This window comes from Bacillus sp. UNC322MFChir4.1 (assembly GCF_000746135.1).
Classification (GTDB): Bacteria; Bacillota; Bacilli; order Bacillales; family Bacillaceae_G; genus Bacillus_A.
Genome location: NZ_JQKQ01000015.1, coordinates 57,672 through 115,342, shown reverse-complemented (window position 1 = coordinate 115,342; position 57,671 = coordinate 57,672). Strand labels below are relative to the sequence as shown.

Genomic DNA, 57,671 nt, shown 5'->3' with positions numbered 1-57,671 from the left:
CTACAAGTTTTTTAGTTCGCTTCCACAATTCCCTAATTTCAGAATTAATAAACTCTTCGTCAAATATAAGTCTCTTAAATCCTACAAATTTATTTTTCTTTAACGGTGAATCCTTATACACTTCCTCAAAAATCAGAAACACAAAGTTATGGTCTGAGAAATAGCTAAAAATATCACTTTCTTCAAAATCAGAAGCATTTGTCCAATCATCAAAGTTCACTGAACTGAATTTTGTATCTTCGGTTCTTTTACCGTCAACTGTAAGCGTTATTGATTTAGGGATAATTCCAACTTTGCTAAATAATCCAACATTCTTTAATTTAGCTTCATCAGAACCAAAATACTTTGCCATCACACGTTCGATAACTCCTTTGTTGTTATTAACATTCAGGCTCATATCTATCATAATTTCTTCAAGAGATTTACCTTTATACTTTTCAGAAAAAGCGTGAAGAATATTATCGAATTCCGTGAAACTAGTAACGTTTCTATCTTTTACATGAGGGTTCTTATCAAAGTGCTGATGAATTATTTCTCTCAGAAACGTTTCTTTTAACCTAAACCTTGGCTTTTTCGGCCATTTAGGTGCAGTATCCATCACCATCATACTTTCGGTCAACCGTGAAATTTGATGATAACCTTCTTCGGGGTTATTGGGATTATCTATCTTCTGCTTAATAATGAAGTCTCTTACAATATTCCAGTCGTTTTTAATCCTTTCTTTATCCACGGGAGTCATGTCGTAAAAATGATAGCCTTGAACGAAGAATTTTTTGTATTCCTGTGTTGAAACTTTATCTTTAGAATTGTAAAAGTAGTACACGAATAATAGGTGTTCTAGCTTACTCCATAAGTGCGACTCGTCAAATTCCTCTTCTGTGATATCAGCTTCTTTAAGGAATACACCTGTTACACTCATGCGTTCTTTAGGAATTAGATTTTTCTTCTCTTTAGCGGTTAAAGTTCTATCTCCAATATCTTTTCTAAGTTTTTCAGGGAGCTTCAATCCAGTAGTTTTTACCTCTGTATCAGTCCCATCAACAATTATGTCTGGGCGTGGCTTGCTATCAAGAGGATAGCCTAACACTGATTTTTCAATTACATGACCTGCAATTCCTTTGTTCTTGGATTTATATTCAAATACTTTTTCCTTATCTATTTCACCGAGCGTTTTATCAACTATTGCATCAAACATTTCAAGTATTTCTTGTTTTGTGAAGACATGATTTGCTTCCATAGCATTTCCTCCAATTCTTTTTTTCGCTAACCAAGAAATGAAAAAATGGGAACTTTGATAGGTACAATTGGGGCATTTGAAAAGTTTATTGATCATTTAAAATCTATGATGAATCAACTTAGTGTTCCGCTTTTACTCATAGGACTAGAAGCTCCTAAAACCTTTAAAATTATTGAAAGAAAAGAAAATGTCCGTAAGTTCAGGAAAGTGGTAAGGCTAAATGAAGACGACTTCCATAATGATTTGTTTATATAAGTTTTCAAATGGAATTACACTAACAAAAAGGAACTTAATTGTTTAATTAAGTCCCTTTTTGTTTAAATCATGGTCTTCCTAAAGCCTTTCGCCTCATAATCCTTTGAATCAAAATCCTTCACAAATGGAGAGATTATTTCCTCTGGTCTCTCTGAAGCCGTATAATAAAGGAACACCGCTTGCTTGGTCCTGGTTAATGAAACGTAAAGGATGCGTTTTTCTTTTTCTTCGATTTCCTTTTTATCATCCAAGAAATCCTTTGAAGCAACCGACTTTTTCTTGTTTAAATTTTCAATTTCATCTTTGTGTGGGTAATAAAACTTACTAAAATCCAAGATGAACACATAATCAAACTCTAAACCTTTAGTTGTTTTAGCTTCAAGAAAATAGATTTCTGGCCCTGCATTCTTTGCTCCTTCATTCCTACCATCGACTTTTTGAATATAAGTATTAAACGTGAAAAAACGACCAAAGAATGTTTTCATATCCCTTTCTTTTTGTACATCATGCTGTCTATGAATAATAGCAAAGGTTGCTTTGGGATTCTTAGCATATAATTGAGCGATTTTATTCCCAACGCCTGTTAACATTTTGCTATGCGAAGCAAACGCTTGAATTACAGGCTTTTCACCCTGCCGCGGGAAGTATTTCTCATCATCATACCTTGAATCCTCTTGTGAGCGCGAAAACTGCAAGGAATTGGCTAGTTTCATAATTTGGTAAGTAGACCTCCAATTTCGCTTCAGCACTACATTATGTCCACTTTGAATATTAATACCCAATGCTCGATAAGAAAATGGACTGCTTTTATAAATCCGTTGTCGCTCATCACCACTAAGGGTGAGAGTTCCTTTATTAATATTGACAAGCACCCTTAGCTGCATCGGCTGCAAATCCTGAACCTCATCAATAAAAATATGATTATATTTTTCCTTATTTAACAAACGATGAAGATTTTCCATAACAAGTAAGGCATAATCTTCCCTGTCAATACGGTTATAAAAATCCTTCTGTTGGTCTTGACGATAATATTCAAAAAGCCTAAAAATTGTTCTTCGCTGTTTAACCGAAACATTAGGGAGTTTTCCCCTTCCCACCCGTTCACAAGTTAAATAGTCTTCAGGCGTAATAAAACCATTGCCTTTCATCCATGAAAATTCATCAAAAAGAAAGGCAGTGTTCCTCGTTTTTTTTATCGTATGAATAGACGGTAAGTTCTTAAATTCTTCCGTTTCAAGAAAGTCCATCAACCGAAGCATCGTACCCCTAACATGATTTTCATTCTGATTCAAGTTATAGTGACTAGTCTGGAAAAACCTCACACGAACACCGATAGATGTTAATAGATGGTAGGCAAGCTCATGAAACGTATAAAAATGGACTGTATGATTATGTTCCCTAAGATATTCATAATACTCAGATTGCCTAAAACGGTTCTCAGCATCCTTTACAAGCTCTTGATTAAAAGAAACAAACAAAAAACGCTTTCCAAAATCCTCGGACATTTTTTGAATCATCCTTGTCAACAGGGTGATGCTCTTCCCACTTCCAGCACTTCCTTTCACAAGCAGGTGTGTTGAATTCATTTTCGCTACTTTTTGCTGTTCATCGCTCAATTCAATATTTCGAAGGAACTGGGAAGTACGTCCCGAAATATCCTCTTCGATACTTGGAACATGTGAAAGGGCATCAAAAAGAATAGAAAAAGCGCAATCGAGTTTCTCCTTATTAGAATCAAACTTCGGCTGTATCCATGTCATTGTCATCAAATCCTTTTTTTGAAATATCAACGGCATAATATGCATCTTCACAATACCCAGCATGTGGACATAGCTTACAAAATAAAGACGGATTCGCCTCAGCGAGAACACTCGTTTGCGAAGCTAATTGTTGAATCATTTCTGCTTTTTGTCTCCTAATTCCGGACGTTGGGGTAAAAGCCGACTGCCAATTCTCATTTTCAAATGCTCCTCGATGGGTCAAAAATTGAAAATAGAGCATGCTCTCTGGATATTCAATCTCAGCAATCTTTCTCCTTTTTCCAAGTCCATACTTCCGCATCCCAGAAACAAAATCTTCATTCATATTCTGATCAATGATAGTCCGTAAGCTAATATTTGTCATGTGCGGAAACATGAGTTCAAGCATATCTATGATTTCTGGTTTTGTTTTTCCAATCGAAGCATAGATTTTCACGAGATTTCCAATTAAAAACCCTTGGTGAAATGATGAATGATAGGTGGCAAAGCCATCAACAATTGAACTGTAAAAGAAGCGTTTTTTACACAGACTCATTTCGGCAAATTCCTCCTGTGGAAGCTGCCCCAGTCTGTCTTGCATCATTTCCAAATCAACTCCATTAGAAGTAAATTTCGGTGCGATGTACTCATATGTATCCTTCTCCAGTTCTCCAGCGGATTCAATATTAACAATTTCAATATAAATTGACTTGTCTAAATTTTCGTATTCCCCCCAATTCTTAACCCAAGATAAACAAACTTTTCGACTAAAACTTAAAGCGAGAAAGAACAGGTATCTTGAAAACGCTAAGGAATACTTTTTTCGAAATACATACATATCAGCTGAACGATTATCAAGTTTAGTAATCAATTCAAACGATAAAGGCCACGGCATCGGTGCGGACGTTTCTGGAAAATGCAGCTCATCCATTCCACATAAGTGCAATTCCTCAAAGTCATTACGTAAAATCAAACCATCCAAATCGGCCATCTTAAATAATTGAGGCTTTTTCACACCTTCATCTTTTTCTACTTCATGATGATTTAGATTTTCGTACAGTTCACTAGTATGAGTATCTGGGGAACCAATAAGTGTCTGATCCGGATTCTCAAGTCCATTTTTCAAAAATACAATGATAGAATCAGCTAAATCACCGATATGATAACTCTGTTCATCTTTGATTGGCTTTGTAAGCATCTCCTCCAGTTGATTCACCAACATCCGTTCAATATCGCCTGCTAAAGAACTTTTCAAGTTAGAATCGTTAAGCAACTGTTGAATCCGTTGAAAATGAGTTTTGATGGTAATTCGTTCTTCTTTAATGTTAACAAGGCGCCCGGCATCTTCTACAAATTTTATAAGGAACTGCTGCAATTTCTTCAAAACAGACAACGGAACGGAAAAATAGGAAAAACGAAGGACAGGGCTAATCCTTACCGCTTCCAAAAAATCATTCTTCTTCAAATCATGCTTTTTAAAAACCTGAACAGATGCCTTCTTTGCATCAATCAAAGTTTGAAACTGTACCATCCACTCACCTACAGCACTGCAATTTGTAAAATATGGAAGAATAGCTTTAAGTTGCGCTGTATAATTACGGGCATTCTCTCCTTCAATTTCTAGCCAGCCAGACGCGAAAGATTCCATTAAGATTTTATCTGTCAAAAAGTAATCCTTGCGGTCCTCATCCCAAACGGAATGAAGATGAAAAAGGTATTGTCCAATTGGATAAGCGAGAAAATGGCGGTCCTCCAAAAAAGAGTCTGGACAAAATTCCTTTATCCTTTCCTTTAATCTATCATTATTCGGCGAAACATAGCTGACCTCATTTTGTAAATCTTCAACAAATTCCACCATGTACTCATATGGCTTTTCCGTTACACTTTTAAGGTTTCCCATGCTATTCTCATTTCCCTCAAATCGGGAGGCAAACAGAATACCATTTAGCGTCTCGTCATCTCTTGTTATCTTCCAGTCTTCTTTTTTAGCCCAGCCATATTTTTCTGAGAAATTCTCATCAAGGAACGAAAACACCGATGGATAGTCAGTGTGATAGAGGTTTAAAAAGACAATATTTACCCCCAATTCCTTCCACTTCGTAAAAAGGTAGTGCTGTACAGGAGAAATATAGTAAAAGCCGTGCAATACCACGGTATTGTTCGTTAGTTGAATCTCATCTTTATTAAATACATCTTTAATTTGTTCGAGGTTCTCTACATTTTTAGCTGCCTCGTTCATATAAACTTCAAAATTAGGTTCCATAGCTTCCCAAAGATCACAAAATAAATCTTCTTCTACTTTTGTAACATTCGGGCGTAAATCATTTGGAGTCAAACCAATTTCCGTAAAATTTCTCATCGTAATCAACAAATTTAATTTATTTCGTTTAAAGGAACGAATCACCTTTGGATTACACAAATCATTCCAATTTCTTAATAAATCAGAAAGTTGGGTATACTGAATAAATCGGTTCTCAGGAAGATTCCATTCAGGATAAAACAAGTCAATGATAGCTCCTGACGATTTAACATTTGGAAGATTCATCCGCTGTTTTACTCCGGTTTCCAATGATTTTGTCGCACAAATATGGAGACAATTTATATATGGCTGGAACTCCATTTTTTGATGAAAATTATATGGATTTTCGTATGTTAAAACTGTGACATTCCCACTCATATCAATCATCCTATCTATATCGGGTTAATAATCTTGACCATGTCCAATGGAAAGCGTCATTCTTCAAATTACGCATCAGAATTAACTCATTTTTCGCACGTGTCATCGCCACATATAACAACCGTGTTTCCTCTTTAATTGACTCCGTTTCGTCATACGAAGAAAGACGAGTGAAATAGTCATTATGCCGCATTTCATAGCCAGGTTTGCTAATAGACCAACCTACCATTTCTTTTTTGTCATCAAAAATAATTTTGCTAAATGAAGAAGTAAATGGTCTTTCAGTAAATGGAATAATGACCGTGTGATACTCGAGTCCTTTGGCACGATGAACGGTTAGAATGTGGACACGATTTAAACCTCCACTTGTTGCTTCAAAGGAAACTTCCTCCTCATCACGATTTGTTGCAATCTGTATTTGTAGCCAATCAGCAATTTGATTTAATGAAACAAAATCCTCCGAAAACTTTTGATGAAGCATTTCAAACAATTTCCCAACAGTAAGCTCATATTTTCGCGTTTCATTTTCCGCCTCTTTTACCAGTTCTTCCTCAGAATAGTCTGTTCCATAAGCAACTCGAAGTTCATCTAACTTCCGTGAAAATACCCAGTTGTAAGGCTTTCTTTCTTTTATAATCGTTCTTAATACGGAGAGAACTGGTTGATAGGAAAGACGTTTTTGATATTTTTCAAATGGAAAAGTAGTCGCCTGTTTGAGGATTTCAACCGTTTCAGTTGTATATCTTCCACCCTCTATCAATTCTGGCAACAAGTATTTTTCCACTTGGCCATACGGACCCGCTAAAAGATTCGCGACATATTTACCGTTATTAGGAAATAACAAAGCTAATACAAGGGAATAAAAGTTTCTAACTGGTGGTGAAAGAAAGAAGTCTCCACCTACTTTTAACTTCGTAGGCAAGGGTTCCTGTTCCTCCCTACACCAACGATTAATCATCCTAGCCTCTTCAATTGTCCTCGTTAAAATTGCCAACAGTTCCGGCTTTTCTCCTTGCTTTAAGGATTTATTTAACGCTTTAATTTGTTTAAAACGCTCCTTGATAAATGGCATGATGCTAGTCCTCATATTCTCCTTCGTGTCTTCCCTCTTGTTTTGAATGACAAGTGGCATATCTTCCTGGCCATATTGCATTCCTTGTAATTGATCATGTTTGTCATCATATTGGAGGAATTCTTGCTCTCCCCACCAAGCAAAAAACTTATCCATTTCTATTAATAATTTGTGTGTAGTTCGATAATTTTTATTTAAATAATAATCGTCACTATTGATTGTGATACGGCGCTTCTCCAATGCTTTTTCTAAAATTTCAAAAGCCGTGTGGTTCGCACCCCTAAAACGATAGATAGATTGCTTAGTATCCCCGACAACGAAAAGAACCGAACCAAATGCTTCCTGAATCGTGGCAATTAATCGAATTTGGACATCATCACTATCCTGAAATTCATCAACAAACATATATGAAATCTTCGTAGATAATGTCTTAAAAGCTTCTGCTCCATGATTTTTCCTAATAAAATCAATTTGTCTTGTCAGGTCATTCATCATCACGGCATTGAGCCTCTCTTTTTCTCTATCAAAACGATCTTCCAACTTCCTAATTACCGTCTGAATCAAGTCATTCAATCGTTCATTTCCAGGCTGAGCCTGTCCAAAATTCACCTTATGAATAATTTCATCGGAAGAAAAGCCCTGCTGCTCGAACTTTTCCCAGAAATCTTGAAGAATATCAACAAGTTCATAAAATTTTAACGGTGATAGAATTGATTCAATTACCCCATTCTTTTCTGCAAGCTCAGCTTTAAAATAATTGTTTAACTCTTCCTCTATCCAACGTCTCTTTTCATTCTTAAAACTTCGCAACTGGAGGTTTAACCCGAACCCTCTTAGAGAACCAAGTTCTGTCAACAATGTCTTTGAAAAAGAGTGAATAGTCTTGATACTCATTTCGTTCAGTTCCTCAAGCAGTGATAATAACTGTTTTGATCCTGTCGCTTTTGAACGCAGAAAAAGCTGTTCTCTTAATTTTTTATGCATATTTTGTGCAGCATCTCTAGTAAAAGTAATCATAATAATTTCAGATGGCTTCACCTTTTCTTTCAACAAAAGATAAAGGACACGATCCACCATAACGGTCGTTTTTCCGGTACCCGCTCCAGCCTTGACCATAATATTTTCTTGCAACGGAGCATGTTCAATTTTATATTGTTCAATATTAAACCTCAAAAAAGCGCTTACAATTTTATTTAAGCCTTCATGCATTTTACCATCCGCGATGGTAATAGTTTCATCTATTAAAACATTCTCAATCATGATATTAAATAACTTTGCCTTCTTAAAAGGTTCTAATTCTTGATACGTTCGATTTAAATGAATTTCTTGATTTGTAAATAAAAGGACTTTTACTCCTCTTTTCATTAAGTTGAATAAAAAGTCCGATTCCTGTTCCACTTCTTTCGAATCAGCAAACATGATGTATGAATATTCAATTAGTTGATTCACCACGAATCCCCTTCCCTAGAAACCTTGTCGAAATTATACTCATTCTACTATTATAGTATACTTTTTTCCATATCCTAGCATGAACATTTTTCATATCTTGGTTTGTGCAAAGCAAAAGGTTTTATATAAAGCAAAATTATAAACAACTAAGGAAAAATGAGAATATCATGAATATATAAAGATATTCATATGTATTAAAAAACCACGACTTTCTTCTACAATTAATTCAAAATACGCCAACATATTAACCGAAAACTGAACAACTTCTAATAAAAAACCTCTTAACACTGAAGTTAAGAGGTTGCCAGCAGGAATCCCATGAAAAAAATAAAGCGAACTTAGCACTATTTCAATACATCGAGAGATGGTATAACCGTAAGAGGATTCATAGTAGTATTGGTTATAAAACTCACCAAGCAATAGAAGATTTAGCTAAAAAAGTAGCTTAGATTTAACTTTTTTGTGTCCGAAATATTGACTCAAATCCAAAAGAACAAATTACAAACTAACTAAATAAAGAATAAGAGCCGAATGTTTCTTAGAATAGGAGATTCGGCCCATTTTATGTCGAGATTTGCTTAGCGTACTTTTTCATTAAAGTGTGGGCGGTACTCCATACAGAAACTGACATATAAAAACGCTATCCTTTCTTACAATCCTATAGAAAGAATAGCGTTTTTTGTTTCGATAACGATGTGGCGATACCACAATAAGAAGTTTTGAATTCTAGTTACTATCTCATCAAATGATTGAATATTTACATTTAAATGATCAACTATTTATGTTTTAATATTTCTATGTACATAAAAGGTATAATTGGAAAATTATATTCAATATGTTTTAAGAAAGGGGAATGTTTTTTATATGGAAACTCCAGAAAATCAATTTAAACGTGCACTTAATCCTTGGTTCTCCATTTGGATAAAACCACGTGATACAATGAAAGAAATTTTCATATCCAAACCTAAGAATGTGTTTTTACTTATTTTATTAGGCTTATTCGTACAGGTTTTAGATCGAGCATCTTCCAAAAATATGGCAGATTCAATAAGTAGTCCATTTCCACTAATCTCAATAGTTATATTCAGCACCTTCGTTGGTGCCTTAATTTATTATTTTTTGCTACCCGCGTTATTAAATTGGGTAGCAAAAAAATTTGGTGGACAAGGTGACTTTGAAAAAACACGTTACTCTATTGCCTATTCTTATATCCCTTATGTTTATTCTCTTATATTCGTTTGGGTGCCTTCATTTTTCTTGTTTGGGATAGAAAACTTTACGAGTGAGACACCGAAAATGGATAGTAGCACAACTTTAACGATTTTGTTCCTTATTTTTGGCATAATTGATTTAGTTATTGGAATTTGGACAATCATTATTTCCTTAAAATGTTTAGGAGAAGCACACCAATTTTCAGCATGGAAAGCATTAGTAACAACAATAGTGTCCTTTTTGATTATCATTCTTCCATTGGTAATAATAGTAATACTTATAGCAGGGGTTACAACCCTTTAATAATTTATTTACTTCTTATAGACTTTCCTACTTCAAATTCAGGAAAGTCTATCCCGCTATTCGTGGGCGCGATTGCTAAACAATGAGCAGACGCTATATTACTTGTCTGTTCTATAAATGATTGAATGTAAATAATTAAGAAACCCAGCTCATCTTCTCATGTGAAGGTAGCTGGGTTTTTAAAGTTAGATATGCAAAATAACACTTAAAATATACGTAGGCTCCTTTTTAAGCCTTTTCGTTATACTCATTTTCCATTGTCCCTATAGCAAATATGATTCTGAATCTTTATTTTTTCTTCTTATTTATCCAAACGTTTTCTACGTGCTGTTAGTAATATTGACTTGCTGCGGTGTACTAGTGGTTAACACTTAAAAATAGAGATATAAAAGAATCATCGTGACCACTGAAAAACTTCCATTTTTCCTCTCATAAAACACATGTAAAACAAAAAAGGCGACTTTTCTTTCAAAATTGAACGGAAAGTCGCCTTTCTTTCTATATTTTGTTCCTTTTTTCTTTTAGTAGGTTCATAACACATCACCATCAAGTTAAGAAAAGCAAATACCACAAAACGAAAAAATAAGCTTTTTTGTTACAAGTTATTACAAAATTTCGTTCTGAGGATACTATAAAATTTTAGCTTGATGGGCATCGGGTACCACCAGCATTTTGGAAAAAACACGCTAAGCAAAAAACAACTAGCCCCTCGTAGGAGGTACTAGTTGACGTAAAATTCGTTATCTGAAATAAAAAAGATTTACAGAACAAAGAATATAGATTATGTATCCATGGAGATGCAGTCCCAAGCTTCATTTCTATAACTGATTAGCCAGAACAAGCCTCTTCGTCTTTCAACAACAATACTTTCCTGCATACCAGCAGTTGCTTCTCTCCCATTAATTCTATCATGTACACAGGCCCAATGAAGCCGATAAATGAGGTCGGCCTCGTCCAAAATCTCTTCTGCACTTCGTAATCTTGTTTGTTGATAAAATTCATTAAAAGAACCACAATTAGAAACGAGTTTAATTGCGTAATGACAGTCACAGACCTCTTTTGGAAATTTCAGTGTATTCACGAGACCTATCGACCAAAGTAAAACCCATTGAGCTTCATACTGCCATGCAATCTGTATGGCTTCTTTCTGGTCAGGTTGCTCTGAATTTAGGAAATCTCTTTCCTGCTTCGTTAATGATTCAACCACATCGAATTTTTTCAGCAGCTCCATGACGAACTCTTTGGAAGTTTTCAAATCTCCTTCTTGGGCAACATCACAAGCATATTGTATAACAATCAGCAAAGCTACTGCTCTCTTCGTAATCTCTTCTCGACTTCTCAACTGAATACTTGTCAAAGGCGGCAATTGAGGCAACCCTTCGATATATGGAATCCCTTTATCTTGCAGGTTGCTTATCGATTTCTGCCTTCTTTTTTCCCCATCGATAGAAGTACTTTCCTGTCGCATTATTATCTTCGTACACGCGTGAGGAGTAAATTCTGAAGGACCAGAGGATCCATCTGGAAATACGATTACTTGTCCATCCTTCCCGATGAGAGTACGATCAGGGATAAAACCAATACCGTTTACCTGATTGAGTAACTTAAGGAACAGTTCCACGTAGTCATCACTATAATCCTTCTTCGTCTCTATAGCAATTATGGTATTAATTACAGAAATCTGTGCCAAAACCATCGTCTTAAGGCGTTCTTCTTGAAATGCAATTTGATCGTACATATGCATCATTCCAGGAATATTATTGGAAAAATAATCAGGAGATGATTCTTCAGAATCCACCCGAATAATAATTTTATTTTTGCCAAATAGTCTCTTCGATTGAATAGTATATTCATTTTTATTGCGTACAACCTTGAATCCATTTTGGAAAACTTGAGTAATGAAACCTTCTATATCATTTGTATCGTTCCTTGATGCAAATATCGTGAAAAATCTCAATTTTCCCCCTCCTCTAATGCTTATATTCAACTTAGCTATTAAATTTAGAAAAACAAAAGAACATAATCTGTTTAGCATACTATACGTGACTAATATATTAAACAGCCTTTTTATTATGGCTTGTTCTTCAACTAAAGTCCGTATTAGTGAAATAATCTAATCTATGCTCTTGAGCTTCGATACCACTATTCTCCTTTTGGCTTATAACCGATATCGACCATTGATTTGTTAAAATCATCGATCCGATTAACGTCTCTAACCACAGGCATTATATCAATGATAGGCTTTGCCATTAGTCCGTTTACGGATGTACTGCCAATGTGGTGAATATCAATGATTTCGGGGCCGAATATCTTATGCAATCTATTAGCTTCTTCTTCAAACATTGAAGGCCATTTCTCGTTATATGGATTCGCTTCAACTTTTCTCATTCAGATCCTCCCATTTAATTGTCTTAATTGTTAATATAAATAATTATACTATCCCGTTAAGAGTACCGCCATATGTCCATCAACTTAGCGGTTTTTTAACACCCAAAAACGAAAAAATTGGCTTTTTCATTACAAGTTAGCACAAAATTTCGTTCTGGGGGTAGTTGTATCTTCTTAGCTTGATGGTGATGGGGTCATAACAGCGAATATAGTCATTGCTCCTTGCATACATGGCTATTTTTATAAAGAAAATTTCTCCACTCATCTTTACTAGACTAATAAGTTTAATCTAGCACAGCCGGAATAACACATTCCTTAATCAGCTCCCATCTATCACGAGGATTAAAGATAAATTCAGATGCAATCGCCACAACGAGGTCTTGCTCTGGAACACAACAAATAACATTCTCACCATCGCCTCGTGCTAAGTACGCAAAAATCCCGTCCTCTTCATGTACCCACCACAAATAACCGTAATTATTCGCATTCATCATCGTCGATTCATCAATCCACGTCTTGGAAATAACCTGATTATTGTCCCACATACCACGATTCAAATATAAAAGACCAAAACGCGCCATATCACGGGGAGTGAGCGTAAGTCCCCATCCTCCAGTGGAGTTACCATTTGGATCTTTCACCCACCCTTTCACATTTTTCCCGAATAAGTCCTCAAATCCAAATGAGTTCATTTCATGATCCGGGATTTCTTTCATGCCGATGGGTTTGAATAAGCGTTCGTTAGCAAATTCACGGGCACTTTTGCCCGTGCTGCGAGTGATAATGGCTGAAAGTAGATGTGCTCCTGCGGTGGAATATTTAAACTCTCCAAGTTTTCCTTTTTCACCTAGCATATCGAGGGTATATGTTACCCAGTTTGGTTGTTGGCACAGTTTATCTAGTGGTTCATGCCAGTCCTCAAATGGGTATGGTGCTGTCATGGTGAGAAGATGGCGTATTGTGATTTCCTGCTTTTGGGCAGCATCAGAAACATATTCGGGGAAAAAATCTAGTACTTTCTGATCTACACTTTGAATGTATCCTGCATCTATGGCAATGCCAATGAGGGCAGAAATGATACTTTTCGTTACAGATGCCACATGATGCGTATCATCTGGGCCGTAACCATTATAATATCTTTCGTATGCAATATTTCCTTTTCTCACAACAACAATACCGTTTATATTGTTGTAATCGGATTTTATCGTAGATTCAAGCGCTGAAAGTTTTTCAGGATCCATTCCCAAAATTGCTGGGTCTGCAGTTGGCCAGTCATTTCTTTTCATGATAGATACCTCCTGTTTTATTTAGCGAACGCTGCTATTTTTTCTTCACTGGAAAATACACCTCTGTCACAATATCCTCAGGAACGGTGACTTGATTGGGGTCAGTTATATATACTTCATATGGTGAGTTTATCAATTCATATCCTTCCTTTTCAGTCCATTCCATCAAGTTAGCATATACCGATGTTAATCCTGGATAAGCCCCCTTTAAAACAGACTTTGCACAAAGGCTTCCGGGCAAATCTCTCGTTCCTTTTACAGCCTCTTCTATCGGAATCGCAAACTCTGTATCATTGCCAGCAGGATTGTATTCAGAGCTGTGATAAATCGTCATTGGCTTGCCAAGCAAGGTGAGCTTTTCCGTGGCGATCTTTTCATATAGACTGCTAAAATAGTTTCCGTACCCTGCAGCATAATCATCGCTACTCATCATCTGACGTATGGAAAGGATATTCAGTGGTTTTGTTTCCACAAGTTGTACTTCTATATTGTCAAGGTACGACATAATTGGTATGCCGTTTTCTAAATTGAGAATGTCATTGCTCATTTGGTTTAAGGTATATGCAAAGGCATTTAGCTTTTCCTGGATTTCCTTTCTTTTGCGATGAAGAGTAGAAAACAGTTTCTCTTCTGACTGATCCTCTTCCGATTCCAAAACGGCTTTAATTTCTTCCAGAGAAAAATGATAAGACTTCAAACGGTTGATAAAGAGCATCGTTTTTAGTTGCTTGATAGAATAATACCTATAACCATTTTCAGGATTAATCTCATCAGGGTGAATTAATCCAATTTCATCATAATATCGAAGTGTTTTTGTTGATACTTCGCATATCTTTGAGAATTCTCCAATTGATAGCAAGGGGGCCCCTCCATTTTTCATATTTTTTTACGGATAAAATGCTTTGTTCTATTCTTTTATACAGCTTACCGTAGGGGGAAAGTCAACTGCAATAATACTCCTAACACTTCAAAAAACACTCATGAGAGCATAGTCATCAAGTTAACAAAACAATCCAGATTCCCCCATACAATAAGATTATTTTCACTATTTGCGCATTTCTTTTCACTTCTTGCACAATATAGAAAAGAGGTATAAACAGGGAGAGAAAATCCATGTCCAATCAATTAGTAAATTTACGAATTGATTTTGCGTTTAAACAGCTATTTGGCACAAGTGGTAGTGAAGATATTTTAATCGCGTTTTTAAATGCCATGCTAGCAAACTCTTTAGAGGCTCCTATTTTATCACTTCAATTAGAAGATCCCCATTTACATCGTGAATACGAGGATGATAAGTTATCAATTCTAGATGTATCTGCTACATTAGATACAGGAATAAAAATTAATGTAGAGATACAGTTGAATAATACCCATGATATGATTAAACGTAGTTTATATTATTTGGGGAAACTGTACACTTCACAATTACAAAAAGGTATGCCTTATAGTTCACTTCATCAAACCATTACAATCAACTTATTAAACTTTGCACTGTTCCAAGAGTATGAAGATTTCCACACAACAGGAAAACTATGGAATATGCAAAGACAGAAAGTATTTAGTGAGGATATAGAAATTCATGTTGTAGAAATCCCGAAATTGATGCAACAATGGCGGGAGGAAAAAATCAATCCGTGGAAAGATTCTTTTGTTCGTTGGCTGTTACTATTGCCAGCGAATGAAGATGAACACTTAACACAAACATTGGAGGATATTGCTATGAACCAAGATCCTATTTTACAAAAAGCAATGGATAAGTGGGAGCGTATGAGTCAAGATTCTTCCTTCCGTAAAGAGTATGAAGCAAGGGAAAAAGCCTTAATGGATGAGGCTGCGAAGTTTGCTCATGCACGTAACAAAGGAAGAGAAGAAGGAATTCAACAGGGAAAGATCCAAATGATTCGAGGAATGCATGAAATTGGAGTTTCACTGGAAATGATTGCGAAAGCAAGTAAATTGAGTATCAAAGATATAGAACGTATTTTGGAACAAAAATGAGTGAGTAGTGAGGACTATCTTGGTTTGAGATAGCCCTCCACTACTCCTATCTATTTACAGCATAATGCTTCAAAATACTATTAATAAACTCTATATCAAATTCCTCTGTATCAAATTCGCCGAGCCATTCTATCATCTCTTCATCTAGCTCACCTTCGCCTTTTAAGGCTGCTTGAATTTCACTGTACATGTAAACACCGCCGCAATCTTCGGGCGGACATGCACGCTTTCCTTTTAGGCATGTCGGAACCGTAATTTTCTCATCAATTGGCAATATTTTTTCTAGTACTAGCTCATGCTCCCAATCATCACCGAAGTCATATGTATACAAACATTTTTGCTTTTCTTCTGTGATCAATTCTCCTATTTGTGTCTCTCTAGCATCATATTTTTCCCTTGCAGATGGAAAGAATTCAAAGGAATCATCTAATATCTCAACAAGTGCGTCTTTCGTATCGAAATTATATAAATGAGAGTCTTCCCATCCCATTACAATTTGAATAATAGTGTGTAATTCTTCAAAGGTTACTTGATTATCGATAAGAAACCTTCTCCAAATTGGTGGACGCATTCCCTTTAATGTAATCTTAAATTGATAGATAGCAGGTTGTACGGACTTTTTCTCTCTTCTCTTTGTTACGTCTTGTCCACCAACAAACGCTATAATTTCTGCCAAACGTTCTTTTTCTACAGGTGGCATTACCGTCCAAAGGTCAGTTTTCTTTATCTCCTCAATGAGATCTAATACGATTTTGTTTATTAACATTTTGAAACACCTTCTTTCTTCATATCTTATACGAATCATTATAAACGATTTTTTAGCATATATAATTATTGATTAACAGATTTTTTAATCTACACCGCCTTACTTTTCATCACTATCAATCAATAATGCGATATCGACCACTTTCACCAATATATCGGCGATTCTTTGAATATATCAGCGCTTTTCAGAATATATCGGCGCCTCGACACGAAATAAAGCCCCTTCGACAAATTCCGCCGCACAAAAGAGGCCATCCATCAAGGATAGCCTGCTAATAATCCCGCCGGACTCACTCTATCTGGAACTTGCTCCGCAATCGCCTCGCCAATTATCAAACTAGCTGTCGCTGCCGGGGACGGTGCATTGCAAATATGCATAGAGTTTATGCCTGGAATGATGCAGAAATCATCGACCATATTTCCATTAGAGAGAATCGCCTGCGCCCTTACACCCGCATGAGTTGGGACGATGTCTTTTTCTGTTAGTTCTGGTATTAATCGCTGCAAGCTTTTGAGAAATGATTGTTTGCTGAATGAGCGGATCATTTCTTTCATGCCTTCTTTCATGTTTGGCATGGCCATTTTCCAGAAGCCGGTGTAGGTCATGGTTTCCATGAAGTCTTTTAGGTCAAAGTCTTTTTTTGTGTAGCCTTCTCGTTTGAAGCTTAGGACAGCGTTTGGTCCTGCGTGTACGTCTCCGTTTATCATTCTTGTAAAATGCACACCTAAGAACGGAAAGTCTGGATTGGGTACTGGGTAGATTAAGTGTTTCACGAGATGGCGTCTTTCTGGGATGAGTTCGTAATATTCGCCGCGGAACGGGACGATTTTCATATCTGTTAGTATTCCTGTTTTTTTGGCGATTCGGTCACTATGTAATCCAGCGCAGTTAATAAGAAATTTTGTTTCAAAGATGCCTTTGTTTGTTTCGATTGTAACGAAATCCTTGTGTTCAAAAATTTGTTCTGCTTTTGTTCCTAGATGCACTTCTCCGCCGTTTTTTTCAATGATACGGGCAAAGGCATAGCTGACTCCTTTGTAATCGGCAATGCCGCAAGACGGAACGCGAATTGCACCTAGTCCTTTAACATGCGGCTCGATTTCAGCTAATTCTTCTGGACTAATTTTTGCAATGTCTAAGCCGTTTTGTTGGCCTCTTTCATAGAGATTTTGCAGAAGCGGAATCTCTTCTTTTTCTGTTGCGACAATGACCTTTCCGCACATGTCATAGGCGATTCCGTTTTCTTTACAGAACTGTACCATTGCGGCATTTCCTTCTTTTGCAAATTTTGCTTTGAAGCTGCCTGGTTTATAGTAAATGCCGGAATGGATAACACCGCTATTATGTCCTGTTTGGTGATGGGCCAGTTCGTTTTCTTTTTCAATGATTGCGATTTTGGCACGAGGGAATTTTTTCGTTAAGGCCATCCCTGTTGAAAGCCCGACAATTCCTCCGCCGATAATAATAAAATCGTACATGTTGTTTCCCCTCCTAAAAAATATCTATGTATATTATGAAAGGCAGGCCTTATTTCAAGACCCGCCGCACTGATTATGATTTGGAAAAGCAGCCGCGTTGGCGCATTAACTCTCGATATAAATCTTTATTTTTCTCAAAAGGAGCTCGCCCGTGCATCCAAAATAGGTTATTTAATAGAACTAAATCGCCGACTGGTAATTTTAATGCATGCGTTGCTGGAGAGCTTTCAACAGAGTGCGATAGTTCCTTCAAATAGTTTGCTTGTTCAATGTTATCAGGATAAGCAAATTGATCGATAAAGCAAATACACGGCGCATTATTTACATCAAAAAATGTTTCACGGTGGACGATTTCCTGTGCATTTTTACTTGGCGGTGCTTTATATGTGATTTTGACAGATGCTAGTGAATGACTGCGGAACTTATCAAGTTCTTCCCAGTCATCTAAATGAAGTAAACGTGATTCGCCGCCTACTGCATTCTGTTCTTCGATCTTCATCATTAGCAGCCAATCTGTCGGCTCATCAACAAATGTTCCGTCTGTATGAAGTGTGAATAAGCGATACGCTTGGCGCAAATAAGAGTCACTGCTGTCTGTATCTTTCACGTTAAATCTAGCATAGTACGTCCCTGTCATCGCATCAAAGTTAGGCGTACCAATTAAATGCGTTAATGCCGTCGCAAATTTCACATAATCTTCTGCCGCTGTCGTTTCGCCCTGCACCCCAATGGTAAACCCGCCCGTTTCACGGTCATGAATAATCCCGCGCACATTCTCCATAAAAGATGCCCCAAAGATCTTTCTCATTTGATCAGCAAGATTAAAGCGAGAATAAGGAATATATTGTAATGATTGCTCAGAATACTCTTTTACCTCTTCAAAAAATTGCCCCAGCAATTGCTGATTTAACGCAATATGATACAAACGTTTATGTTCTGGATGAGGCATAATTTCATACCCCTCATATTTCTTCGCAAATTTCATTTTCATTTCTTGTTCCGTAATCATCGATATCTTCCTCCTTAGTCTTGATAAAGTGAAACTTCCCTTTTAAGAGTGTCTTTCTCCTAAAAGGGTTAGCCCTCACCAATCGGGCTTTTACGGACAGTTTTCCCCACCTTCTTCTTTGCTTCTCTCTGAATCTTTAGGTGGGGGTCCTACTGCTCACGAATAGCGGGAAAAACTAAAAAGCCAGTCATACGCATCTACAATATATACATTGTAGAAACGTACAACTGGCTTCAAATTACGAATGTCTTTAATCTCTTAAAGTACAATAATATTAGACAGTTTTTTTATTCAACTATGTGCAAATTAGAAAGTGAAGATCGGATGTAGAGAAGGATTATTTCTCGTATGGATCTTATCACCTTATAAATAAATATTAATTCAAAATTTTCTGAATGTCAATGCGTTTTATTATTTTGTATAGAGCTAATAAAGAAGAATATTTACATATAATTTAAAAGTTGTGAATTAACGTGACCTCGCATTATTCTTGCAACTTTTATCTCATTACAACTACACATCCGCACTTAATAACTTGTAATCATTATCAAAATAAGCATGTATCCTGTGCCCACCAAATAAATCTCCATCATGATATTCACAGTATATATCATTTTCTCTAATTTCGATGTCATAGAGAATAATTGCTTTTTCAAATTCTTCTTTAGTCACATCATACTCCCCTGCATCTACAGCATCCCAATTTAAATGTTCATCATTCTCATCATACTCAGGCCAAAAATCATTTTTGTAATCAATCAATTTCTCTGCTATGGCTAATTTAGCCTTTTTATCAAATTCTTCTATACATAAAAAAAGCTTCTCTGCTCTTTTAATCACTTCATTAACATCTACATATTCATTTCTAATGTCCAATTGCCAATGTATTTTCCCCTTATTTTGCTCATATATTTTACAAGTCTCATTGAAGGTAAACACTCCAATTAATTCACTTTGTATTGATTTTTTCATCTCCTAATCTCCTTTCTATTCATATAAGCCTCCATTGATTATATCGACACTTTCTTGCATGTTCAACAATCGGGCCATTTAACGGAATAACGAAGGAGAACTCAAAAGAGCGCCGAAATAGAAAAGATATAATTAAAAGGGAGTGTGACTGATATGTCTCATGCTAAAGATGTTTTGGTCGATCAGTTGTTAGCGAATGCGAACAACCCTAGCTTTTACATTCCATTTTCGGAATCAGTAGCAAACTTGTCAGAGGAAGAAGCGTTTTGGAAACCCAACGATGAAAGTAACAGTATCGCTGAAATTGTGCAACATCTACTTTACTGGAATGAGACATGGCAAAAGAGGTACGAAAAATCTCATGTGAATGCTGTTGCACCAATAGGTGATAATAATAAAAGCTTTATTGTTACGGAAAACAAAAGATTTGCTGACTTAAAAAAGTGTCTTCTAAAGGTTATGCTTCAGTGGCAAGATCTACTAACTGAAGAAAAGGTAGAAAGTGAAGTGAATGGTTTCCCAGAGACTGCAAAGTGGTGGGGGCTACTAGGAAATATATCCACGCATAACGCTTACCATATTGGACAAATTGTTTACATCCGAAAACAACTACAAAAAGGCTGGAAAACTAGTATTAAATGAGAAAGTGAGACAACTTACATTCCTTGTTCAGTAATCGGGCCAGATTGTGGAGGATCATTTTAAAAGAAAATTGGATAGTAGCAAATATAAAGTGAAACTTTAATCAGTGGGGGTTTTCTTCATCCCCCACTGATTATTAGCCCTCACCAATCGGGCTTTTACAGGCAGTTTATCTCCCGCCTAACTTCTTCAGAAAAGCGGAAGCGGCTCGTTCAGAATCGCAGGACGTTGGAGCACAAGGCGGAGAGGCGATTTTTGCCTCGTCTGAGGGGGCGAAACGGCCGGAGATTCTAGCCGCTAGAGCTGGACAATGCCTTCGCTGAATTTTGAGGTGGGAGTATTACTGCCCACGAATAGCGGGATAAATAATTAAGTAGTCGTTGTTCAACTATCGGGCGTGATTATGAAACAAAAGGTAAAAGGGGTGATACATACTAGTCATGTATCACCCCTTTTACTTTTTATGTCTTGATAATGTTTCAAACAACTCTATTATCACTTAACAGATTTATTTTCCTTATCTTGATCTTGACTACATACTTTACACATCTTACACAGTTTCGTAGTTTTTACGCATTCCCTTTTTCCCTTTAGATTTCCACTTGATTTCCCCATTTTCCTGCCCCCTTATTTTATGAAAATAAAAGAGCCAGTTATATTCCGCTCATCAAATAAGCTAGAATACAACTGGCTCTCATTTACGAACGCTCTTCTAAAATCGAAGTGCAATAAACTCGACAGTTTCATATATTTAAAGACTATTTTACCGGAGCAATCTCCTCATACTCCTCCGGCGGTTTTTCGCCGTTTACATAACTTGTATATTGGCGGTACAAGTCCTTTAAAGCGCTAATAATCGCATTTTGCGCTTTTCCTTGATAATGATAGGATATTTCTTCGATGATGTCATCAATACCATCTTGTAAACTATATCCTCTTAAAATTTGTGAAATAAAGTCCCGCCCGTGTCCTGTTGCAAGGGTACATGACGATTCGATAATTACGTGATATTTGTGATCTGCTTCTATTGTAATTGTTAGTGTTTCATAGACGCTGCGCACAGCCATCCCTTTCGGAAGTCTCGCATGTCCTGCCATGAAAAAAGTTCCTTTACGCATGTTCATCCCCCATTATTATGTTGTTTATTATACTTGATCTACATATACTGTCTTGATTCTTGTATAAAATTCTGCAGCTGCTTTTCCTTGTTCGCGCGGCCCAGCACTAGAGTGTTTCATTCCGCCAAACGGAACTTGCGGTTCTGCTCCTGCTGTTTCTGAGTTGACGTGAACCATTCCGACTTCCATATCATCAATGAATTGCTGGACCAGGCTTAAGTTATTTGTACAGATCGATGCGCTTAGCCCATATTCTGTATCGTTCGCTAGATGAATCGCTTCCTTATAATTGTTCACTTTAAATAAACAAATAACAGGACCGAATATTTCTTCTTTCGCAATGCGTGCATCGTGTGGTACGTTTTCAAAAATAGTCGGTAGCACATAACATCCTTGTTGTAATTCTTCTTCTGTTGGTACGCTTCCTCCGCAAAGCAGAGAAGCTTCGTTCTTACCAGCTTCAATCATCGATAAAACAGATTGCTGCTGATTTTCAGATACACATGGGCCCATAAATGTATCTTGTTCTAACGGATTACCAACTGTAAGAGACTCTGTACGCTGCACAAGTTGATTGCGAAATTCCTCATAGATTTCCGCTTCCACGATAATTCTACTTGTCGCGGTACATTTTTGTCCTGTTGACATAAATGCTCCTTTGATCGCAATCTCTACTGCCTTATGAAGATTAGCATCGTTTAAGACAACGAGTGGGTTTTTCCCGCCCATTTCTAATTGCACCTTTTTCCCACTTTCAGTAGCTGTTTGTTGAATGGTTTTTCCGACGCTATTTGAACCAGTAAAAGAAATTGCTTTTATATCCGGGTTTTCTGTTAATTCCGTTCCGACTACGGAACCTTTTCCAAAGACACAATTGATAACGCCAGCAGGAATCCCCGCCTCGTGAAAAGCATTTACGAGGTGGTATACGGATTTCGGTGTAATTTCAGCCGGTTTTATGACAACGGTATTTCCGTAAATGAGTGCCGGAGCCATTTTCCATGCTGGGATGGCAATTGGGAAATTCCACGGCGTAATTAATCCTACTGGCCCAACCGCTACCCGCTTACTGTAGAGCATCGTTTTCGGATTAGCCGACGGGATGATTTCTCCCACCGGCTGATTTGCTTCTCCTGCATAGTATTCGAGAATGCTAATTGCTCGCTTCGTCTCTCCGATTCCTTCAGTAAGTGTTTTTCCTTCTTCACTCGTCAAGTCATGACCGATTTCCGTCACTCGTTCTTTTAAAATCGCCGCTGCTTTCCATAAATAACTTGCCCGCTCTTGAAACGATAACCTTTGCCAATTATGAAAGGCTTCTTTCGCAGAGGCAATGGCTGCTTGTGTATCTTCTGCTGTGCTTAATGGAAATTCTCCTAATACTTCTCCATTATGCGGATTATAGTTTTTTGAATATCGCTGAGTAGACGTCTCTTTCCACTGCCCATTTATATAATTGAAAAACTTCATTCTGCTACCCCCAACTACTTCTTCTTATTTCGATACCCTAGCAATTGCCGCTTCAAGAATAGCGAGTCCTTCTTCAAGCTGTTCATCTGTAATAACGAGCGGCGGTAAGAAACGAAGTACACTGCTGTAAATGCCCGCACTTATTGTAATTAAACCTTTATTGTGTGTTTCCTGCATAATTGCTTTCACTTCTTCTGTTGCCGGCTCTTTCGTATTTCGATCCTTAACAAGTTCCATAGCTGTCATCGCTCCGAGGCCTCTCACATCGCCTATTAATTCATATTTATCTTTCCAGCTATTGAACACTTCCATCATACGATCGCCAATTTCCCGGGCACGTTTCACTAATTGTTCTTCTTCAATGACATCTAAAACAGCTAAAGCTGCCGCGCAAGCAACTGGACTTCCTGAAAACGTACCGCCAAGCTGCCCTGGGCCAGGTGCATCCATTAGTTCCGCTTTTCCTGTCACTGCGCTAAGCGGCATACCGGCAGCGATTGATTTTGAAAATGTCATTAAATCAGGAGCTACCCCAAAATGATCCATTGCAAACAAGTTTCCTGTACGAGCAAAGCCCGTTTGAATTTCATCTGCAATCATGACAATCCCATATTTATCACAAAGATCTCTTACTCCTTGTATAAACGCAGCACTTGGGACAATAAATCCGCCTTCCCCTTGAAGTGGTTCCAAAATAATCGCCGCAATGTTATCACTTGCCACTTCTTCTAACATAAAGCGTTCGAAATACGCTAAAATTTGTCCATCCACTTCCTCTGTCGTCATCCCGTCTTCCGCGCGGTAATAATACGGATAAGGTAGTTTGTATGTATCTGGCGCAAACGGACCAAATCCATGTTTATACGGTTTTACTTTACTTGTAAGAGACATTGTCATTAATGTCCGCCCATGATAAGCACGTTCAAACGAAACGATAGCACTGCGCCCCGTAGCTTTTCGCGCGATTTTCACCGCATTTTCAACCGCTTCCGCTCCGCTGTTGGCAAACAGCGTTTTTTTCTTAAAATCGCCCGGCGTTAATTCATTCAATCTTTCAGCTAACGCAACGTAACTTTCATACGGCGCTACATGAAAACAAGTATGAATGGAAGATTCCACTTGCTCTTGAATCGCTTTTACTACTTTCGGATGACAATGCCCGACATTTTGCATTCCAATTCCGCCGGCAAAATCGATTAATTCATTGCCATCTATATCCGTAATCATGGCTCCTTTTGCCGATTGAACGTAGAAATTCGTAATATTATACGGACCTTGTGGCACCGCATTTTTTCTTCTCTCATGTAAAATTGCAGATTTTGTAGTAACCATATTATCTTTTAACATTCGAACATACCCCTTTTTCATTTTTGACTTAATCCTTCTCTAAACCAATCTCCGAACCTTTTAAAATAGGAAACTCTTGTTTATTTCTAACTCTTAGAAAATACGATGCGATCACCACTACAGCAGCTAAAATCGTCAAATAAAATTGCATGCGCATATCCGCGATAAATGCTTGCGAAACGAATATCGTAACAATCATCAGAAGCGTTGCGTATGTGAGATAAGGGAATAACCACATTTTCACTTTTAATTTCCCTGGATTTTCCCTTTCCGCTTCTCGTCTTAAACGGATATGAGATACCGCAACAAACATATACATCAGCATCGTAACGCCGCCTGAGCTGTTTGCGAGAAAAGCAAATAGTTTATCAGGAGATATAAACTTCAGCGCCGCGCAAATGAATGCAAATATAACACTTGCCACGATCGCCCAAATTGGTGCACCTTTACTGTTTAATTTTGAAAACATAAGAGGAGCATCTCCCTTTTTCGAAAGCGAAAATAACATGCGAGAACTTGTGTATAATCCTGAATTTAAAACAGATAATAGCGACAGGAACACAACACCGTTCATAATTTCCGCAGCAGCCGGAACTCCCGCCATTCGGAATAAACTCGCATACGGAAGCTTCAATAATTCTGCATTATTCCACGGCATAAAAACGACCAAGATTGTTACAGAGCCTACGAAAAACAACATAAGACGCCAAACAACACTGTTAATCGCTTTAATTACATTTTTCTCTGGATTTTCCGATTCGCCCGCCGCAATCGCAGCTACTTCACTCCCTGATAAAGAGAAGGAAATAAATACAACACTCAGTAATACAGGAACAATCCCTTTCGGAAAAAAGCCGCCATTTGCAGCAATCGTCGAAAAGTTAGGCCTGTCTACACCAGGAACAAATCCAAAAATCATCGCAATTCCTAACCCTAAAAAGATCAGAATCGCCGCAACTTTAATAAACGCTAACCAATATTCAAACTCTCCGTACAGCTTAACGGAATAAATATTCGTAATCGTCATTAATATAATCATGAACAAACTAGCAATCCACGCTGGTATAGAAGGGAACCAATTATTAACCATCGCCCCGAGCAACACCGCTTCAATTGCGATAATAATGACCCAGTTAAACCAATATAACCAACCGATTGTATACCCCGCCCACGGCCCAATTGCCTTATGAGCATACGTTGCAAAAGAACCGCTATCAGGATTAACCGCAGCCATCTCCCCTAACATCCGCATCACAAGAACAACCATTAAAGCCCCTATCACATAAGACAAAATTGCCGCCGGACCCGTTGATTGAATAATCGTCCCGCTCCCTACAAATAACCCCGCTCCAATAACCCCACCTATTGAAATCATCGTTATATGCCTGGTCTTCAAGTCTTTTTGCAGTTCATTTTTTTCTTTAGCCAAAAAGATCACCAACCTATACGTATTGATAACGCTTTCCAAAAACCCCATTCATAGAACAAAATAAAAAGAGCCAGAAAAACAATGTAAACAATTACACTGCATTTTACTGTCTCTATCCCGATGGCTCGTCTTCCTGCTAAGGAAGTTCAAGTGGAAAGAAGCCAATTATTCACTATGAAATTCAACAGATCAACATTCGGGCTTGCAGGGAGGCTAATCACTGTCATCCGATAATAAACTAATAATAATACAAGAATACTGAATATTCAAGATTTATTTTAAATTCAGTTAACTGTTCGTTGTCGTAAACCGTTTTGGTTGAATATATTATCGTACAACCATAGAGGTGGGGTAATATGAAACGCGAACAATATCGGCAAATGGAGGAAAAAGATTTACCGCTCGTAGAACCGAAAGCGTATGAAAATGTGAAACAAATTGCTATTGTCGGTATTTCGACTTTCGTTGGATTATCAGTTTATAGCATAGTAGTGACTCTTTTTTCGTAACCGATCAACGGAATAGCGTGATGCCGACAAATCTGCTGGATTAGACATGTTCATATTAATCAATAATACAATATTGAACGTTTTTTCCAATATATCGGCGATTTTTCAAATATATCGACCGATCTTTGGAATATATCGGCGATTCGACACAAGATAAAGACTTATCGACAAAATTCGTCACACAAAACCTACAAATTCTCGCCAAAGTCTATCCATAAGTATGGATGAATTTCATCCAATCATGGAACAATATACACGAAAGGAGATGACTTTCTGTTGTATACATACATCTTATACGATGCAAAAGATTCGTTTGGCATCAACAAATCGTACCACATTAAATGCGGAGTTCCGCCTCACCGGTTTCGAGCGATTATGATGGAGTTTCGCCGTAATCAAGAAATAGGAGAAAACATGAAAGAATTTATCACTTTCATGGAACGGGAATTTGGTGAAGACTTCGAACTGTTTGAGTATGACGACATTGTGCAGTACGATGCCGATCAAGAGAATAGCATGATATTGGCGAATTTGCTGGATCAGGCTGATGAACATGTCTAAAAGGACTGCCCCTTAGCAATGTTTATGCGCTTCTCTATTAATCAATAATGCGATATCGACGATTCGACGTGGAAATAAAAACCTTGAGAGAAAATAAAGATAAGCAGCTTGAAACTACAAGCTGCTTATAAATTATTTACATTCATACTACTGTAGATAACTAATAGAAGTAATATAATCAAAATCCCCAGAAGAACTAACTAGATTCTGGTACTCAAAATTATAAATTAAAACAATAGCATTATACGACTTATTTAAGTTAACATATTCTCTAATTTTAGGTAGTATCATTTCGTCATATGAGCAGCCCTCTAACAAAACAGAGATATTATCACTTTCTTCTTCTAATACTTCTTTTTCGATAAAATCTTCATCTATTTCATTCCTATCAATATTGAAATCCACAAAAAATTTAGAAGGTATAGACTCTCCATCTTCATCGTATGTTAAATCAACATATTCCTCTAACTGGTGTTGTGTTTTAATATTACCTAACCATATTGAAACCGTTCCTTGCTTTTCCATACATAACACACTCCTACTGTCATCTTAATCCTTCTGACAATGATGAAATACCGCCCTCTGATCTAGTTATAGTCCATTTCATGTATCAATAATTCATTATGTGCTTTTAGAATCTACAAATTTAACATCAAATATTACTTTTCTTAAATCTTTCATTTTTTAAACTTGAATTGCAATTCATTACTAGAAAAAGAGCCACGTTATAATGAACGTACAACATCTTTATTCATCCCATTCCTCGTATACAACTGATCCCATATAAATTAAATTTCCACTTTTGAATTTAGTTTCATCTACCTCTTCATCGTACTCAAAATCATACAATCTGATAACAGCATTATAGCCTTCTGGTAATTCCTCTCCGTAATGTTCAACAAATTGCGGTAAAATGTCCACTTCGTAAGAGGAACCACTTAAAAGCAAGGCCAAAGATGTAGTGGAGTCCTCTATAAAGGTGCTTTCTGATAAATCTTGATTATACTCAATAAAATCAAGATGAAAATCTCTCATGAACTGAGATGGGATTCTATCTCCAACTTTATCAAACTTTATTTCAACATATTCTTTTAAATTTTGTTTCGTTCTAAAATTTCCTATCCATAAAGACATTACGCCTGGGTTTTCCATAATGACTCCCCCTATATACAAATTATAGTAACATCTATCCATCTTAACTCTTCAGGTAATGTGCTTATTCCATACTTTCATGATCATTTTTTATCAGCAACTCAAAATTATATACTTCTTAAAAGATTCTTACTAAAATTTATTCAGTAGAAGTCAATGTAAATAAAGGATGTCCCAAAAGATCGTTATTCAACGACTTTTTGGGACACCCTCCTCGCTAACCGCTTAAAATATTTATCTAAGATTCAGTTCAGCCTTTAGAAGAACCACGATCTCTTCCTTTTTCATGTATAAAAGAAATCAAGTAGTTAAAATGTGGTCACTGTGCCCAATCTTAAATGTCTGTTTACAATTTTATGATACTGGCGGAAAAAATAAATTATTTACAAAGTCTCCAAAACTCTTTGCCATCAGTATAATATACTCTTCCCTTAATTCATTATCTTCTTCAAAATAACCTAGATCACAGAAGTACACGTAACCTGCATCTTTTCCCTCAATCGACAAACATATTAAGTTATCGACTGGATCAATTCCTATAGGTAAGAAATTGTTTGGGACTATATTTTCTCTATTATATAAAGAATACATCCCTTCAAGGTTATTTTCTGTTTCTAGAGAAAGCGGAAAAAACAGCATAATTGATGAAGTAATGGTAGCCCCTTTATTATTACAAATTGTAAATCTTCTACGATCCGTCTTTCCACCATTGTTTAATAACAAAAAGTTTTTATAGTCATCTGGAAGTGCAATATTACATTTCATTTCAAAATCTTTAATATGTTGTTTATTTATGGATTCAAAGGAATATTCAAAATTAATATCCCTATTTCTCCTCTTTGTATAAAAATTCTCTTCTCCTTCTATTTCTTCTTCTTCTTCTTTTTCTTTTTCTTCTTCTTTTTCTTTTTCTTCTTCTTCTTCTTCTTCTTCTTCTTCTTCTTCTTCTTCTTCTTCTTCTTCTTCTTCTTCTTCCAAAGAATACAATTTATTAAGCAATTCCGTAAATGTATTACAAATTAGCTCAATTGAATTCTCACCTTGTTCTTCATGATCAAAAAAAACAACAGTTGGTTCATTATTACTCTGCCGATAATCAAAACAAATTAAATTTCCGAAAGGATCTCTAGCAAAAGGAATAATACCTTTTTGCAAAGACTCTTTAGAAAATTCATAAATTGCTTCTATACTAAAATCACCTGTAAAGCTCAATAAGTTATTAAAAACAGCTCCACCTTCACCTTCACCTTCATCACTAAAATCAAAATTATCCGGTTTAGGATAGCCACCATTATATTTTATGACACATTCTTTATAATCTTGAGGAAATTTTATTCCAAATGATTGCTCAACCTTAGATATTGTCTTTTCATCAACTGATTTATCGGTAAAAAGCCACGTTATTTCCCCCATAATAACTCCTCCAAAATCTTTTTTCAAAATCACTTGTATATTAGTAATATTAAAACTTTTATTATTAAACATCTTACTATTACAAATAAAGTTGCTGTAACAAAATTATTGATAATCTTCAATAGCCGAGATAAGAGAACCTGTTCCTTCTTCAGCATAACGAATGAAGTCCAAGCATTTTTCACTCCAGCCACCGATTAAATTTGCTTTTTCTCCTACAAATTGTTGGTTACCGTAACTATTTAAATTGAAGGAGTGAACCCAAACATCAGGATTAACTTCACGGCGATATGTTTCAAGAAGAATTTGTGAAGAATTTTCTTCACATTCATCTCCGTACACTTGCTCATCAGAGAAGACGAGGATGCGGTCAACTTTGATTTTGTTATCTAATAAATATTGGATAGAAAGATATAAGTTTGTTCCATATCCGTGTTCATTAACTTCTGATAAAAATGTGTTCATGTTCTCTAAAATGCCAGAACGAGTAGAAACATTTATCACTTTGAAATCAGTTGCGAATACAGATGTAATCGAATTATCACAGAAGGAGTGTGCCATTGCCATCATAAGCGTAGCAATATCTGCACATTTAACGGTCCCATCTTTCGAAACAGGATAACATGTCATAGAGCCTGAGATATCTGCTGTCATAAATGTTTTACCTGATAGTCTTGGCATGTTTGTAACAGATGATTCAATTGCGTCATTCAATACATCTAATAATTCGCTTCCTGCTTGCGGTAATTTTTCCTGCACGACGCGATAGGCTGAGAAAAAGCGAAATGGTAATTGTTTTGATTTTTTTACTCTCTCAGGATCGCGAAGAATGTTATATACTGTATCAATATTTGATGCACCTGAATTTACGATATTGCGAAGATTACGAAGTAAGGCCATATAACCTACTTTCCCGCTATCGATTAATTCTTCCCATACTTCTCTTTTGTTTCCTTTTTGAGAAAGTTCTGTTTCCCATGTATATGGTACTTGTAGTGTATTTTCTAACAAACGCTTATAAAGTTCATAACGTTCTGTTCCTTCTATTGCAGATGGACTAACTAAACGAAATACATCTTTCAATGTAACGTCTTTTCCTGTGCGATTGTATTTTGCTAATTGATATTCATCAAACGTAGCAAATGCATCTGCCAATCCTTTTTTCAAAGAGTTTGGAATTGGATGTTTCCGGCCATATACACCTAATTGGTATGCCATCATTTCTGTTACATCATCAGGTCGCTGCGCAATGCGAGAAACCGTTTGACGAGCATATTTACGACCTTCAGGGTGGTTTGCGAGTTCCACTGCTAAGACATGTGTAACAGAACGCATGTAGAACACTTCACGTGCATACACCGCTAAATTTGCAACAAATTGAGGATCTCTGTCCATAACCTGTTTTGCAGTAGTAACTAATTCTTTGCTGTTGTCGCCATAAAATTTTGGCTCATTAAAGAAAGATGTTAATACCATCGTAACTAATTTATCTTTATCATACATTTTATAAGCTTTTCCGCCCTCTTTTGTATATGTTTGACGGCTTCCTTGAGAAGAATGATTAAACTTTGACATTATGATCTACCCCCAGAGATTTTTTGACACTACTGGTTGAAATACAAATAAAAAAGGCAACGTATATACGTTGCTCTTTTCACTCATTCCTAACACTTCAGAACGATTGGAAACAGGAACAGACAATTTATTCAGGGAAACGGGATTCGAGCCCCGCAAACCTAGCTCCTATATGACGCTTAGTGTTATGAATCAAAGAAAAGTACTAAATTGTTGCGGAACTTACCGCACCTACAGCGTTTCATATTAGCAAACGAAGTATGAGCTACCTACAATGCTCCTGTTATATGTAATGCTTAAAGATTTGGGAGATAAGCGAAAAGGCTCATTACGTTGCTCTACCACTGAGCTACCTCCCAAAGTTGGGAGGATGGGATTCGAACCCATGACACACGGCTTACAAGGCGAAGAAATCCTTCTCTACACTGCCCAAATCTATAAAGTATGAATTATAGATTCGAAGAAAAGGGAGATAGGCGGAAAGACTCAATATGTTGCTCTACCAAACTGAGCTACTCCCCCCTACGTTTATAAAACGACGGGGGAGGCAAGGATTCGAACCTGCGACCTACCGCTTAACAGGCGAAGAAATTCTTTCCTACACTGCCCTTTTCTTTTTGTTACTTATTGATTTCATTATACTCATTAATCAAAACTTTGGCAATTATTAGCACTTTTGAAAAATCTTATCTTTTTCGTCTATAAATCTTAAAGCTTCTGTATTTCACAATTTAATTCAATTAGATTGTATGAAAATACTGTGTTAGACTAACTAGCAGTTTTCAAATAGCTAAATTTAAGAATTTTTGATAATGCCACTTACTCCTTCGAAAATAACATCTCTTAATACTTCATTATAACTTGTATATTCTCTATCATACTTTATCTTATCAAAAGCTTGTTTTATAACACCGTCAACCATAATCGTCAAACCCTCTATATCCTCTGGGCTTCCCTCTTTCTTAAAAGTTTCATTTAAAATAACTAATTTTCCTTCTTTTGACATGTTTTTATTCTCCTTTAAAGTTTTCAATTTGCATTTATAGTAGGAAAGATTCTTTCTTTATTAGCTTTTGAAACTATATTTACTTTTCTATCTTTGAAAGTTCCCCTCTCCTTGCCTCATGAGTAGCTAAATCTGCATATCTTGTTGTAATAGGTAACCGACTATTTTTTTCTACAAAATGCAAAACAACATGGGTAGCAGTATCTAAATCAATCCAATTCCCACAAGAAACAAAAATTGGTTTTACATTTTCTCTAGTTCTTAGCGTTCTTCCATAAACTTCTTCATTTACAACGATCTCAGTATACGAACCTACTTCGTTTTCAGGTTCGATAAAGTCAACATTATTTATTTTTAAATACGTTTTGGCTACTCCAATAGTTGGCTTTTTTAAATAGAAAGACGCATGCGTTGCGATTCCCATATGACGATTATGTAAATAACCATTTCCATCAAACATATATAAGTCTGGAAAACTTTTTAATTTTTTAACTGTATCAAGCACTAATGGTAATTCCCTAAATGCTAGATAACCAGAAATATACGGAAACTCGATTTTATCTATATGATGAATTTCTTCTATAATTTCCCTTGTAAGATAATCGAACACAACAATGCAGCAGACTCCATAGTCAATTCCCTCATTAGACCAATAAGCAATATCTATTCCCGCTACTAATTTTATATCTTCTAGTTTAAATGTATTTTTTAAAGAAATGTTACTTGATAATTGTTTTTGCAGCTTCTCTAACTCATTGATATCGTGTTTTTTCATAATTTTTCACCCGAATTTTCACATAGTCCAAATCTCATTTAGTTAGCTCTTTTTTCTTCAACAATTTGACCATTTTCATCCCAAATCCTATACTGTATTTTTCCTTTTGAGAAGTCATTTCTCCAAATTATCCAGCATATGGATTATAATCAATTTCTACTTTTTTTAGACCTACCAATACTTTTTTTATTCTATTAGATAAATCCGCGATTTCCTCTTTAGTTAATTCCTCTTCCGCATCTAGCGGTTTAAACATACTTAAACACTTTGTTATCCTTTCAACAGTACCAACGAAAACTTTGTCATGAGTAATTAAAATCTCTCCTATAGCAGCATCCCTCACAACGTCTTCTATCTCACCTAAATTCCAGTATTCATCGACTAGTCTTGCTATTGCCTCTCTATACCCTCTATTTAAACTTAAAAAATCATTATAGTCCTCTTTGATCGCTTCAAATAATTCATTGTATCCCCAGTATTTCACTAAATCTCCCTTCATACTTAACTTTTGAATATATTGGAATTCACAGCAACAAACTCTATCACTTTAAACTGACCGGTTGTTGCTGTGTAACACAATGAATCATACCACCATTTTTATACAGTTCCCTTACATCAATTCCAATCACCTTACGGTCAGGATATAGTTTTTGGATTCTATCGTTTGCTATTTTATCATTAGGATCATTATAATTCGGAACTAATACAACTGTATTCCCTATGTAAAAATTTATATATGAACCTTTGTATCCCAAATCTTTTCCATTATCTAAAATTACATTGTTTTTACTAATTGGTAAATACACATGCTGATAAGGCTTGCCAAAGGCATTTTTAGCATTCATTAATGTTTTAATATCTTTATTTGAAACACCCCATTCCTCTAAATCATCTTCTTTCATTGTAATAATTGTAGACTGATCATAAAATTTAGCAAAACCATCAATATGGAAATCCGTAATATCCAAACCTGAGACACCATCTAGCCAAATAAAATTAGTAGCACCAAGATATTCTTCTATATACTCCTCTATTTCTGCTTCTGATAACTTAGGATTCCTGTTTTTGTTAACGACAGCACTACGTGTGGATAAAAATGTACCATTACCATCTAGTTCAAAGGCTCCACCTTCAAGTACTACATTAGTTAGATCAATTCTTTCCATACCTAATTGCTTACTAAGACTGCTTGGAATTAATGCATCCTTTTTATACGGGGTTTTCTTTCCCCATCCATTAAATCCCCAGTTCATGATTTTAATATTCTTATCCTTGTCATATACAAAAATCGGCGCAGAATCTCTTGCCCATACATCATTAGTAGGAATGATGTAAAAGTAAATTTTCCCCATATTTATACCCTTCTCATACAGAAGATTAGAAATATAATTCTTTTCGTATTCATTATATGCGATAATATGAACATTTTCTCCTTCGCTTAAAGCACTTGTCATCTCTATCCAAATTGATTCAACCTCTTCTTTATAACCTTTACCATATGTCAAGTTATGAGGCCATTGCAACCATGTACCTTCATGTTTGCCTCTTTCGTCAGGCATTGAGTATTTGCCTACACTTTGTTCTTTTATACTTTGGCTTTCATCAGCTTTACTTTGAATACATCCAGTTAAGATTCCAGCTACTAATACAGCCCCTGAGCACAGTATAATCATCTTATTCATTTCATAATCTCCTTATTATGTTTTGATTACTTTCTCTTGGAAGTAGAATAAGCTTTGACATAGTGTCAAGGTCAAGCAATTATTGTTTTTCTTTTTTGATGACAGGAAAACAGATTTGTGTCACATACTCCTCCACAGAGCAGTCACATTCTGGAACTTTCAAATAGGTTTCATAAGGCGGACCATCTAAGCAATAACCGTTGCATTCTGCCCATTCTTCAAGCGCCATATGTGCATATCCGATATAATCATAACTTCCGATATGCAATGTAGTGGCAATAAACTTTTGAGAGAGCTTTTTTATTTGCCATTCTCTTGATATATCTCTTTCATTCCCAGGAATAATCGGAATCATTAATTCAATATCGCTATAGTCAGGGCTAAACTCTTCATCAAAAAAAATGACAGAGGGTACACCACGTAACTGAATGTTACTTTCTTCCGCCTTATCGTATAAGGAATCAATGCACTTGTCTACATCAGCAATATGAATCTGCAATCTTTGACTTACGACACTTACCTCTTTTCTCATTCCGAGCAATATATCATATGCTCTTCTTTCTCCTTGAATCAAATCCACCTTTTTTTCAATCATCTCTTGCATTTCTATAATGATCCGTCTATATCGATTGATTTCCTTTGATAATTCATTTATTTTCAAATGTATGAATCTGATAAACAATTTTCTATCTGATGTCTGAAGGATGGTTTTAATCTCCGGCAAAGAAAATTTGTATTCTCTCAGCTTTTTGATTAGTAATGCCATTTCTAATTGACTATTCTCATAATATCTGTATCCATTCGCTGTATCTATATATACTGGCTTCAAGAGTCCTTCTTTGTCATAGTGTCGTAACATACGAGCACTCATTTTGCATAGCTGAGAAAATCTGCTAATCGTGTACATATTTCTCTCCTTACTTAGAATGATAAAATTTTTCAAGCAAATGACCAGGTAGTAGGGGTCCCCTACATCTTCGCAATTTTACCTTTAGAGACACACTGCTTCTTCAGGGCAATTAAAATATCTTCTTTTTCCCACATATCCATCACCTTATGATTCTCCTGGTCCGCATTGCTTTATACAAGGGTACCTTTCTTTGTCACTCAACCAATCTTTTAATCAGACTTTATTATAAAAATTGAACGGAGGTTTTTTGAAAGAAGAATTCGTTTCGATCAATCTTCTTTCAAAAAAAGAAAGCTAGTAGAATCAATATAGCTTTCTTTTTCCTTAACGTACAGGTAATCGGCTGAAATGTGTCTAAATTGTATCTAAACGTACAATTTTTTACTTTTGGTGACGTGATCCCATGCCCATCAACTTAAGAATTTTATAACCCCCAAAAACAAAAAAATTGTACATTTTCACATGAAGATGTCAATTTTCTCGCTTTGGGGTATTTGTATTTCTTAGCTTGATAGTGATGTGGTGGTACCCCACATCCATCAACTTAAGGTATATGTTTATACAAAGGCGGATCTTTCCATGTAGTTTTTCATTATTTTTTATAGATATCCTAAAAGTAGGCATATCAAATAAACCCTGACGGGTTACAATTTTTTCACTATAATTATGCTACCTGATGAATGGAAGTGGTATACTCATAAACAACACCCAAAATATCAAAGACCGTTTTTTTCTCATATCTGTGGGATTTTCGTCCGTTTCGCTGTAGGAGGTTAAACAGACGAAGGAGAATCTTTGATAATTCTTGGGTGTTTTTTTGTAATGCTTGATGAAACAGGAAGAAATAATCTTTAATCATGTACATCGCTTTATATTCACTTAGCTCTTTCTGTTTCTTACGTAACAGGAGTTCTCTCATTTTAAACATAGTAGAAGAACATAATAGGATACTAATGAGTTGTCCATAAAGGTGACATTCTAGCCGTTCTTGTTTTATAGATTTACAACGATGAATTTGAAACCAAGATTTCCACATTTTAAATAACAGCTCAATTTGCCAACGCAGTGAATATAAATCATAGATTTTCTCTTTTGGTACCCATTCCGAAGGAATGTTTGTCATATATACCGTAATTCCTTGTAAAAGCTTCGTACGATCTGTATATGTAATCCCCTTTTTCTTTTCACGAATAGCTCGATCACGTAGGCGTTTGTGTGTTTGCTCCTCCGTACATCTATAAACCACAATACGAGTAGGAAGCTTGTCTTTACTCCCTACATATACATCATGTAACTCATACACTTGTCCAGGTTGTAATTCTTTCATGATATCTTCCAGATAAACTTGTATATATACTGATCTCAATTGAGCGGGTTTTGTTTTAAATACCACTGTTTCGAATTCTTTTCTATATATTTTAGTTGGTAATTTAAGACGTGATAAATAATATCCTTGCTTATCTTGAATAGACTTAAAGTCTTGTAAACGAAAATATCCTAGGTCACGAATATATAGTTCATTCTTTTGTATCATACCTGTTCGAGTCGCACCATACGCCTGATCACTCCGTTTTCCTGGTTCAATTTTCACATCAGAAAATTCTCCACTCAATAAGTCATACTCTAGTTGAATTTTTACACCAGCTTTATGACTGCATCCTCCGGCACCAGGATAAGTAGATGCGAATCGATCTGGAACTTGAAAGGTTGTAGAATCAAGGATACGAATGCGCTCAAAGTAAGCAGAAAGAGAATGAGAAATCTTAGATAACCCTCCAATTTTAGCTTGTAGAAGTGTAGTAAATACAGTTCGAAAGAAGGCTACAGAAGCCGAATTAAATCGTCGATTAAGTCCCTCCGGACTTAATAAAACTCCTGTTGAAGTTTCTAATTGACTACAAAGTTGAGTAAGAGAGGTAGTAGCGACCTGTTGATTTAACCATACACACAAAGATAAAAAATGATGCCCGTGGCATTTACGTTTTCGTTTCATGCCGCCTGCTTCTATAGCCAATTGATTAAGTGTAGCGGGAGACATATATCGATATAACTCTTCGGCAAATAAAGACAACTCTTGTTTTTGATGCATATTCATAAAAAGCACGTCACCCTTTCTCATTAATATAAGAGAATGATAACGTGCTTTTAACTTCAAGAATAGTCCAAATCCTTAAGTTGATGGATGTGGGTCTGTACCCCTTAACGTACAATTTTCTTTTTTTTTAATAAGGTGACCCCTTGTAGACAAAGAAACTTTCTAAAATGTAACTAGGTGAATTTAATATCACTACTTCTAAAGATTATGATGTTACATATAGAATATGTATTATAAACCTTAAAGGAGTGTTGATATTGAAACGTACAGTTGGCGTACTTTCTACAGCATTATTAGCTGGAACTCTAGTGCTAGGTGTATCTAATTCAGAGGCCTCTGCAGCTTCTCTACCAAAATCTGTTGCACCTTATCAAGTAATGATTAAAGGAATGATTGGACCACAAATGTCAATTGATTTTAAAAACAAAGCTGATTTTGAAGACTACTTAAAAGAACATCCTGTTAATCGAAAGAACCCGAATAATAGTAGCTTAGTGGTAAATAGAGCGGCCATACATTCGACTTTTTATAAAGATGCTGATGGTAACGGGGCTACTATAAATATACCTGCAAGTAAAAATCCTGTGAAAATTTTTAATTTCACTGGGGATTCTAATGATTCTATTTCTTCTGTTCGTACACATGCCCATGGAGATTATACAATTATATATGAAGATTTTGATGGGAAAGGTCGAGCGATTGGACTAGCAAATACAGGAGCTCTTTATAATTTAATTAGCTCTATGGGTGATGGGGAAAGAATATGGAATGACGAAGCCTCATCGGCTACCGTAAAATCAAATTAGGTAAAGTTATCCAAAGAGGAATTAATTAAAATAGCTAAATCCATGCAGAAAATATAAAAAAGGTGAATATATTTTAAGTAACATATATTCACCTTTTTTCATTTAAAACGCCCGATTATTGAAGATCGAGTAAACTTCTATTTAAACTTTCCAGTTCTAACCCCCATCTCTCCATCACAATGATCTGCATCTAAACATTCTAAGCTGTAGTTCACCCAACCTACTGCTGCGTTGTAAGTTCCTGTATCCCATCTACGGATTCCATAGTCGTAAAAGGTTCTATTCCCCTGCCAGACGCGGGCCCGTACTCCGTACATACCGTAGTTGTCTGCACGAAACCAAACCTTTTCTCCAGGGGCTAACCAAATCCGTCCTTGGCTAAATTCAGAATCAGCATTGACACGTAAAGATCTTCGATCTGCAGCAGAAGCTTCCTCTATAGGGGATACAAATGTTATACCTGTTACTAAAGTTGTAGTTAAACCGCATGTTACCATTAACTTCTTGAGCTTCTCCATGGTTTAATCTCTCCTTTTACCCTAGGTTTCAGTATTAGAATAATGTCATAAACCCACTCCTTTAAAGTGTTATTTGCCAATACCAACTAATAGGTATTGGCAAATTCATTATATGTTTGGAATTATATTACAATTAATGAAATGCGAAATTTCCTGAAAACTAATACGACTTTTTCAACATTATTTGTTATTCGTAAAGATACACCTTTTTAAACAATCGTTCACTTTATAAGGTGGTTCATATGCAAAAAGTAAAACTAAGTTTACATATTTTCGCAATTTGTAAAACACATCGTTAAATATCCAAATAAAAACCCAGTAATATCATGTACACGTACTGATATCACTGGGTTTTATGAGTTTAACATTTTGTATCTTTTGTAAAACTCATTTCCTGTTTTTTATTTTACCTTAAATTGTAAATGGCTTATAATTATTTTATTCAGAATAGTCAGATATAAGAGTTAAATCATTATTTTATAGGGGGAATTTACAAATGAAATTAACAGGACTAGAGCCATTGTATAACAGTATGATTGAACAAAACCTTCAACGTGTAAAATTTTCAATAACTATTAATAAAGCCGTTTTTAGTATTATTTACATAATAGATTCTACGCCTCATGCACTTGCTATTGGAGTAAGAAATAAAAATCTCTTCTTTGAAGTTGCCGTCAAAGAAGGATTTGTTATTAATCCGTATTTAGGTGACACATACGGGGCCATTTGTGAAGCGCTAGGATTAACTTCAAGCCCCTCACAACCTTTTAGTCCTAAAAAATTTTATGAGGAAATTAACAGCAGAATTCCAAATACCACAAGCCCAAGACAGATTCCAAAACCAAGAGACTTTGCACCTTATAGAAAAGATGTAGAAGAACCGGAGAAAATTTACTTTTATGACTGGAGAGACAACACGATAAGGGGTGACAAAGTTAGACCTAAGAACCTCGCTAAAACCAAACAATGGCTGAGTGAAGAGGCATATAAAATGTGCAAAACCTATAATATTAGTAGCTGTTGGACTGCAGATCCATCTAAAGAAAAAGAATTCACATTACCAAGATAAGCACTTAAATACAAGGAGAGAGCTTATGAAATACGTTCAAGATTGTGAAGACCAAGAAACATACTGTTTCCATGATACAACTTCATCAGATTTGGCAAACCTCTATCGTTATCGAGTACGTTCTCCCTTAATTGAAGCGTGTATTGAGGGCGGTACAATAAATAATACAGAAATCATATCTTTTACCCTGCAAAATGAACGTTATAATTTCACAAGATATTATCTAACATCTTTGATTAAATTTGCTTTTAATATTCAAAGGCGTTTAGGCTATGAAGAAACATATTACATGCCAATTGAATATGGAGGAAATATTAATCGTCGGAAATATTTTGAAAATACATTAGAGTTAGCAAATTCAATTTCTGACGAGATGTTTTATGAAGCGGTTAAAGAAATACAAAATATATACGAGCATACTCAATACATGTTAAAAACATGTAACTTAATAGAAGAAGGAGGATTTGTACGGGTCTATCGCTCTTTAAATGCTATCGAATTAGCACAAGCCCTTCGACAAATAGAAATAGGTGGTTTAAATAATCCAGACTTTTCATTTAAAATTGATACAAATATCTTATTATCTGGTGAGTGCTTTCATGATAAATTGGATATAGCTTATAGTCATAAATTAATAAAGGTTTGTTTTAAAGTTCCAGTCGAAGATATTATTATACATCCTAATTTTATATTAACAAAACATGCCAAAACATCTTTTCAAGCTAATAGCCTAAAATATGAAAATGAGATTTTGTTTGTAAATAGACATCCTAGAGGAAAAATGACTTTTAAAAATAGAGATATCTATAATATAGATAAAGAGGCTTGTTATAAAAGTATTGAAAATTTAAATCAAAATCAGGGAAACTCGGACATTACTACTAAACAATATACATCTCATTATAGGTATGTAAATGATGCTACATATTATTTAATGATGGATGCTCAATTTTTAATATTAAACAGCCAATTACAAGATACGCTAACAAGGTTAAAGCCCCGTTTAAGAAAAAAAGTAATAAAAAACCTTAATGAATGGGACACTCAATTCTGACAAACCTATATGGGGTCACCATACATGCCCATGTTGAGCTGATTGCTCCCACAATAAATAATAGCAATGATAGAAACAAGTAATGTGTAATTTTCGTTTTGGGCTAATTCTGAATTCTTAAGTTGATGGATATGTGACGTGACCCCATGCCCATCAACTTAAGAAATTGAGTGTTCTCTAAAACGAAAAAAATGAGCTAAATTCTCATAAATAACTGTAAAAAAGGTATTTTTGCCCATCCCTCGAAAAAAGAAAACAAGACAAAATATACCAATGTGGAAAAGTAACTCTAAAATCAACCTTTGTTGTATATTTTGCGTTTACTTTTCTACGGAAAAGTAACACTTTTATTCTATACCTAAAGGCGGACTGAATTCCTGCATAGGCTTTCCAGTATCACTGAATTTGTAATGAAAAGTTGTGAACAATTGAAAAAATAATAGTTGAAATAATGAAAGGTGAGAAGGAGTTTATTTCTAATAAGCGAAATATTGTATTGTTTTATCCTAAATTATTTGTAAAGGTGGATACATAATGACAGTAAAGAAACTTTATTTCATCCCAGCAGGTCGTTGTATGTTGGATCATTCTTCAGTTAATAGTACACTTACACCGGGTAAACTATTAAATTTACCTGTTTGGTGTTATCTTTTGGAGACAGAAGAGGGACCTATTTTAGTAGATACAGGTATGCCAGAAAGTGCGCTTAATAATGAGAATCTTTTTAAAGGTACATTTGTTGAAGGACAAATTTTACCTAAAATGAATGAGAATGATAGGATCGTAAATATTTTAAAGCGTGCCGGATATGAACCAAAAGATCTTCTTTATATCATTAGTTCTCACTTGCATTTTGATCATGCAGGAGGAAATGGCGTTTTTACAAATACACCAATTATTGTACAGCGTGCTGAATATGAGGCAGCACTCCACAGAGAGGAATATTTGAAAGAATGTATATTGCCGAATTTAAACTATAAAATCATTGAAGGCGATTATGAAGTAGTGCCAGGTGTTCAATTAATATATACACCGGGACATTCGCCAGGGCATCAGTCATTATTAATTGAGACGGAAAAATCAGGTCCCGTGTTACTAACTATTGATGCATCATATACGAAAGAAAACTTTGAAGATGAAGTACCGTTTGCTGGATTTGATCCGGATTTAGCTTTATCTTCAATAAAACGTTTAAAAGATGTTGTTAGGAAAGCAAATCCGATTCTTTTCTTTGGACATGATATGGAGCAAGAAAAGGTCTGTAAAGTGTTCCCAGATTATTTGTGATATTGCATATAAAAAGTCATGGGCTCGTTAGCTGTAAATTTATAATAAAGTCTGACCGTTTATAAAAAAGATTGATCAAAAGTCCTGTATTGATGTAGGATTTTTTTGTTCTGCAATTGGACCATATTTTGGAATAAGGAAGGGGATTGGATTGTTCACTTTGAAATAGTAATTTATTCCAGAAAAGAGCAAGGTTGTTGTATAAAGATAAACATACTAAATTTATAGAAATGGAGGAAGTCAATTGGAACAAATCACACAAAATATTTATTCACCGCCAAAACATATAGTTTCAGCAGCGACTATTGTAATCAATGAACAAAAAGAAATTCTATTGATCAAGGGACCTAGAAGAGGTTGGGAAATGCCAGGTGGACAAGTTGAAGAAGGAGAATCTTTGAAAGATGCTGCAATAAGGGAAACTAAAGAGGAAACAGGTATTGATATTGAGGTTTTAAAATTTTGTGGAGTATTCCAAAATGTGAACCATTCAATATGTAATACGTTGTTCTTAGCTAAACCAGTTGGAGGCAAATTAACGACTACACCAGAAAGTTTGGAAGTAGGGTTCTATCCTATTGAGCAAGCTTTAGAAATGGTAACTTTTATGAATTTCAGACAAAGAATTGAATACAGTTTGGATGAAAACAAACAACCTTTTTATATAGAATTTTAAGAAACGATCTTCCATTATAATCTAAACTTAATAGGCATGTGACGTGGCCCCATGCCCATCAACTTAAGAACTTTATAACACCCCAAAACAAAAAAAATTGTACATTTTCACATAAAGTGAAACTTTAATCAGTGGGGGGGTTTTCTCGATCCCCCACTGATTATTAGTTGAACCAATCGGGCTTTTACGGGCAGTTTATCTCCCACCCAACTTCTTTGCTTTCGCCGAATTTTGAGGTGGGAGTATTACTGCCCGTTAATGCGGGATAAAGATGGCAATTTTCGCGTTTTGGGGGTATTTGTACATCACCAAAGTCTCGTTCTATTTAATCATATTTTTCACATGACCAATTCGTATTTCACCTTCAGGATAGATAAATAGCATACCCTGCATCTAGGTAAATATATCCATTCGCCAAAACTTACAACTGTAACATCCCTATTAGAATGCATATCAAAACATTCATACAAACAAGATTTTATTTGACTTACCTTATATATAACCGTACTTTTGAATACCGGACCAGTCAATTCTTACTTCTTCCCTAAAACAATCTAAGTATTAGATTTCCCCTATATTTTTAATAACCCTATTAAGTTTTTTGTAAAATTCACCTTTTGTTTTTACATGTTTAAACTGATTTGGATTCATATGAGCTTTTTGAGAGAGTGCTACAATCTCTTCTTTTGTAATTGAATCTTTCGTATTGATAGATGCTATATTTGTATATTTTCCATCTTCTGTTTTTGGAATTTCTAAAATTCCTTTATTTACGAGATTCACTACAGCCTTATGCTCTGAAGAATGTGTGTCTACACCGGTAATTTTCCAATTATGCATAACTTTTGGCGTGTATACACCATTCTTTACTTCTTTTAAATATGTAATAGCAAGGTTACGAATGGTTCCACCTGTTTCGCCAAATGCATTCTCTTGTTTAGATGACCAAATCTGTTCAAACTTACGTCCCTCTAAAGCCCCTCCTTTTGCTTGAAGAGCCTCCATTCTATATGCATTCATTCCCAGAGTCATAACATCGCTCATTTTGATTGGTTTATTTGTACGAATAGATCGCAAATTTGTAATTCGGCTTCCATATGGTTTTGTTAAGTCAATTTCGTATTTCACGCCTCCAAAGAAGTCGTTCGTACTGTATTTAGACGCACGGCGTGTTTTATCAAAGCTAACTGTTACATCTCCGGCACGAGATGTGTTAAAATACCCCGCCGCCCATTCCATATAATCTTTTAAATCTTTTCCAGTTATCTTATATACTGTAATTTCTCCCAAAGCATATTGGTAATTATACGCAATATCTTTCTTCTTAATAGGACCTACATCTAAACGAGCATAATCGTTATCAATTTGATGGGCTACTACATCTGCTTTGCTGTAATAGAGCATGACTTCATGAAAAAAATCTGATAAAGGTGTCTCTTGAATTTGCACGCTTGGAATACCATTTATTTCATTTTTAGGAACAAGATTTCTCCCCTTTAATTGAGCGACTACAACATTCGCATCTCCCCTCGCATACTCGTGAAAAGGTGTTAATGTTTCTTCAAGTGCAGGATCGGATAATACCGTTGTTCCATCAGCATTTTTTACAGGTAAAGCGGTAGCTGTTTTATCTTTTAAAACCAACTTCCCATCTTGCTTTGTAAAAGTAAGGTCAATACGTGAGATATGCGTTCCATATTTATCTGGTTCTGTAATAATAACACCATTTACAACTTCTTTTTTAACAAGTTTATGCATATGAGCTGCAAAAATAGCGCTTAGTTCTGGACAGGCATTTGCAATATCTTGAACCCCAGTACCAGGGATGCCATTCTCATTTTCTAGTCCCATATGCATAACCCCTACCATTACATCTACTTTACCTTCTAATTCTTTAATTGCCTTCTTTGTTTCTTCTACTGGATTTTTCACCACTAAACCAGCCAAATGATCTGTCCCTTTTTCAAAATCACTAATCATTGGTGTATTCATGCCAATAACCCCAACTTTGATGCCACCTTTTTCAACGATCGTATATGCAGGAAGAAAACGCTCTCCATTCTCCTTGTAAATATTTCCTGCTAACGTCTTTCCTTTGTATTGCTCACTAACTTTTTTCAATGTATCTAATCCAAAATTGAATTCATGATTTCCAAATGCCCAAGCATCATATCCCATTTCGTTCATTGCTACCATCATCGGAGACTGTGGCTTATCATTGAATAACTCTACTGAGTTCCCTTGAATTGTATCTCCAGCATCTAATAATACGGTATTGGGATTTTCTTGGCGTACCTTCTTTATAACCGTATAAAGCTGCGTTAAACTTCCACTCATATTAGCACCATCAAGTGCATAATCCCAAGGCATAAATCTACCGTGAATATCTGCAGTACCTAATAATGTAATATTAACATCAGATTCCTCTGCTTTAGAGATCACTGGTTTGATTGTTATTGCTGCTCCAAGCAGTATAAAAATAACAAAATAACATACACGGCTCTTCCATCTCATTTTTGACATCATAACAATGTTTCTCCCCTTTTTGTACTGTCATATAGTGTCTTGAACGTTAAAAATGTAACTTATTATTTGGAAAACTTCAAGCCAATTGCAAGTAATCTATAAATGTTAGACATACTGATACTATTACTCTATAAAGGTGTGTGATCAGTATGGAAAAACAAAATTCATGATCAGCCTGACATTGCATAATAACTACCCCAAACTTTACTCATCATTACCAACTATCTCATCATAAGCGAAATGCTCTGCTTTTTTTATATCATGAATAATAACAATCTTATCGGAAATATTATGGGTAAGTTCGCCCTGAAAATTTTTCAAAAACCAAAATACTTCTTCTAGATTATTATTAGTTTAATCCATGCTACTTAGTGAGTTGCTAAAATAATTCTAGTTTTTTAACTGAATATCAGATATAAGTCGTTCAATACTATCTGATATAACTTCATACTTTCCAGTTTCAAAATCTTCTAATTTTACAATGCCCGTATTATTATCAATTACTACCAAGAAACTACTTCCGCCTTCTACGCCTAGCGGTATGTTATCTAACTTATCTTCGTGAACCTCTTTATAACCTATTAATTGAACAACAAAATTATTTAATTCAATTCCTGGTAACACTGGTTCGAGTATTATATTATATGATTTGTAAAAGCCCACTAATTCTGCAAACCAGTAAGTATTAAAATAATCTTTTATAGATTCATGAAAAATAATTCCTAATACTTGCTCTATATCTCTAAAATCATGAATAATATTTTTTTCAACAGGTTTCCAACATATATATTCGTCTTGATCAACTTCACCTTCATATATAGTTGGTATAATCGCATCATTCCATGGCACTTTGGGAAGTGAATTATTAAATCCACTCCACGCTTCTATAAGTTGGTCAAAATATTTTCCCATCTCATCTTTCATAATAGTTCCCCTCATTTCAAGAAATGTAATCTGGTATTTTTCATCCTATTCTAGTTTCAAATTAAACTTCGTCAGCCAAAGCATCATCGTAATCCTGTAATTCTTCCATAATTTCTTTTAATCGGTTCATATGATTCATAAATTCTTGGTGAGAAATTTCTTGATAATCAAAACTCCCCTCTCCACATTCATCACTTTCAAATATTTTTACTTTTGTGCCTAACTTCAACAAATTATCAACTAACCCTTTCAAATTCTGCATATCGTCAATATCGTTCGCATCCGTTTTGGCAAAACACTCTTCGTTTTCAATTTTATTTTTTATGTCTGTAATTCCCAAACCAGTATACTTTCTCAAAGGAACTATATATGTATGAAGCGCATCATTATGGCTTATTTTAATTGCAATTTGACTCATCTATTTTTCTCCTTTCTGCTAAAATTCTTACTCCCATCGTTTCAACACATCACTGATTTCATTGCGAAAAAGAACACTAGTAAATAATATACAATATTTTCCGAATAACCTATGTTATATTTTATGAATCATTATAAATTTTCACACTTTAAGGAGGGTTTTTTATGTATACACCTAAATATTTTGAAGTGCAAGATTCAGAGCTTATTTTAGAATTTATCAAAAACCATTCATTTGGAACCTTACTATCTAGTACGAAAGACTTTCCAATTGCAACACACCTTCCGCTAGATGTATATACTGAACAGGGACATACTTATTTATCGGGGCATTTCGCTTATGCCAATCCTCATTGGAAATTGTTAATAGAAAATCCTCAAGTATTAGTTACATTTCTAGGGCCACATGCTTATGTGTCTTCTTCTTGGTATGCGCAAGAAAATGTACCCACATGGAATTATGTATCAGTCCATGTATATGGTACAGCTCAACTTGTAGAAGGCGAAGAATTAGCGCTTATGTTAGCAAAAATGCTAAAGAAATATGAGCAAGGTAGAAATAATGGCGTATTATGGGATACTTTAGATCCAAAGTTTTTAAAACAAGAGATGAAAGGGATTGTAGGCTTCAAAGTAAAAATCGAGAAAATTGAAGCTTCCTTTAAATTAAGTCAAAACCGAAATAATGAGGACTACAAATCAATTATTAATAATCTTAAGAATGAAAACGATGTCTCTGCAATAGAAGTGGCGAACTGGATGGAAAAAATGAGACCAATGAATGAAAATTAAGTTCAGAACCAAATCACGGGGATAGCAGAAGGAAAGGCATACAAAAAGCGAAAATTCCTGTATTGTACGAATTGCCAGGACAATACAGGAATTTTCGCTTTGCTTATTCATACTAATAATATGTTTACTAATGAAGCACCTATCAAAGTAAGTAATAGATATGGTTTCATCTTTATGATATTAGTAGTATCTGCTACCCTATCTATAAATGCAACATTTCAACCTTCACAACTTGAATATATTCCTGCAACTTACAAAACGCTTCTGTGAGCTTGCTTGTTTCTTCTGTATGAAGGAAGCGTGCTTTGTTTCGCTCTTCCTCTATGATAAGCAGCTGCGCGGTAGCATAAGTGAGACCATACTGTTCGCATTCTCGTTTCATATCATGAAAAAAAGAAAGAGGTACAGTACCTGCTCCCGAGATTAGCATCTCATCTAGAAACTGTTCCAATTCATCGATTATGCGCACTAACTCTATCATAGAATGCTTCTCCTTCATTGAGTGTTATATTTAAAATCTCTCCTGATTCTGTATATAAGATGACAGGTGTGACAACGAGCTTTGTACCCTCCTGATAGGAATGGACAAGCATTCGCTTTACGTTCAACGGGCCCATATACATGTTTACAAGCCTAATCATCCGTTCGTTTTCTGGTCGTTTCATCATTTGCATTTGCAATGTTTTACCGGCCTTATCGATGAGAGGAATGATCCATTTTTGTTCCTTTTCCTGAAGCAGCCATTCTCCTGTTTCAGCAAATTCTATACAAAATACGCCTCGCTTATTTGTCTCTATTTGCTTTACTTTTTCTAACAATTCCTCCCATGAGGTCAGAAAAAGAGATTGCCACTCTGCTACATTTGTTTTCCCTTCCGCTTCTCCTGCTGTTTGTGAGCTAGATGACAATTGAAAATCGGCGTTAAGTTTTGCCTGCTTCAATCGGAAAGTTGAACGAGACAGTTCATATCCTTTCCCTGCAATCTCCCACGGGGCTTGCTTTTCATGGAGTACTTCAGGAGTTGCGCTGCTTCCTTCATAAAACATCGGACGCGACTGCGTGTATGTCATCCACTTTTCTTGCTCCCGGTTATAGAAATAATACGTTACACCAACATAACCGGACTTCGTTTGCCAGCCGGATGCACCGAAAGCAGACAAAGTAAGCGGCGGTACTTCATAATATTCCGAGCGATACGGACTCTCTTGCAGGCGCTGCTTTTCTAACAACATAATGTGTTCATAAATCGCAGACAGCGTTTGCCGATAGGATGCCATTTGAAAAGACGTATGTTTCATCCGATATAGTCCAATGTCCGTTGCTAGCTTACGAAATAAGTTCTCTAACTTTGCTAGTTTCAAAGAACGAGCTTTTACAGAAAGTTGTTCTATTTCATTAATTGTGTTTTCAGTAAGCCTCGTTAATCCAAAATGAACAACTTGTTCAATCATCTCTTTGAAAATAGATAGCTTTTCCGGAGCAACGATAAGAGGATTCATCTGTTTTGTTTCATGCAAGATCCCTTTTTCTTTTTGATACCAATATACCGCTTCTGCCTTATGACGGCATATCCCATCTGCTTTACACGTACAGATCGCATCAGCTACCGATTCAGCTGTTAGAAAGCGAACAGTTATATTCTCTTCTGGAAAGGATGCAATTAAAGCTGCCTCTTCTTCGAAAACGAACTTCGGCTGAAATGTTTCGCGGAACATCATTTCAGCCCATATCTTTTCGGAAACAATGCTGCGTACGTTCACATTCAAAAGAGGGGAAAAATCAACCTTCGTTTCCGCTTCTCCTTCGTACATCTTCTTAGCTTCGAGCAGAGCCATAATGACATGCTTGCAAATAGAACGGGCATCACAAGTACAGGAGTAACTACGGATATCTCCTGTAAACGTTACAGTAATTTCGTCATCAAATTGTATGTGCGCTGCATTTTCTTCTACGTCCATTTTGACATTTGATACAGCAGCCAAATCTTTGATCGCCCTCTTATATGTTCCTTTGTTGGACATTGCGATCAAATATGTTTCATCAATAGAGGAAAGAACATTTAAGAAATGATTGCTGCGATCCACTGTGCCAACCTCCCTGGTGTTAGCGCTGCTACATGAGCACCGAGCGCTGCCATTTTTTTCGCTGCCTGTTTATCATAAAAAGGCTGTGCAGTCGGATCAAGAGAAGTAAGCACGATAAGCTTTGCTCCTGATTCCACAATCTTTATCGCTTCTCGGTACATTTCAGCGTAACTGCCGCCTTCATATAAATCCGTTACAAGTACGACAATTGTTTTATGCGGCATTTCTATTTTATTCGTTGCATAGCGCAGCGCCTGGGCAATATATGTTCCGCCCCCAAGCTGTACGTTCATAAGCGTTTCGACTGGATCGTTAATACGATCTGTTAAATCGACAACGGATGTATCGAAGATGAACAAATCTGTCTTAATCGTCGGTAAACTTGCAAAAATGCCAGCCATAACTGCACTATGAATAACCGAATCAAGCATGCTTCCGCTCTCGTCTACCGCAAGAATCACGCGCCATGGGTTAACGTGCTTCGTTGCCGCATAGAAGTACGGTTTTTCAATATGAATGGTGTTCGTTTCCTTGTCAAAATGCTTCATGTTCTTTCGAATCGTTTTCTTAAAATCAAAGTTGCGCATCGTGCGTACACGACTCGCACGGTTTCGATCCGGTCTACCACTTAAAGCGAGCTTCACTTCCTGCTCTAAATTCAGGCGCAGCTCCTCAGCTACTTTTGCCACAATACGCTTAGCGGTGTCCAATACATCTGGATTTACATGATCCTTAAATTGTAAGATGCATTTTAACAAATTCATATTCGGTTCCATTTTTTCAAGCGTTTCCTTATCCTGCAGCAAAGCCGTTAATTCATACTTTTCCAGCGCATGTTTTTCCATAATTTCAATTGTTTCTTTCGGAAACAACTCGCGCACTTTAGAAACCCAAGTGGGCACTGTTAGCTGCGAAGGATCCAGCGATCCGCCGCGTTCTTCCCCGCGCTCCCGTTCATACAAAAACTCCAGCGCCTCGTCCATCTCCCTGTACACAGGGCTTTCTTCCTGAAATGAGATTTGATCATCCGCATATTTTCCAAGAACAAGACGCCATCGATTCAAAGAAATCTTATTCTCCATCTTCTAGCCCCCGTCTTATCAAAATCTCCCGTGCCTTCCGATCTAACTGCATCGCATACGTCAACACAGCTTCTGAAACCACTTCTTCTTTTACCGCTTCTTCCGTTGTGTCATATAACCGAGCAATCTGTCTGGCGATCGTATCGACTTCAAGCGGAGTGAATTGACTGAACAAGAGGCGTAAATGCGGCAGCACTTGCAAAAATGTCTCCTCATCAAGTTCTTGCAGGACATGAGACATCCCGCCAAGCAGCGACTCGTTATATAAGAAAATATCTTTTGCACCAGCAAACAAACCATTCAAAAATAAAGGTGCCTGCTTTTGCATATCGCCGCTCCCATAAAAGTATCCTTCTGCCACTCGAATGACATCATCAACCGTCCTCTTCGTTAAGGAAGTTAACAGCCCAAATACTGCCCCTTCTACTTGACTTTCCCGTTTTTCTTTTTGCAAATAAAGCTCTAACGCTTCAATAAACTGCTGATCTGCAGGCTGCAATGTATACAAATCGATAAGCTTTTCCGCAATGATTCCCGGCTCGCCGCCATCTAAAACAGAGAATAACGAAAGCGCTTTGCTTCGAGCACTTTCCGCCTGTTGATTCGTTTTCTCTATTTGCGATAAATAGTAAGCGCAATCTGCTATAGACACGAAGTCTCCATCCTCTTGTATCGCCTCATCCATTAACGGGATGTACATGGCAAAATCAGAAAATAGCCCGCTTAAGTAGGCTTCCATCAATAAAAGAGCTACCTCTCCCGCACGCCCTTTTGCCTTATATAGCTTTGCTCGCAGCACTTCCTGAGCGGCTTCCCTTACCGTTCCACCATACACAGATAAGTCAATAAGAGCACTTTCCACCTGCGCTGAAAAACGATATTTCCAAGTTTCTCGCATAAGATTGATGTTCTGTTTTCTAGCAAGGTTTGGACCGCGCAGCTTCTCACAAAACGGAACCTCTAAAAAGGCAAGGCAATGAAAAAATTGACTTAAATGCTGATGCCGTTCTTTCTTATATATGTCAAGAATCGTTTCATGCGGTACAGTAGAGCGAGCTGGAAGACGGAATGAACGAACAGAGGCCCGAAAATCATGCACAAGCGGCGGTACATCCGCGGATTTTGACAATTTCCCTCGCTTCGTCCCTTGCAGACTCTTCTGAAGCAGCGTCAAAGGTTTATCTGCCGAGGATATCTCTCCCTTAACAAATGCGCTGCGCACCGCATCCATCAGCTCATACAATCCAGGCCGCATCTTGCCCCGAAGCAGTGCAAGTTCACGGATCATTCGCGCAGCCTCAATCTCATCTGCTATTGATATCCCGTCTGTTTTTAACTGCCGGGCAATCCGTATCATAAATTGCTCTGCTGCTGCTTCATCCCTATTCTCCCAAACGTGTTGATAAAAAGCAGGTGCAGGCATACCGCTCTCATAACCGCGCGTTTGGTCGCTTTCCAAAAAGGAATACGGCATAAGATACGTTTTTGCATATGTAGCAGACAACGGGCTTTTAGACAGTTTTTTCTTTTCTCCTTCTAGTTCAAGAAGTCCCTTCACATGAAAGCCTCCGGTAATTACGAGCACCTTATCATATGCTTTACGCGCTTTTTCAATTTCCTTTGCCATATGTATTTCTCTAGCCATACAGCCGTCTTCTATCAACATCTCCTGCGTATAGTCCGCGCGTGTGTAATAACAATAATCGAAGAGCTGCTGGATAAACTCCTCGCTTGTCATATGAAAACCTTGCAATTCAAAGTATTTCTCCCAAAATTCATGAAAGCTTCGACAACCCGTTCTTTCTGAGAGCATACGGACATATTGACTGTGCCGGAAATATTGTTCATCATACTTCCCCTGCTCTTCCTCGTTTTTCGTTACATACAAATATTCCTTATAGGGAAGATCAATAAATGAAACCGGAATGTTACGCGCAGCTCCTTCCCGAAGTGCGACAAGTTCCGGTGAATAGTCGAGAAAGGGATAGTACGCACGGTACTTTCCGCTCTCTCCTTTTTCAAGTACATCCGGTTTATCGTCATAACTGCAATAAATACAAATCGGAGCCTCACTCTCAGTACTCACGATATGCGGAATAAGCGGATTACAATCAATCGGTCCCTCTATAAGAATTGCATCCGGTTTATATAGTTCAACTATTTTTTGGACATGAAAAGAGCATGCAGGACTATGATGGCGAATAGGCACGTATACGACGTTGTTGTTTACATTGTAAGCTCTTTGAAATAATGTGTTTACTTCAGCTGATTGCGAGCTTCGAAAAACGACTTCCATGCCTCTCCTCCTACTTGACTTCGCGCTTTGACGATGCTTGTAAAGTAACTGCGCAGCTTTTCTAAGTCTTCCTTGTTTTCTTTCGCAATCGTTCCAGATAAATATCGAACAAGTGCATCCATCTTCACCTGCCCGCTTCCATAATAATACGCATCCATTGCACTTTGATAATATACCGATACTGCCTCTGCAGTACTCATAACAGAAGAAGGCTGATCAATTCGTTTTCCTTCAGCAGTCACGCCTTCTCGCAATTCATGAAAAACAGTCGCCAATAGCTGAACAACCGTCCGGTCCACTTCTGGTACGATGCCAGAAGCTCCTAATAAGCGTGTCACTTGCGACTCTATAATTTTCGCTTCAAGCTTTACATCTTTAATTGGATGCACTGTTTCAAAATTAAAACGACGCTTCAATGCACTACTCATTTCATTCACGCCGCGATCGCGCGTGTTGGCAGTCGCAATAATATTGAATCCAGGCTTTGCCGCAAGAATTCCTTGCTCTCCAAACTCTGGAATGTTCAGCACCTTATCACTCAGAACGCTGATCAACGAATCTTGTACTTCCTGCGGGCAGCGCGTCAACTCTTCAAATCTAGTTAATATCCCTTGTTCCATACCAACGAAAAGGGGCCCTGGCACAAGGGCCTCTCTTACAGGCCCTTTCGCAAGAAGAAGTGCATAGTTCCATGAGTACTTAATCGTATCTTCCATCGTAGCGGCTGTTCCTTGCACAGTGTTACGACTATTTCTGCATATCGCAGCAGAAAGCAGCTCACTTAACATCGTCTTTGCTGTTCCTGGCTCTCCGATTAGCATAAGTCCACGATTCCCGGCTAATGTGACAATAGCTCGTTCCACAAGCGCATCATTACCGTAAAATTTACGACTAATTTCTACTTCTTGTCCCTGCCAAAGAAGCGGCTCTTCTTGTCCGATAATAAACGTACGAACCGCGCGTGGTGACAACCGCCAGTTAGCTGGTTTTGGAAACGAATCATTCGCTTCTAAAGCACTCAATTCTACTTCATATAACTCTTCCATTAACGGTTTAATAGACTGCATATGTCATTTCCTTTCTTATCGCTTACTGCGCCAGTTTTCATCACGGCCGAGATTCGATTCTGTCGTCCGTTTTATATCATATAAAATTTCGCTGAAAAATCGTTCAGGTACTTGTTTTGGCACGATGCGTCTTGTAGCATCAACTTCGTCATAAGAGTATGAACCGCGGTTCACTGTGCCTGCTTTATAAAATTGAATTTCAAATAAACATACATCGTCCTCTTCTTCATATCCAACTGGGGCACCTTCAAATGCAAGCTCCGCTCCTAATCCTGTGCGAGTGTCTTCCTTATAGAAAGTATGGTACACACCAGCATCTTCAACCGGTCCGCGATTCCAGCCGTACTTCGTCAACTTACCAAACAGCGAACGACCATTGATTTGAATGCCAGCAAACCGTTCCACAGTTACTTCCTCATCTTCCTTCGCCCGAAATACTTCGCGGGAAATTTGCGGGAATGGCTGGACAACCTCATAATCTTCTAGTTGTTCCTTCCATAATTCCCGTTCCTCTTCGGACAATTCTAGCGGATGGATCAGACCGATAACAGTGTCTGGCGTAAGTTCATGCTCTTCTTCTTCAATCGTATTAAACGTGCCGTCCTCCATATAACGGAACATCGCAAACAATTTTCCTTCTTTATACTCACCCCAAATAAGCGAGATAGCAAATTGCTGCATAATTGGATTTTCCACAAACAGAGACTTCCACGTATGTTGCGACCAATAGCGATTAAGAGAAAGTGCCATTTCAAGACGCAGCGTTTGCATACTAATGATGCTTCGAAGCTGTTTCTTTATAGACGATAACTCCGCCTTAGCCTCTTCTGCCTTTTCCGTATGATCTTTTGCATTTGGTTTCGGAAGCGACTTTATTCGTTTTCCTTCTTCTGTTTTCAGCTCAATTTTCAAGTTTGGAGTTAAATAAGCAGTAAACGTCCTGCTTCCGTAATCAATTGTCTTTTCACCGCGTTTATTAAAACCAAGATCCGGAACAAGCTGATCTTCTAGCTCTTCTTCTGTTATACCGCGTGTTTTAGCAGCGAGACTCAACGCTTCTTTCGCAGCATTACGCACCTGTTTATGTTTATATTTGAATGCCATAGTATTAATCGTCATAAGTGCAAGATGTGACGAAGACAACGCCAACGCCTGAACAGCTGCTGCAGCGATAGCTCCGCGCATGCCAACAGCCCACTCATCAATCTGCTTTTTGAGCAGCAGCGCCATTTCATCATCACTATGAATGCCGTACATCGAAAGAATACCGCGCTTCTTCGCTTCCGCCCCTTGAGAAATCCACAGCTGATAGATCGCTTGTATATTTTCTTTCAAATCTTGTTCATTCAAAGCCGCACCTATTGCTTCCGCCGCTTCCTTTTTCTCAATTACAGACTCCGATACATACTGCTGAAAATAAGCAAGCGGAAGCGTTGCATCTGCAATTGCATCAGAATCACGAAGACGAATTTGTGGTTCAAATCCGAGCCACTGCACGAGTGCGTTTCTTTTTTGCGGCGTTAAAATACGTGTACAAAGGGCTTCGATACTTCCTGATGCTCCTTCTAGGCATTCATCGCCAAGCAGCGGAGTAAACTTCTCCATCAAGGAAGCATTTTTCTTTTCGTGCAAAGCTTCCTGCACAAGCTGTGTATATTCTTCAGATTTATAGTATAAAAGTGTCTGCATTACATTTTCGCGCACGACTTTCTTTCTACTGTTTAATTCCTTCGCTACATCCTCTGCAGCTTCCACATCTTTTGTAAGATACTCGACTGCAGCAGCACGTACTTTTTTAGAGGCATCTCCGAGACTTTGAGTAAGAAGAGCGCGCGTTTTAACCGCATCATTCTTTGCCAGCTCATCCAAAATGAAAATTCGTTCATCCGCAGAATACTCAGTAAATGTCTCTGTCACATATGCCTGTTCTTTTACAAAGAAACGAACGAGTGCCTCTTTTGCCTTATTTTCCTTCCCACTGTTCCGGGCAGCTTGTTTAACTGAATAATAAACAAGTTTCTCCTTCGATAAACCGTAGGAAAGAAGATCTTCCAACATTTGTTCCAGCGAACCTTCCATATGAGAACACCGGTGCAGAAGTTCATATAAATTACAATTATAATCATTCCCAAATTGAAGTTTGAGCGCTGCTTCCCTCTTTGCTGCTTCCTCTTTATCCCAAAGGAGTGCAATTGCCAATTCAGACATTGCCCCGTAATTACTTTGATGATTCGAACTTTCAAGCACTTGCTTCATATCTTCAAATGACAATTTTCCAACCAAATAGTCACGATATGTATCACGTATGTCAGATGATCCCGACTGAAGGGCAATCGTTAAAAATTCTTCACGTACTCTGTTTCGATTGAATTCGTATCCTTTTTCCGCCAAAAGCATCGCCACGAAAAGATAATCACTTTTACTTAAATATTGCAGCGTACGCTGAACAAATTCCGGCTGCTCTTCCACCATACGAAGCAACAATTGATATTCATATACGTGCTCGAAGTTAATGACACCTAAATGACGCCGTGTAAGACGATATGCGAAAAATCTTTCCTCTGAAACACCGAATTGTTCGCACAAGTTTCGAATAGTTTCATACGCTTGTTTATCAAAACTCCTTGTTCTTACATGATTTCCAAACTGATCAAGAACACGACACACATGATCCGTTGCATAATCCATAAAGTTTTTAACAGAACGTTTCGCTAACAAGTCCATATATCGTCTTGCCACATTCGAATGCTGATAAACACAAAATAATAGCTGCCAAGTCACATCAGGTAAAGATGAACCAACGGAAACTTCACTAACAGATTCACCTTGAACGTATCTTTTCGCCAATTCTATCTTCTCTTGTTTTCCGTTCAGCCTCAGTATATACTCCGCATGCTCTTGCAGTTCTTCCTCCAATAAAGAACTGTATGTAAGAAATCTCTCATAATCTGCGCCTAGCATAAGCAAAAGCAAAACCAGCTTTGGTCGACCTGTCAGTACTTGCAGCTGTCCTTCTATATACTCTGGATTCTCCCGTATTAACTGTCTAATAAAAACATCCGCCCCATTTACATAACGCGAAAGATTTATTAAGTACTTACAAGCAGATGCTACAAGTAGATCAAACGAAAGACCGCTTTTTTCGAAATAAACCTTCATTTCAGGAAAACTTACACGTGTAAAACGTACTAGAAGAACATTCAACAGTTGCTCCTCAAGCAAATGATAGAATAACCGAAAAAAGATTGGATCGTGCCTATACGTTTTCTCAAAATCCTGCATGAACTGCCAAGAAAAATCATTTCGCTTATTTTCGTGGATGGTCGTTCGTTCTATATGTTTTAAAACTTCCTCATCTCTCGTTTGCAAGTAACGTATTGCTAAATCCTCTTGTGCCCCTGTCATATTAAGGTGCTGAAACAACTGATATGTACCGACTGCCATCTTCTCTGCCTCCCTAGTTCTTTTATAAATCCATCACTACAACTTGTAGTTAGTTACATCACATAAAAATGATAACGCTTATTTTTTCATATATCTGAAATCTC

48 protein-coding genes and 2 pseudogenes (1 of these 50 only partly in view) are annotated in these 57,671 nt (G+C 36.8%); 13 read left to right on the top strand and 37 right to left on the bottom strand.

Going from position 1 to position 57,671, the window contains the following annotated elements; all coding sequences use genetic code 11:
* On the bottom strand, positions 1–1,237 hold the 5' portion of the coding sequence (locus BR72_RS08695; RefSeq protein ID WP_035431998.1) for a MutH/Sau3AI family endonuclease. Its footprint begins 251 nt before the window's first position; only the first 1,237 of its 1,488 coding nucleotides appear in the window; the start codon lies at positions 1,235–1,237; its stop codon lies off the left edge, out of view.
* Between the two features lie 45 nt (positions 1,238–1,282).
* Here BR72_RS08695 and BR72_RS26715 point away from each other — a divergent pair, with 45 nt between their 5' ends.
* Positions 1,283–1,492 (top strand): hypothetical protein, encoded by a 210-nt coding sequence (locus BR72_RS26715; RefSeq protein WP_035431996.1) that lies wholly within the window; start codon positions 1,283–1,285, stop codon positions 1,490–1,492.
* Between the two features lie 62 nt (positions 1,493–1,554).
* Here the strand turns inward: BR72_RS26715 and BR72_RS08685 are convergent, their stop codons facing one another.
* The 3 genes from BR72_RS08685 to BR72_RS08675 are packed head-to-tail and all read right to left on the bottom strand — an operon-like array spanning position 1,555 to position 8,429.
* A complete protein-coding gene (locus BR72_RS08685; RefSeq protein WP_197059934.1) occupies positions 1,555–3,252 on the bottom strand; it encodes a UvrD-helicase domain-containing protein in 1,698 nt (565 codons plus the stop codon).
* Positions 3,227–5,908 (bottom strand): hypothetical protein, encoded by a 2,682-nt coding sequence (locus tag BR72_RS08680; protein WP_035431995.1) that lies wholly within the window; start codon positions 5,906–5,908, stop codon positions 3,227–3,229. The genes BR72_RS08685 and BR72_RS08680 overlap by 26 nt, the downstream gene beginning before the upstream one ends.
* A 10-nt stretch (positions 5,909–5,918) precedes the next feature.
* The gene (locus BR72_RS08675) at positions 5,919–8,429 is read right to left on the bottom strand and encodes a UvrD-helicase domain-containing protein (protein ID WP_035431992.1); all 2,511 of its coding nucleotides are present in this window, start codon (positions 8,427–8,429) and stop codon (positions 5,919–5,921) included.
* 329 nt (positions 8,430–8,758) lie between these two features.
* On the opposite strand from BR72_RS08675, the pseudogene BR72_RS26345 reads away from it, so the two are divergent.
* Positions 8,759–8,878: pseudogene (locus BR72_RS26345) on the top strand (IS3-like element ISBce13 family transposase); the annotation flags it as partial.
* Positions 8,879–9,293: 415 nt separating this feature from the next.
* On the top strand, positions 9,294–9,944 hold the full coding sequence (locus tag BR72_RS08670) for a Yip1 family protein (protein WP_035431990.1): 651 nt from the start codon (positions 9,294–9,296) through the stop codon (positions 9,942–9,944).
* Positions 9,945–10,725: 781 nt separating this feature from the next.
* Here BR72_RS08670 and BR72_RS08665 read toward each other — a convergent pair.
* From BR72_RS08665 to BR72_RS08650, 4 genes are all read right to left on the bottom strand, one after another.
* Positions 10,726–11,901, bottom strand: a complete 1,176-nt coding sequence (locus BR72_RS08665) for a DUF4272 domain-containing protein (RefSeq protein WP_035431988.1) — start codon at positions 11,899–11,901, stop codon at positions 10,726–10,728.
* A gap of 185 nt (positions 11,902–12,086) precedes the next feature.
* Positions 12,087–12,332 (bottom strand): GrpB family protein, encoded by a 246-nt coding sequence (locus BR72_RS08660; RefSeq protein ID WP_035432104.1) that lies wholly within the window; start codon positions 12,330–12,332, stop codon positions 12,087–12,089.
* Positions 12,333–12,616: 284 nt separating this feature from the next.
* Positions 12,617–13,618, bottom strand: a complete 1,002-nt coding sequence (locus BR72_RS08655; RefSeq protein WP_035431985.1) for a serine hydrolase domain-containing protein — start codon at positions 13,616–13,618, stop codon at positions 12,617–12,619.
* A gap of 34 nt (positions 13,619–13,652) precedes the next feature.
* The gene (locus BR72_RS08650) at positions 13,653–14,477 is read right to left on the bottom strand and encodes a MerR family transcriptional regulator (protein WP_035431983.1); all 825 of its coding nucleotides are present in this window, start codon (positions 14,475–14,477) and stop codon (positions 13,653–13,655) included.
* Positions 14,478–14,731: 254 nt separating this feature from the next.
* Between BR72_RS08650 and BR72_RS08645 the strand changes: the two genes are divergently transcribed.
* Positions 14,732–15,616, top strand: a complete 885-nt coding sequence (locus BR72_RS08645; RefSeq protein WP_035431981.1) for an Rpn family recombination-promoting nuclease/putative transposase — start codon at positions 14,732–14,734, stop codon at positions 15,614–15,616.
* A gap of 46 nt (positions 15,617–15,662) precedes the next feature.
* Here the strand turns inward: BR72_RS08645 and BR72_RS08640 are convergent, their stop codons facing one another.
* The 4 genes from BR72_RS08640 to BR72_RS08625 all read right to left on the bottom strand — a co-directional run bounded on the left by BR72_RS08640 (position 15,663) and on the right by BR72_RS08625 (position 19,841).
* Positions 15,663–16,382 carry a plasmid pRiA4b ORF-3 family protein gene (locus BR72_RS08640; RefSeq protein WP_051957267.1) on the bottom strand — a complete coding sequence of 240 codons (720 nt, stop codon included), beginning with the start codon at positions 16,380–16,382 and terminating at the stop codon, positions 15,663–15,665.
* Between the two features lie 257 nt (positions 16,383–16,639).
* Positions 16,640–17,860, bottom strand: a complete 1,221-nt coding sequence (gene lhgO, locus BR72_RS08635; protein ID WP_035431979.1) for an L-2-hydroxyglutarate oxidase — start codon at positions 17,858–17,860, stop codon at positions 16,640–16,642.
* Between the two features lie 73 nt (positions 17,861–17,933).
* Complete coding sequence (gene glaH / locus BR72_RS08630; RefSeq protein ID WP_177206932.1) at positions 17,934–18,875, bottom strand: glutarate dioxygenase GlaH; 942 nt, start codon at positions 18,873–18,875, stop codon at positions 17,934–17,936.
* 507 nt (positions 18,876–19,382) lie between these two features.
* Positions 19,383–19,841 carry a DUF2262 domain-containing protein gene (locus BR72_RS08625; RefSeq protein WP_035431974.1) on the bottom strand — a complete coding sequence of 153 codons (459 nt, stop codon included), beginning with the start codon at positions 19,839–19,841 and terminating at the stop codon, positions 19,383–19,385.
* Between the two features lie 153 nt (positions 19,842–19,994).
* Between BR72_RS08625 and BR72_RS08620 the strand changes: the two genes are divergently transcribed.
* Positions 19,995–20,483 carry a DinB family protein gene (locus BR72_RS08620; RefSeq protein WP_035431972.1) on the top strand — a complete coding sequence of 163 codons (489 nt, stop codon included), beginning with the start codon at positions 19,995–19,997 and terminating at the stop codon, positions 20,481–20,483.
* 758 nt (positions 20,484–21,241) lie between these two features.
* Here BR72_RS08620 and BR72_RS08615 read toward each other — a convergent pair.
* The 4 genes from BR72_RS08615 to BR72_RS08600 are packed head-to-tail and all read right to left on the bottom strand — an operon-like array spanning position 21,242 to position 25,895.
* Entirely contained in the window at positions 21,242–21,601 is a 360-nt protein-coding gene (locus BR72_RS08615) for a DUF3870 domain-containing protein (protein ID WP_035431970.1), read from the bottom strand.
* A gap of 27 nt (positions 21,602–21,628) precedes the next feature.
* Positions 21,629–23,071 (bottom strand): aldehyde dehydrogenase family protein, encoded by a 1,443-nt coding sequence (locus tag BR72_RS08610; RefSeq protein ID WP_035431968.1) that lies wholly within the window; start codon positions 23,069–23,071, stop codon positions 21,629–21,631.
* 24 nt (positions 23,072–23,095) lie between these two features.
* Positions 23,096–24,418 carry a 4-aminobutyrate--2-oxoglutarate transaminase gene (gene gabT / locus BR72_RS08605; protein WP_051957266.1) on the bottom strand — a complete coding sequence of 441 codons (1,323 nt, stop codon included), beginning with the start codon at positions 24,416–24,418 and terminating at the stop codon, positions 23,096–23,098.
* Between the two features lie 28 nt (positions 24,419–24,446).
* Complete coding sequence (locus BR72_RS08600; protein ID WP_051957265.1) at positions 24,447–25,895, bottom strand: amino acid permease; 1,449 nt, start codon at positions 25,893–25,895, stop codon at positions 24,447–24,449.
* 308 nt (positions 25,896–26,203) lie between these two features.
* Here BR72_RS08600 and BR72_RS26340 point away from each other — a divergent pair, with 308 nt between their 5' ends.
* Together BR72_RS26340 and BR72_RS08595 are read left to right on the top strand one after the other, a co-directional pair.
* Positions 26,204–26,356 (top strand): hypothetical protein, encoded by a 153-nt coding sequence (locus BR72_RS26340; RefSeq protein ID WP_156107923.1) that lies wholly within the window; start codon positions 26,204–26,206, stop codon positions 26,354–26,356.
* A gap of 276 nt (positions 26,357–26,632) precedes the next feature.
* Positions 26,633–26,917 carry a hypothetical protein gene (locus BR72_RS08595; protein ID WP_035431966.1) on the top strand — a complete coding sequence of 95 codons (285 nt, stop codon included), beginning with the start codon at positions 26,633–26,635 and terminating at the stop codon, positions 26,915–26,917.
* Positions 26,918–27,064: 147 nt separating this feature from the next.
* On the opposite strand, the gene BR72_RS08590 is transcribed toward BR72_RS08595, so the two are convergent.
* From BR72_RS08590 to BR72_RS08540, 11 genes and pseudogenes are all read right to left on the bottom strand, one after another.
* The gene (locus BR72_RS08590; RefSeq protein ID WP_035431964.1) at positions 27,065–27,442 is read right to left on the bottom strand and encodes an immunity 22 family protein; all 378 of its coding nucleotides are present in this window, start codon (positions 27,440–27,442) and stop codon (positions 27,065–27,067) included.
* 222 nt (positions 27,443–27,664) lie between these two features.
* Positions 27,665–28,069, bottom strand: a complete 405-nt coding sequence (locus BR72_RS08585) for an immunity 22 family protein (protein WP_035431962.1) — start codon at positions 28,067–28,069, stop codon at positions 27,665–27,667.
* 354 nt (positions 28,070–28,423) lie between these two features.
* Positions 28,424–28,936: an SMI1/KNR4 family protein gene (locus BR72_RS26710; protein ID WP_051957273.1), complete on the bottom strand. Its 513-nt coding sequence runs from the start codon at positions 28,934–28,936 to the stop codon at positions 28,424–28,426.
* Positions 28,937–29,047: 111 nt separating this feature from the next.
* Positions 29,048–29,482 (bottom strand): annotated as a pseudogene (locus BR72_RS26705) (SMI1/KNR4 family protein); the annotation flags it as partial.
* Positions 29,483–29,587: 105 nt separating this feature from the next.
* Positions 29,588–31,057 (bottom strand): TROVE domain-containing protein, encoded by a 1,470-nt coding sequence (locus tag BR72_RS08570; protein WP_035431961.1) that lies wholly within the window; start codon positions 31,055–31,057, stop codon positions 29,588–29,590.
* A 796-nt stretch (positions 31,058–31,853) separates the two neighbouring features.
* Positions 31,854–32,063, bottom strand: a complete 210-nt coding sequence (locus BR72_RS08565; RefSeq protein ID WP_035431959.1) for a hypothetical protein — start codon at positions 32,061–32,063, stop codon at positions 31,854–31,856.
* Positions 32,064–32,142: 79 nt separating this feature from the next.
* Complete coding sequence (locus BR72_RS08560; RefSeq protein ID WP_035431957.1) at positions 32,143–32,838, bottom strand: endonuclease V; 696 nt, start codon at positions 32,836–32,838, stop codon at positions 32,143–32,145.
* Between the two features lie 127 nt (positions 32,839–32,965).
* A complete protein-coding gene (locus BR72_RS08555; protein ID WP_035431955.1) occupies positions 32,966–33,322 on the bottom strand; it encodes an Imm3 family immunity protein in 357 nt (118 codons plus the stop codon).
* Between the two features lie 58 nt (positions 33,323–33,380).
* Positions 33,381–34,520, bottom strand: coding sequence for an agmatine deiminase family protein (locus BR72_RS08550; protein ID WP_035431953.1), 1,140 nt, complete (start codon positions 34,518–34,520; stop codon positions 33,381–33,383).
* A 79-nt stretch (positions 34,521–34,599) separates the two neighbouring features.
* Entirely contained in the window at positions 34,600–35,427 is an 828-nt protein-coding gene (locus tag BR72_RS08545; RefSeq protein ID WP_035431951.1) for a MerR family transcriptional regulator, read from the bottom strand.
* Between the two features lie 667 nt (positions 35,428–36,094).
* Positions 36,095–37,525 carry an IS4 family transposase gene (locus BR72_RS08540; RefSeq protein ID WP_156107922.1) on the bottom strand — a complete coding sequence of 477 codons (1,431 nt, stop codon included), beginning with the start codon at positions 37,523–37,525 and terminating at the stop codon, positions 36,095–36,097.
* 248 nt (positions 37,526–37,773) lie between these two features.
* Here BR72_RS08540 and BR72_RS08535 point away from each other — a divergent pair, with 248 nt between their 5' ends.
* Positions 37,774–38,331, top strand: coding sequence for a hypothetical protein (locus BR72_RS08535; protein WP_371261909.1), 558 nt, complete (start codon positions 37,774–37,776; stop codon positions 38,329–38,331).
* 137 nt (positions 38,332–38,468) lie between these two features.
* Here the strand turns inward: BR72_RS08535 and BR72_RS08530 are convergent, their stop codons facing one another.
* Positions 38,469–38,849, bottom strand: coding sequence for a hypothetical protein (locus tag BR72_RS08530; RefSeq protein ID WP_035431947.1), 381 nt, complete (start codon positions 38,847–38,849; stop codon positions 38,469–38,471).
* Between the two features lie 496 nt (positions 38,850–39,345).
* Here BR72_RS08530 and BR72_RS08525 point away from each other — a divergent pair, with 496 nt between their 5' ends.
* The 4 genes from BR72_RS08525 (at position 39,346) to BR72_RS08510 (ending at position 42,935) form a co-directional block, all read left to right on the top strand.
* Positions 39,346–39,918, top strand: a complete 573-nt coding sequence (locus BR72_RS08525) for a DUF6037 family protein (protein WP_035431946.1) — start codon at positions 39,346–39,348, stop codon at positions 39,916–39,918.
* 25 nt (positions 39,919–39,943) lie between these two features.
* Positions 39,944–40,972: a hypothetical protein gene (locus tag BR72_RS08520; RefSeq protein WP_035431943.1), complete on the top strand. Its 1,029-nt coding sequence runs from the start codon at positions 39,944–39,946 to the stop codon at positions 40,970–40,972.
* A 534-nt stretch (positions 40,973–41,506) separates the two neighbouring features.
* A complete protein-coding gene (gene aiiA / locus BR72_RS08515; protein ID WP_035431942.1) occupies positions 41,507–42,259 on the top strand; it encodes a quorum-quenching N-acyl homoserine lactonase AiiA in 753 nt (250 codons plus the stop codon).
* A gap of 244 nt (positions 42,260–42,503) precedes the next feature.
* Positions 42,504–42,935, top strand: a complete 432-nt coding sequence (locus BR72_RS08510) for an NUDIX hydrolase (RefSeq protein ID WP_035431940.1) — start codon at positions 42,504–42,506, stop codon at positions 42,933–42,935.
* 561 nt (positions 42,936–43,496) lie between these two features.
* Here the strand turns inward: BR72_RS08510 and BR72_RS08505 are convergent.
* From BR72_RS08505 to BR72_RS08495, 3 genes are all read right to left on the bottom strand, one after another.
* Positions 43,497–45,458 carry a bifunctional metallophosphatase/5'-nucleotidase gene (locus BR72_RS08505; protein WP_035432091.1) on the bottom strand — a complete coding sequence of 654 codons (1,962 nt, stop codon included), beginning with the start codon at positions 45,456–45,458 and terminating at the stop codon, positions 43,497–43,499.
* 393 nt (positions 45,459–45,851) lie between these two features.
* Positions 45,852–46,385: a SecY-interacting protein Syd gene (locus BR72_RS08500; RefSeq protein ID WP_035431938.1), complete on the bottom strand. Its 534-nt coding sequence runs from the start codon at positions 46,383–46,385 to the stop codon at positions 45,852–45,854.
* Between the two features lie 61 nt (positions 46,386–46,446).
* On the bottom strand, positions 46,447–46,803 hold the full coding sequence (locus BR72_RS08495; protein ID WP_035431936.1) for a hypothetical protein: 357 nt from the start codon (positions 46,801–46,803) through the stop codon (positions 46,447–46,449).
* Between the two features lie 164 nt (positions 46,804–46,967).
* Here BR72_RS08495 and BR72_RS08490 point away from each other — a divergent pair, with 164 nt between their 5' ends.
* A complete protein-coding gene (locus BR72_RS08490; protein WP_035431934.1) occupies positions 46,968–47,594 on the top strand; it encodes an FMN-binding negative transcriptional regulator in 627 nt (208 codons plus the stop codon).
* A 202-nt stretch (positions 47,595–47,796) separates the two neighbouring features.
* Here BR72_RS08490 and BR72_RS08485 read toward each other — a convergent pair whose 3' ends face one another.
* From BR72_RS08485 to BR72_RS08460, 6 genes are read right to left on the bottom strand one after another with little or no spacing between them, the layout of a single operon-like run.
* Positions 47,797–48,075, bottom strand: coding sequence for a hypothetical protein (locus tag BR72_RS08485; RefSeq protein ID WP_035431932.1), 279 nt, complete (start codon positions 48,073–48,075; stop codon positions 47,797–47,799).
* Positions 48,047–49,678, bottom strand: coding sequence for an SWIM zinc finger family protein (locus tag BR72_RS08480; RefSeq protein ID WP_035431930.1), 1,632 nt, complete (start codon positions 49,676–49,678; stop codon positions 48,047–48,049). Before BR72_RS08480 ends, BR72_RS08485 begins: the two co-directional genes overlap by 29 nt.
* Entirely contained in the window at positions 49,654–50,760 is a 1,107-nt protein-coding gene (locus BR72_RS08475) for a VWA domain-containing protein (RefSeq protein WP_035431928.1), read from the bottom strand. The genes BR72_RS08480 and BR72_RS08475 overlap by 25 nt, the downstream gene beginning before the upstream one ends.
* A complete protein-coding gene (locus BR72_RS08470) occupies positions 50,750–53,056 on the bottom strand; it encodes a DUF5682 family protein (protein WP_035431926.1) in 2,307 nt (768 codons plus the stop codon). Before BR72_RS08470 ends, BR72_RS08475 begins: the two co-directional genes overlap by 11 nt.
* Complete coding sequence (locus tag BR72_RS08465; protein ID WP_035431923.1) at positions 53,017–54,123, bottom strand: ATP-binding protein; 1,107 nt, start codon at positions 54,121–54,123, stop codon at positions 53,017–53,019. Before BR72_RS08465 ends, BR72_RS08470 begins: the two co-directional genes overlap by 40 nt.
* A 15-nt stretch (positions 54,124–54,138) precedes the next feature.
* Complete coding sequence (locus tag BR72_RS08460; RefSeq protein WP_035431921.1) at positions 54,139–57,567, bottom strand: DUF4132 domain-containing protein; 3,429 nt, start codon at positions 57,565–57,567, stop codon at positions 54,139–54,141.
* Positions 57,568–57,671: the final 104 nt, after the last annotated feature.

What these genes read in the sequence shown, in the direction of transcription:
- BR72_RS26715 (WP_035431996.1), top strand. Translation starts at nt 1,283, where the DNA reads ATGGGAACTTTGATAGGTACAATTGGGGCATTTGAAAAGTTTATTGAT.
- BR72_RS08685 (WP_197059934.1), bottom strand. Translation starts at nt 3,252, where the DNA reads ATGACATGGATACAGCCGAAGTTTGATTCTAATAAGGAGAAACTCGAT.
- BR72_RS08680 (WP_035431995.1), bottom strand. Translation starts at nt 5,908, where the DNA reads ATGAGTGGGAATGTCACAGTTTTAACATACGAAAATCCATATAATTTT.
- BR72_RS08670 (WP_035431990.1), top strand. Translation starts at nt 9,294, where the DNA reads ATGGAAACTCCAGAAAATCAATTTAAACGTGCACTTAATCCTTGGTTC.
- BR72_RS08660 (WP_035432104.1), bottom strand. Translation starts at nt 12,332, where the DNA reads ATGAGAAAAGTTGAAGCGAATCCATATAACGAGAAATGGCCTTCAATG.
- BR72_RS08655 (WP_035431985.1), bottom strand. Translation starts at nt 13,618, where the DNA reads ATGAAAAGAAATGACTGGCCAACTGCAGACCCAGCAATTTTGGGAATG.
- BR72_RS08645 (WP_035431981.1), top strand. Translation starts at nt 14,732, where the DNA reads ATGTCCAATCAATTAGTAAATTTACGAATTGATTTTGCGTTTAAACAG.
- BR72_RS08640 (WP_051957267.1), bottom strand. Translation starts at nt 16,382, where the DNA reads ATGTTAATAAACAAAATCGTATTAGATCTCATTGAGGAGATAAAGAAA.
- lhgO (WP_035431979.1), bottom strand. Translation starts at nt 17,860, where the DNA reads ATGTACGATTTTATTATTATCGGCGGAGGAATTGTCGGGCTTTCAACA.
- BR72_RS08625 (WP_035431974.1), bottom strand. Translation starts at nt 19,841, where the DNA reads ATGAAAAAATCAATACAAAGTGAATTAATTGGAGTGTTTACCTTCAAT.
- BR72_RS08620 (WP_035431972.1), top strand. Translation starts at nt 19,995, where the DNA reads ATGTCTCATGCTAAAGATGTTTTGGTCGATCAGTTGTTAGCGAATGCG.
- BR72_RS08615 (WP_035431970.1), bottom strand. Translation starts at nt 21,601, where the DNA reads ATGCGTAAAGGAACTTTTTTCATGGCAGGACATGCGAGACTTCCGAAA.
- BR72_RS08610 (WP_035431968.1), bottom strand. Translation starts at nt 23,071, where the DNA reads ATGAAGTTTTTCAATTATATAAATGGGCAGTGGAAAGAGACGTCTACT.
- gabT (WP_051957266.1), bottom strand. Translation starts at nt 24,418, where the DNA reads ATGTTAAAAGATAATATGGTTACTACAAAATCTGCAATTTTACATGAG.
- BR72_RS08600 (WP_051957265.1), bottom strand. Translation starts at nt 25,895, where the DNA reads ATGGGGTTTTTGGAAAGCGTTATCAATACGTATAGGTTGGTGATCTTT.
- BR72_RS26340 (WP_156107923.1), top strand. Translation starts at nt 26,204, where the DNA reads ATGAAACGCGAACAATATCGGCAAATGGAGGAAAAAGATTTACCGCTC.
- BR72_RS08590 (WP_035431964.1), bottom strand. Translation starts at nt 27,442, where the DNA reads ATGGAAAAGCAAGGAACGGTTTCAATATGGTTAGGTAATATTAAAACA.
- BR72_RS08585 (WP_035431962.1), bottom strand. Translation starts at nt 28,069, where the DNA reads ATGGAAAACCCAGGCGTAATGTCTTTATGGATAGGAAATTTTAGAACG.
- BR72_RS08570 (WP_035431961.1), bottom strand. Translation starts at nt 31,057, where the DNA reads ATGTCAAAGTTTAATCATTCTTCTCAAGGAAGCCGTCAAACATATACA.
- BR72_RS08565 (WP_035431959.1), bottom strand. Translation starts at nt 32,063, where the DNA reads ATGTCAAAAGAAGGAAAATTAGTTATTTTAAATGAAACTTTTAAGAAA.
- BR72_RS08560 (WP_035431957.1), bottom strand. Translation starts at nt 32,838, where the DNA reads ATGAAAAAACACGATATCAATGAGTTAGAGAAGCTGCAAAAACAATTA.
- BR72_RS08550 (WP_035431953.1), bottom strand. Translation starts at nt 34,520, where the DNA reads ATGAATAAGATGATTATACTGTGCTCAGGGGCTGTATTAGTAGCTGGA.
- BR72_RS08545 (WP_035431951.1), bottom strand. Translation starts at nt 35,427, where the DNA reads ATGTACACGATTAGCAGATTTTCTCAGCTATGCAAAATGAGTGCTCGT.
- BR72_RS08540 (WP_156107922.1), bottom strand. Translation starts at nt 37,525, where the DNA reads ATGAATATGCATCAAAAACAAGAGTTGTCTTTATTTGCCGAAGAGTTA.
- BR72_RS08530 (WP_035431947.1), bottom strand. Translation starts at nt 38,849, where the DNA reads ATGGAGAAGCTCAAGAAGTTAATGGTAACATGCGGTTTAACTACAACT.
- BR72_RS08525 (WP_035431946.1), top strand. Translation starts at nt 39,346, where the DNA reads ATGAAATTAACAGGACTAGAGCCATTGTATAACAGTATGATTGAACAA.
- BR72_RS08520 (WP_035431943.1), top strand. Translation starts at nt 39,944, where the DNA reads ATGAAATACGTTCAAGATTGTGAAGACCAAGAAACATACTGTTTCCAT.
- aiiA (WP_035431942.1), top strand. Translation starts at nt 41,507, where the DNA reads ATGACAGTAAAGAAACTTTATTTCATCCCAGCAGGTCGTTGTATGTTG.
- BR72_RS08505 (WP_035432091.1), bottom strand. Translation starts at nt 45,458, where the DNA reads ATGTCAAAAATGAGATGGAAGAGCCGTGTATGTTATTTTGTTATTTTT.
- BR72_RS08500 (WP_035431938.1), bottom strand. Translation starts at nt 46,385, where the DNA reads ATGAAAGATGAGATGGGAAAATATTTTGACCAACTTATAGAAGCGTGG.
- BR72_RS08495 (WP_035431936.1), bottom strand. Translation starts at nt 46,803, where the DNA reads ATGAGTCAAATTGCAATTAAAATAAGCCATAATGATGCGCTTCATACA.
- BR72_RS08490 (WP_035431934.1), top strand. Translation starts at nt 46,968, where the DNA reads ATGTATACACCTAAATATTTTGAAGTGCAAGATTCAGAGCTTATTTTA.
- BR72_RS08485 (WP_035431932.1), bottom strand. Translation starts at nt 48,075, where the DNA reads ATGATAGAGTTAGTGCGCATAATCGATGAATTGGAACAGTTTCTAGAT.
- BR72_RS08475 (WP_035431928.1), bottom strand. Translation starts at nt 50,760, where the DNA reads ATGGAGAATAAGATTTCTTTGAATCGATGGCGTCTTGTTCTTGGAAAA.
- BR72_RS08470 (WP_035431926.1), bottom strand. Translation starts at nt 53,056, where the DNA reads ATGGAAGTCGTTTTTCGAAGCTCGCAATCAGCTGAAGTAAACACATTA.
- BR72_RS08465 (WP_035431923.1), bottom strand. Translation starts at nt 54,123, where the DNA reads ATGCAGTCTATTAAACCGTTAATGGAAGAGTTATATGAAGTAGAATTG.
- BR72_RS08460 (WP_035431921.1), bottom strand. Translation starts at nt 57,567, where the DNA reads ATGGCAGTCGGTACATATCAGTTGTTTCAGCACCTTAATATGACAGGG.